This is a genomic window from Anoxybacillus sp. UARK-01 (genome assembly GCF_002075365.1).
GTDB lineage: Bacteria > Bacillota > Bacilli > Bacillales > Anoxybacillaceae > Anoxybacteroides > Anoxybacteroides rupiense.
This window is the reverse complement of record NZ_NASY01000003.1, coordinates 1-56,827: the sequence shown is the minus strand read 5'-3', so window position 1 is coordinate 56,827 and position 56,827 is coordinate 1. Positions and strand designations below refer to the sequence as shown.

69 protein-coding genes, 2 tRNA genes and 2 rRNA genes (1 of these 73 cut by a window edge) are annotated in these 56,827 nt (G+C 40.3%); 13 read left to right on the top strand and 60 right to left on the bottom strand.

The genetic code is table 11. The features are described 5' to 3' along the window. From B6A27_RS00440 to B6A27_RS00310, 28 genes are all read right to left on the bottom strand, one after another. Positions 1-1,961, bottom strand: the 5' portion of a protein-coding gene (locus tag B6A27_RS00440; protein WP_080859509.1) for a transglutaminase TgpA family protein. 193 nt of this gene lie to the left of the window's left edge; 1,961 of the gene's 2,154 nt are visible here — the first part of the coding sequence; it begins with the start codon at positions 1,959-1,961; its stop codon lies off the left edge, out of view. Positions 1,962-1,963: 2 nt separating this feature from the next. Further along, complete coding sequence (locus B6A27_RS00435; protein ID WP_231734689.1) at positions 1,964-3,070, bottom strand: DUF58 domain-containing protein; 1,107 nt, start codon at positions 3,068-3,070, stop codon at positions 1,964-1,966. A 103-nt stretch (positions 3,071-3,173) separates the two neighbouring features. Then, positions 3,174-4,124: an AAA family ATPase gene (locus B6A27_RS00430; protein WP_044744999.1), complete on the bottom strand. Its 951-nt coding sequence runs from the start codon at positions 4,122-4,124 to the stop codon at positions 3,174-3,176. A gap of 1,152 nt (positions 4,125-5,276) precedes the next feature. After that, entirely contained in the window at positions 5,277-5,966 is a 690-nt protein-coding gene (locus B6A27_RS00425; protein WP_080859504.1) for an N-acetylmuramoyl-L-alanine amidase, read from the bottom strand. Then, positions 5,947-6,375 carry a phage holin family protein gene (locus B6A27_RS00420; protein WP_080859501.1) on the bottom strand — a complete coding sequence of 143 codons (429 nt, stop codon included), beginning with the start codon at positions 6,373-6,375 and terminating at the stop codon, positions 5,947-5,949. The genes B6A27_RS00425 and B6A27_RS00420 overlap by 20 nt, the downstream gene beginning before the upstream one ends. 11 nt (positions 6,376-6,386) lie before the next feature. Continuing rightward, the gene (locus tag B6A27_RS00415) at positions 6,387-7,841 is read right to left on the bottom strand and encodes a hypothetical protein (RefSeq protein WP_080859499.1); all 1,455 of its coding nucleotides are present in this window, start codon (positions 7,839-7,841) and stop codon (positions 6,387-6,389) included. 12 nt (positions 7,842-7,853) lie between these two features. Beyond that, entirely contained in the window at positions 7,854-10,337 is a 2,484-nt protein-coding gene (locus B6A27_RS00410) for a phage tail protein (RefSeq protein WP_080859497.1), read from the bottom strand. 58 nt (positions 10,338-10,395) lie between these two features. Continuing rightward, positions 10,396-11,043, bottom strand: coding sequence for a hypothetical protein (locus tag B6A27_RS00405; protein WP_080859495.1), 648 nt, complete (start codon positions 11,041-11,043; stop codon positions 10,396-10,398). A gap of 13 nt (positions 11,044-11,056) precedes the next feature. Then, the gene (locus tag B6A27_RS00400; RefSeq protein ID WP_236631747.1) at positions 11,057-11,839 is read right to left on the bottom strand and encodes a distal tail protein Dit; all 783 of its coding nucleotides are present in this window, start codon (positions 11,837-11,839) and stop codon (positions 11,057-11,059) included. Further along, positions 11,839-14,181, bottom strand: coding sequence for a phage tail protein (locus tag B6A27_RS00395; RefSeq protein WP_139788022.1), 2,343 nt, complete (start codon positions 14,179-14,181; stop codon positions 11,839-11,841). The genes B6A27_RS00400 and B6A27_RS00395 overlap by 1 nt, the downstream gene beginning before the upstream one ends. After that, complete coding sequence (locus B6A27_RS00390; protein ID WP_161491009.1) at positions 14,132-14,806, bottom strand: Gp15 family bacteriophage protein; 675 nt, start codon at positions 14,804-14,806, stop codon at positions 14,132-14,134. The genes B6A27_RS00395 and B6A27_RS00390 overlap by 50 nt, the downstream gene beginning before the upstream one ends. Next, positions 14,806-15,192: a hypothetical protein gene (locus B6A27_RS00385; RefSeq protein ID WP_080859487.1), complete on the bottom strand. Its 387-nt coding sequence runs from the start codon at positions 15,190-15,192 to the stop codon at positions 14,806-14,808. The genes B6A27_RS00390 and B6A27_RS00385 overlap by 1 nt, the downstream gene beginning before the upstream one ends. Before the next feature lie 60 nt (positions 15,193-15,252). Next, positions 15,253-15,693, bottom strand: coding sequence for a phage tail tube protein (locus tag B6A27_RS00380; RefSeq protein WP_080859486.1), 441 nt, complete (start codon positions 15,691-15,693; stop codon positions 15,253-15,255). Between the two features lie 15 nt (positions 15,694-15,708). Continuing rightward, complete coding sequence (locus tag B6A27_RS00375) at positions 15,709-16,095, bottom strand: minor capsid protein (RefSeq protein ID WP_161491008.1); 387 nt, start codon at positions 16,093-16,095, stop codon at positions 15,709-15,711. An 11-nt stretch (positions 16,096-16,106) separates the two neighbouring features. Then, on the bottom strand, positions 16,107-16,460 hold the full coding sequence (locus B6A27_RS00370) for a minor capsid protein (RefSeq protein WP_080859482.1): 354 nt from the start codon (positions 16,458-16,460) through the stop codon (positions 16,107-16,109). After that, entirely contained in the window at positions 16,461-16,811 is a 351-nt protein-coding gene (locus B6A27_RS00365; RefSeq protein ID WP_236631746.1) for a putative minor capsid protein, read from the bottom strand. Then, positions 16,801-17,184: a head-tail connector protein gene (locus B6A27_RS00360; RefSeq protein ID WP_080859480.1), complete on the bottom strand. Its 384-nt coding sequence runs from the start codon at positions 17,182-17,184 to the stop codon at positions 16,801-16,803. Before B6A27_RS00360 ends, B6A27_RS00365 begins: the two co-directional genes overlap by 11 nt. Positions 17,185-17,198: 14 nt before the next feature. After that, positions 17,199-17,339 carry a hypothetical protein gene (locus B6A27_RS18555; protein WP_161491007.1) on the bottom strand — a complete coding sequence of 47 codons (141 nt, stop codon included), beginning with the start codon at positions 17,337-17,339 and terminating at the stop codon, positions 17,199-17,201. A gap of 15 nt (positions 17,340-17,354) precedes the next feature. Then, positions 17,355-18,236, bottom strand: a complete 882-nt coding sequence (locus tag B6A27_RS00355) for a hypothetical protein (RefSeq protein WP_080859478.1) — start codon at positions 18,234-18,236, stop codon at positions 17,355-17,357. A 23-nt stretch (positions 18,237-18,259) separates the two neighbouring features. Beyond that, positions 18,260-18,874 carry a hypothetical protein gene (locus B6A27_RS00350; RefSeq protein ID WP_080859476.1) on the bottom strand — a complete coding sequence of 205 codons (615 nt, stop codon included), beginning with the start codon at positions 18,872-18,874 and terminating at the stop codon, positions 18,260-18,262. Positions 18,875-18,954: 80 nt separating this feature from the next. Then, positions 18,955-19,104 carry a hypothetical protein gene (locus B6A27_RS18550; RefSeq protein WP_161491006.1) on the bottom strand — a complete coding sequence of 50 codons (150 nt, stop codon included), beginning with the start codon at positions 19,102-19,104 and terminating at the stop codon, positions 18,955-18,957. A gap of 60 nt (positions 19,105-19,164) precedes the next feature. After that, entirely contained in the window at positions 19,165-19,377 is a 213-nt protein-coding gene (locus B6A27_RS00345; protein ID WP_080859474.1) for a hypothetical protein, read from the bottom strand. A 4-nt stretch (positions 19,378-19,381) separates the two neighbouring features. After that, positions 19,382-20,905 (bottom strand): phage minor capsid protein, encoded by a 1,524-nt coding sequence (locus B6A27_RS00340; protein ID WP_080859473.1) that lies wholly within the window; start codon positions 20,903-20,905, stop codon positions 19,382-19,384. Positions 20,906-20,907: 2 nt separating this feature from the next. Continuing rightward, complete coding sequence (locus B6A27_RS00335) at positions 20,908-22,398, bottom strand: phage portal protein (protein ID WP_080859471.1); 1,491 nt, start codon at positions 22,396-22,398, stop codon at positions 20,908-20,910. A 14-nt stretch (positions 22,399-22,412) separates the two neighbouring features. Next, positions 22,413-23,708 (bottom strand): PBSX family phage terminase large subunit, encoded by a 1,296-nt coding sequence (locus B6A27_RS00330; protein WP_080859469.1) that lies wholly within the window; start codon positions 23,706-23,708, stop codon positions 22,413-22,415. Beyond that, a complete protein-coding gene (gene terS / locus B6A27_RS00325) occupies positions 23,686-24,477 on the bottom strand; it encodes a phage terminase small subunit (RefSeq protein ID WP_080859467.1) in 792 nt (263 codons plus the stop codon). Before terS ends, B6A27_RS00330 begins: the two co-directional genes overlap by 23 nt. A 78-nt stretch (positions 24,478-24,555) precedes the next feature. Continuing rightward, positions 24,556-25,269 carry a hypothetical protein gene (locus B6A27_RS00320; RefSeq protein ID WP_080859465.1) on the bottom strand — a complete coding sequence of 238 codons (714 nt, stop codon included), beginning with the start codon at positions 25,267-25,269 and terminating at the stop codon, positions 24,556-24,558. A 509-nt stretch (positions 25,270-25,778) separates the two neighbouring features. Next, positions 25,779-26,312 (bottom strand): hypothetical protein, encoded by a 534-nt coding sequence (locus B6A27_RS00310; RefSeq protein WP_080859463.1) that lies wholly within the window; start codon positions 26,310-26,312, stop codon positions 25,779-25,781. A 409-nt stretch (positions 26,313-26,721) separates the two neighbouring features. On the opposite strand from B6A27_RS00310, the gene B6A27_RS00305 reads away from it, so the two are divergent. The 3 genes from B6A27_RS00305 (at position 26,722) to B6A27_RS00295 (ending at position 27,875) form a co-directional block, all read left to right on the top strand. Continuing rightward, positions 26,722-27,090: a hypothetical protein gene (locus B6A27_RS00305; RefSeq protein ID WP_080859462.1), complete on the top strand. Its 369-nt coding sequence runs from the start codon at positions 26,722-26,724 to the stop codon at positions 27,088-27,090. Positions 27,091-27,212: 122 nt separating this feature from the next. Then, complete coding sequence (locus B6A27_RS00300; RefSeq protein ID WP_197478862.1) at positions 27,213-27,416, top strand: type II toxin-antitoxin system HicA family toxin; 204 nt, start codon at positions 27,213-27,215, stop codon at positions 27,414-27,416. A gap of 27 nt (positions 27,417-27,443) precedes the next feature. Then, a complete protein-coding gene (locus B6A27_RS00295; RefSeq protein WP_080859461.1) occupies positions 27,444-27,875 on the top strand; it encodes a type II toxin-antitoxin system HicB family antitoxin in 432 nt (143 codons plus the stop codon). 14 nt (positions 27,876-27,889) lie between these two features. Here the strand turns inward: B6A27_RS00295 and B6A27_RS00290 are convergent, their stop codons facing one another. Continuing rightward, positions 27,890-28,390, bottom strand: a complete 501-nt coding sequence (locus B6A27_RS00290) for a sigma-70 family RNA polymerase sigma factor (protein WP_080859460.1) — start codon at positions 28,388-28,390, stop codon at positions 27,890-27,892. Between the two features lie 280 nt (positions 28,391-28,670). Here B6A27_RS00290 and B6A27_RS00285 point away from each other — a divergent pair, with 280 nt between their 5' ends. Then, positions 28,671-29,678: a hypothetical protein gene (locus tag B6A27_RS00285; RefSeq protein WP_080859459.1), complete on the top strand. Its 1,008-nt coding sequence runs from the start codon at positions 28,671-28,673 to the stop codon at positions 29,676-29,678. Positions 29,679-29,918: 240 nt separating this feature from the next. Continuing rightward, entirely contained in the window at positions 29,919-30,056 is a 138-nt protein-coding gene (locus B6A27_RS19200; protein ID WP_139788024.1) for an aspartyl-phosphate phosphatase Spo0E family protein, read from the top strand. 52 nt (positions 30,057-30,108) lie between these two features. Here B6A27_RS19200 and B6A27_RS00275 read toward each other — a convergent pair whose 3' ends face one another. The 16 genes from B6A27_RS00275 to B6A27_RS00205 all read right to left on the bottom strand — a co-directional run bounded on the left by B6A27_RS00275 (position 30,109) and on the right by B6A27_RS00205 (position 37,996). After that, the gene (locus B6A27_RS00275; RefSeq protein WP_080859455.1) at positions 30,109-30,240 is read right to left on the bottom strand and encodes a DUF3954 domain-containing protein; all 132 of its coding nucleotides are present in this window, start codon (positions 30,238-30,240) and stop codon (positions 30,109-30,111) included. Positions 30,241-30,368: 128 nt separating this feature from the next. Further along, a complete protein-coding gene (locus tag B6A27_RS00270; protein ID WP_080859453.1) occupies positions 30,369-31,193 on the bottom strand; it encodes a DNA cytosine methyltransferase in 825 nt (274 codons plus the stop codon). A gap of 71 nt (positions 31,194-31,264) precedes the next feature. After that, a complete protein-coding gene (locus B6A27_RS00265; protein ID WP_080859451.1) occupies positions 31,265-31,474 on the bottom strand; it encodes an XtrA/YqaO family protein in 210 nt (69 codons plus the stop codon). A gap of 478 nt (positions 31,475-31,952) precedes the next feature. Then, positions 31,953-32,177, bottom strand: a complete 225-nt coding sequence (locus B6A27_RS00260; protein WP_080859449.1) for a hypothetical protein — start codon at positions 32,175-32,177, stop codon at positions 31,953-31,955. After that, positions 32,125-32,316, bottom strand: coding sequence for a Fur-regulated basic protein FbpA (gene fbpA / locus B6A27_RS00255; protein WP_236631745.1), 192 nt, complete (start codon positions 32,314-32,316; stop codon positions 32,125-32,127). The genes B6A27_RS00260 and fbpA overlap by 53 nt, the downstream gene beginning before the upstream one ends. Continuing rightward, positions 32,316-32,540 (bottom strand): hypothetical protein, encoded by a 225-nt coding sequence (locus tag B6A27_RS00250; protein ID WP_080859447.1) that lies wholly within the window; start codon positions 32,538-32,540, stop codon positions 32,316-32,318. The genes fbpA and B6A27_RS00250 overlap by 1 nt, the downstream gene beginning before the upstream one ends. Positions 32,541-32,545: 5 nt before the next feature. After that, the gene (locus B6A27_RS00245; protein WP_080859445.1) at positions 32,546-33,520 is read right to left on the bottom strand and encodes a DnaD domain-containing protein; all 975 of its coding nucleotides are present in this window, start codon (positions 33,518-33,520) and stop codon (positions 32,546-32,548) included. Positions 33,521-33,570: 50 nt separating this feature from the next. Next, entirely contained in the window at positions 33,571-34,419 is an 849-nt protein-coding gene (recT, locus tag B6A27_RS00240) for a recombination protein RecT (protein WP_080859443.1), read from the bottom strand. Further along, positions 34,416-35,375: a YqaJ viral recombinase family nuclease gene (locus B6A27_RS00235; protein ID WP_080859441.1), complete on the bottom strand. Its 960-nt coding sequence runs from the start codon at positions 35,373-35,375 to the stop codon at positions 34,416-34,418. Before B6A27_RS00235 ends, recT begins: the two co-directional genes overlap by 4 nt. After that, positions 35,372-35,566 (bottom strand): hypothetical protein, encoded by a 195-nt coding sequence (locus tag B6A27_RS00230; protein ID WP_044743220.1) that lies wholly within the window; start codon positions 35,564-35,566, stop codon positions 35,372-35,374. Before B6A27_RS00230 ends, B6A27_RS00235 begins: the two co-directional genes overlap by 4 nt. A gap of 81 nt (positions 35,567-35,647) precedes the next feature. After that, the gene (locus B6A27_RS00225; RefSeq protein WP_080859439.1) at positions 35,648-35,905 is read right to left on the bottom strand and encodes a hypothetical protein; all 258 of its coding nucleotides are present in this window, start codon (positions 35,903-35,905) and stop codon (positions 35,648-35,650) included. 23 nt (positions 35,906-35,928) lie between these two features. Next, positions 35,929-36,081 (bottom strand): hypothetical protein, encoded by a 153-nt coding sequence (locus B6A27_RS18770; RefSeq protein ID WP_172798654.1) that lies wholly within the window; start codon positions 36,079-36,081, stop codon positions 35,929-35,931. Between the two features lie 15 nt (positions 36,082-36,096). Further along, positions 36,097-36,618, bottom strand: coding sequence for a helix-turn-helix domain-containing protein (locus B6A27_RS00220; RefSeq protein ID WP_080859437.1), 522 nt, complete (start codon positions 36,616-36,618; stop codon positions 36,097-36,099). A gap of 51 nt (positions 36,619-36,669) precedes the next feature. After that, on the bottom strand, positions 36,670-37,368 hold the full coding sequence (locus B6A27_RS00215; RefSeq protein ID WP_080859435.1) for an ORF6N domain-containing protein: 699 nt from the start codon (positions 37,366-37,368) through the stop codon (positions 36,670-36,672). After that, the gene (locus B6A27_RS00210; RefSeq protein ID WP_369824115.1) at positions 37,365-37,715 is read right to left on the bottom strand and encodes a DNA-binding protein; all 351 of its coding nucleotides are present in this window, start codon (positions 37,713-37,715) and stop codon (positions 37,365-37,367) included. The genes B6A27_RS00215 and B6A27_RS00210 overlap by 4 nt, the downstream gene beginning before the upstream one ends. Positions 37,716-37,771: 56 nt before the next feature. Then, positions 37,772-37,996, bottom strand: coding sequence for a helix-turn-helix domain-containing protein (locus tag B6A27_RS00205; protein ID WP_080859433.1), 225 nt, complete (start codon positions 37,994-37,996; stop codon positions 37,772-37,774). Between the two features lie 149 nt (positions 37,997-38,145). Between B6A27_RS00205 and B6A27_RS00200 the strand changes: the two genes are divergently transcribed. From B6A27_RS00200 to B6A27_RS00185, 4 genes are all read left to right on the top strand, one after another. Further along, positions 38,146-38,589, top strand: coding sequence for a helix-turn-helix domain-containing protein (locus B6A27_RS00200; RefSeq protein ID WP_080859431.1), 444 nt, complete (start codon positions 38,146-38,148; stop codon positions 38,587-38,589). Positions 38,590-38,600: 11 nt separating this feature from the next. Then, complete coding sequence (locus B6A27_RS00195) at positions 38,601-39,014, top strand: ImmA/IrrE family metallo-endopeptidase (RefSeq protein ID WP_080859428.1); 414 nt, start codon at positions 38,601-38,603, stop codon at positions 39,012-39,014. Positions 39,015-39,164: 150 nt separating this feature from the next. After that, positions 39,165-40,466, top strand: a complete 1,302-nt coding sequence (locus tag B6A27_RS00190) for a thermonuclease family protein (RefSeq protein WP_236631744.1) — start codon at positions 39,165-39,167, stop codon at positions 40,464-40,466. Positions 40,467-40,571: 105 nt separating this feature from the next. After that, positions 40,572-41,567 (top strand): beta family protein, encoded by a 996-nt coding sequence (locus B6A27_RS00185; RefSeq protein ID WP_080859426.1) that lies wholly within the window; start codon positions 40,572-40,574, stop codon positions 41,565-41,567. Here the strand turns inward: B6A27_RS00185 and B6A27_RS00180 are convergent. Beyond that, positions 41,536-42,108: a sce7726 family protein gene (locus B6A27_RS00180; RefSeq protein ID WP_161491005.1), complete on the bottom strand. Its 573-nt coding sequence runs from the start codon at positions 42,106-42,108 to the stop codon at positions 41,536-41,538. The two genes, B6A27_RS00185 and B6A27_RS00180, sit on opposite strands and share 32 nt — an antisense overlap. Positions 42,109-42,424: 316 nt before the next feature. Between B6A27_RS00180 and B6A27_RS00175 the strand changes: the two genes are divergently transcribed. Next, on the top strand, positions 42,425-43,702 hold the full coding sequence (locus B6A27_RS00175; protein WP_080859422.1) for a tyrosine-type recombinase/integrase: 1,278 nt from the start codon (positions 42,425-42,427) through the stop codon (positions 43,700-43,702). Positions 43,703-43,793: 91 nt separating this feature from the next. Here the strand turns inward: B6A27_RS00175 and groL are convergent, their stop codons facing one another. Both groL and groES read right to left on the bottom strand, forming a co-directional pair. Continuing rightward, positions 43,794-45,422, bottom strand: coding sequence for a chaperonin GroEL (groL, locus tag B6A27_RS00170; RefSeq protein ID WP_066151147.1), 1,629 nt, complete (start codon positions 45,420-45,422; stop codon positions 43,794-43,796). Positions 45,423-45,503: 81 nt separating this feature from the next. Then, complete coding sequence (gene groES / locus B6A27_RS00165; RefSeq protein WP_044743236.1) at positions 45,504-45,788, bottom strand: co-chaperone GroES; 285 nt, start codon at positions 45,786-45,788, stop codon at positions 45,504-45,506. 785 nt (positions 45,789-46,573) lie between these two features. Between groES and B6A27_RS00160 the strand changes: the two genes are divergently transcribed. Together B6A27_RS00160 and B6A27_RS00155 are read left to right on the top strand one after the other, a co-directional pair. Then, positions 46,574-47,305, top strand: a complete 732-nt coding sequence (locus B6A27_RS00160) for a CPBP family intramembrane glutamic endopeptidase (RefSeq protein ID WP_066151143.1) — start codon at positions 46,574-46,576, stop codon at positions 47,303-47,305. Beyond that, positions 47,302-47,499, top strand: coding sequence for a YdiK family protein (locus B6A27_RS00155; RefSeq protein ID WP_183187243.1), 198 nt, complete (start codon positions 47,302-47,304; stop codon positions 47,497-47,499). The genes B6A27_RS00160 and B6A27_RS00155 overlap by 4 nt, the downstream gene beginning before the upstream one ends. A 13-nt stretch (positions 47,500-47,512) precedes the next feature. Here B6A27_RS00155 and tatC read toward each other — a convergent pair whose 3' ends face one another. The 4 genes from tatC to moaC are packed head-to-tail and all read right to left on the bottom strand — an operon-like array spanning position 47,513 to position 49,611. Further along, entirely contained in the window at positions 47,513-48,259 is a 747-nt protein-coding gene (gene tatC, locus B6A27_RS00150; RefSeq protein ID WP_066151137.1) for a twin-arginine translocase subunit TatC, read from the bottom strand. Positions 48,260-48,283: 24 nt separating this feature from the next. Beyond that, positions 48,284-48,436, bottom strand: coding sequence for a twin-arginine translocase TatA/TatE family subunit (tatA, locus tag B6A27_RS00145; RefSeq protein WP_080859420.1), 153 nt, complete (start codon positions 48,434-48,436; stop codon positions 48,284-48,286). Continuing rightward, positions 48,433-49,092, bottom strand: a complete 660-nt coding sequence (locus B6A27_RS00140) for a redox-sensing transcriptional repressor Rex (protein WP_044743241.1) — start codon at positions 49,090-49,092, stop codon at positions 48,433-48,435. The genes tatA and B6A27_RS00140 overlap by 4 nt, the downstream gene beginning before the upstream one ends. A 30-nt stretch (positions 49,093-49,122) precedes the next feature. Next, positions 49,123-49,611 carry a cyclic pyranopterin monophosphate synthase MoaC gene (gene moaC / locus B6A27_RS00135; RefSeq protein WP_044743242.1) on the bottom strand — a complete coding sequence of 163 codons (489 nt, stop codon included), beginning with the start codon at positions 49,609-49,611 and terminating at the stop codon, positions 49,123-49,125. A gap of 118 nt (positions 49,612-49,729) precedes the next feature. Between moaC and B6A27_RS00130 the strand changes: the two genes are divergently transcribed. Beyond that, a complete protein-coding gene (locus B6A27_RS00130; protein WP_080859417.1) occupies positions 49,730-51,697 on the top strand; it encodes an ABC-F family ATP-binding cassette domain-containing protein in 1,968 nt (655 codons plus the stop codon). Between the two features lie 403 nt (positions 51,698-52,100). Here the strand turns inward: B6A27_RS00130 and tsaD are convergent, their stop codons facing one another. From tsaD to B6A27_RS00090, 8 genes are all read right to left on the bottom strand, one after another. Continuing rightward, entirely contained in the window at positions 52,101-53,114 is a 1,014-nt protein-coding gene (tsaD, locus tag B6A27_RS00125; protein WP_044743244.1) for a tRNA (adenosine(37)-N6)-threonylcarbamoyltransferase complex transferase subunit TsaD, read from the bottom strand. Next, positions 53,111-53,557, bottom strand: a complete 447-nt coding sequence (gene rimI / locus B6A27_RS00120) for a ribosomal protein S18-alanine N-acetyltransferase (protein WP_066151131.1) — start codon at positions 53,555-53,557, stop codon at positions 53,111-53,113. The genes tsaD and rimI overlap by 4 nt, the downstream gene beginning before the upstream one ends. Continuing rightward, on the bottom strand, positions 53,547-54,257 hold the full coding sequence (gene tsaB / locus B6A27_RS00115; RefSeq protein WP_066151128.1) for a tRNA (adenosine(37)-N6)-threonylcarbamoyltransferase complex dimerization subunit type 1 TsaB: 711 nt from the start codon (positions 54,255-54,257) through the stop codon (positions 53,547-53,549). Before tsaB ends, rimI begins: the two co-directional genes overlap by 11 nt. Then, complete coding sequence (gene tsaE / locus B6A27_RS00110; RefSeq protein ID WP_066151125.1) at positions 54,254-54,712, bottom strand: tRNA (adenosine(37)-N6)-threonylcarbamoyltransferase complex ATPase subunit type 1 TsaE; 459 nt, start codon at positions 54,710-54,712, stop codon at positions 54,254-54,256. The genes tsaB and tsaE overlap by 4 nt, the downstream gene beginning before the upstream one ends. Positions 54,713-55,434: 722 nt before the next feature. Next, a tRNA-Asp gene (locus B6A27_RS00105) sits at positions 55,435-55,510 on the bottom strand. A gap of 9 nt (positions 55,511-55,519) precedes the next feature. Then, positions 55,520-55,596, bottom strand: a tRNA-Met gene (locus B6A27_RS00100). 43 nt (positions 55,597-55,639) lie between these two features. Next, positions 55,640-55,756 (bottom strand): 5S ribosomal RNA (gene rrf / locus B6A27_RS00095). A gap of 93 nt (positions 55,757-55,849) precedes the next feature. Then, positions 55,850-56,827 (bottom strand): 23S ribosomal RNA (locus B6A27_RS00090); the annotation flags it as partial.

The following is a 56,827-nucleotide window of genomic DNA, read 5'->3' as shown; positions in this document are numbered from 1 at the left end:
CAGCTTTTCAGATGGCGGAGCAATGCGTCATAAGCTTTCACAAATGTATCTCCACCATGCCGATATTTAAACTGGAGCAATGTGATATACGGCCACCATTTTCTTCTTGTTCCATATAACAGAATAGTAAGAACCATCAACGAAACCGTTAGAGATAAAACGCTCTTCCAATTGACGATCGAAAGCAAGCGTTCTTGGTTCTGCTGCGGCGATGATGAAAGACGATCCTGCTGCAGCTGTTCCTCCAGCCTTGTACGATTCGGCGCCGTTTGTGTTTGCTGCTGTTCAGGAACTGGAGTTGATTCGACAGCTGATTCAGCTTCCGTAAACTCGTATGGATTATTAAACCCTTGAGTTGGTTCAAATGGAACCCAGCCAATTCTAGAAAAATATACCTCCACCCATGAATGGGCATTATTGTTCGTCACTCGATATAGATCTTTGCCGTCGTCTGTTTCATCGACCCATTGCCCCGATGTATAGCCCTTTACCCAGCGTGCGGGAATATCGATCGAACGAAGCAAGACAATCATGGCCGTTGAAAAATTATCACAATACCCTTTTTTCGTCTCAAATAAAAATTGATCGACATAATCCTGATTTCTGCTTGGCACAGCTACATCCTTTGTTTCATAGGCAAAACCGTTCAAATGAAAATATTGCTCAATGGCTTTTACCTTTTCATAAGTTGTTGCTGCTTGTTTTGTAATTTGCTGAGCCAGCTCTTGAACTCTTTTCGGCAAATGATCCGGAAGTTGTGTATACCTTTTTAAGATCTGTTCATCTGTTACTGGAGGGGAGACTTTCAATTTTTCAATCGAAAAGGTCGGATATTCATAAGTCAATTCATATTCCTGCAAAGGAACGAGATAAGACTCACGATCTGTCGGATAAATTTTTTCATTGGCCGCTTCCATGCGAAAGACGATATCTTTTGAAGCATGAATGGTTTTTAATCCCTCTGGATAAACCAAATAAGAAGCCGGCTGAACCATCCGCACATGCGCTGCCAACTGCTTTTTCTCAACGCTATTTTCAAACCATTGATGAACGTTATTCTCTTGTTCAAACGTCTTCACTTGAACACTGTCACTAATATTCCACCCTTTTCCCGTATAAATATCCTTTGTTTCCACTCTCCAATAATGAGTTTCTTCATCCTCCGCTGTAAAAACAACGGTATTATCAGCAATGAACGGACCGCCTAATTGCGAATCATTGTTTCCATAACCGATCTTTTTAACAGCAAACTGGTTCGGATCTTGTTCGCGGTCCTCCGCTGCATAGCTTTTAATAAATGCAACAGGATCAGGCCATTGAGGAGCCAGCTTAGGGCCCGCGTACCCGCAAAGCAGTGCAGCGCCTACTGCGAAAGCCCCCATGACCAACCACTTTGCAGGCTGCTTTGCTGCTGGCAAACGCTCATAATGGAGCCAGCTTAATAGAAAAAAACCTGCTCCTACCAGCCGGACAATCGCCCCAGTCCCCGAAAAAGGAGTAAACGTGTCCAGCACCGCGACATAGATAAAAGTCATCACTAAAAACAGCCAGATCCGTTTCTGTTTGACAAGCCAATATTGTACAAGATAGCACATCATCCACAGCATCAGAAAAAATAGGAAAGTACGAAATCGATCGGTCATGTCTTCCCATTGAAAATGACGGATTAATGAAAGATGATAAACGGCTTCTTCTCCAAACATGAAAAGCCATTGGAAGGACAAAAATGGAGCATGAAAAAACAAATCGTTAAGCGCATAGAAAAGATAACCGATTTTTAGACATACCGACAGCCAGAGCGGCACTCGCAACAGCTCTAAAAGAAAGTAAAAAGCAACAAATACGATAAACACTTGGATATTTTTTGTATCCGATACAACAGTTAGCGGCGCAAGCCATTCCCATAGCAGCCAAAAAGCAAACAAATAGTATGCAAATGTTTTGATCCGGCTTTGTTCCACGTTTACTTCCCACCCTCAACGAAAGCATTAGCAAAGTGCTGGGGCATCGTTACCTTTACAGTGACCCCTTTTTTTCTAAGCATCTCGATCCATTCTCGCTCCTCTTTCGATAGTTGGCCTTCTGCTTTTTTGATTAAAACCACCGTACCGCGGCGATTTTTCGAAGCTAAATCAGCCATGATGGAAGCAGTTTCTTTATACAGCTGCGACGTGATGCAGCAAAAGGAAAACGATAACGGCCACTGCATAGTCTCACGATACATGATGCGTGCAAATGATTCCTGACTATCACAGGCCACTTTCGCTAAGTGATAAAATAACCGCTGTAAATGCGTCTCTCCATTTTGCGCTTGAATCACGATGCGATCCCTTCCTACCGATACGAGACCGGTTTTCACTCCTGCTTTTACCGTCATTCGAACAAAGGAAGCGGTAAATGTGACAACCTCTTCAAATAAGGCTGTAGGAGTGCGATCCAAAAAGACCATAAGATCCTCGCTCTGCCTTTCTTCAAAATCTTTTGTCATCAATTCGTTTTTTCGTGCCGATGCTTTCCAATGAATCCATGAAAAGCGGTCTCCTTGTGTATACTCGCGAGCGCCGATCGCCATTGCCGTATCGCGATGGAGCGGAAGCGGCGATACAACAGACCCGTCATCCAACTGTTGTCCCATTTTCCGAGCGTTCATTTCGACATAGCGCGGATAGACAAGGATGCTATCTTCAGTGGAAACGATCGCTTCTTTTGCCACCATTCCCAGTAAATCAGTGATTTTGAAATGAATGGCCGAGAAAATATGCTCTCCACGCGGCAATTCATCCATTTCATATACATATGTGCACATACGCCGTCCTAAGGGCATTAACACTGTACGAAAAGGCGTCATTTTTGCTAAGGACGGCGGCAGCTTTTCTTCGGCTAGTATATAAATGAGCGGAAAAAAACGCGGTAAATCGATTTGCACAGTGACCCGCAATTTTTCACCTGCGTAATAATACACCTTCTGATTAAAGGTTCGTTTTACTTTTATCGAATGGAGGGGATAAAATATTAAAACGAAAGCGTACAGTCCAAAAGGGAGGAAACTGTAGAATAAAAACCAGCTCACGAAGCCTCCCTGAAACATCGCATATGAAAAAAGAATCGCCAACAATCCAAGCACCCTTATGAATTGCCACAAATTTTTCCTGTGTTTTTTCATCAGGCTGTCCCTACCTTTGCACCGGCACTGGCGTTCTGGAAATAATTTCACTAATGATATGCCCTGCAGAAATTCCATCAAATTTCGCATGAGCTTTCAAAATGATCCGATGCGCAAGGACATAAGGAGCTAAAGATTGCACATCATCTGGAAGGGCAAAATCACGTCCATGCACGAATGCGTATGCTTGTACAGCTTTCATTAATGCCACCGATCCACGCGGACTGACTCCTAAATAGATCGACTCATGGGAACGGCTTCGTTGGACGATTTCAACAATATAGCGTTTCACACGTTCATCTACATACACTTCCTGTACTTTTTCCTGCAACAAAAGCAAATCTTTGATGGTGATCACTGGTTGCAGTTGATCAATAGGAACCACCTTTTCGGTTTTGTTCAAAATATCCATCTCTTCTTGTATGGAGGGATATCCCATGTTTAGCTTCAGCAAAAAACGATCGAGCTGCGCTTCAGGAAGAGGGTAGGTTCCTTCATATTCAATGGGGTTTTGCGTCGCCATAACAAAAAAAGGACGCGGCAATGGCCTTGTTACACCATCCACCGTTAGGCTTCCCTCCTCCATCGCCTCTAGCAAGGCCGATTGCGTTCTAGGAGACGTTCGATTAATTTCATCAGCCAAAATAATATTCCCCATAACGGGACCTGGTTTATATTCAAATTGGCCTTCTTTTGGATTATAAATCGATACGCCGGTCACATCGCTTGGAAGCAAGTCCGGCGTAAACTGAATCCGCTTAAATTGGGCGCTCACGGATTTTGCCAATGCGCGAACAAGCATCGTCTTTCCAACACCCGGAACATCCTCCAGCAACACATGTCCACGCGCTAACAGCGCAACAATGCTTAATGTAGCAACCTCTCTTTTTCCCACGATCACCTTTTCGATATTTTCAACCATTGTACCAATGACCGGATGTAATTCTTCGTTTTTGGGCATGTTCATTCTCCTCTAATGAAATGTTCTTAATCATGATTCATGACAGCACCATTTGGTGATTATAATGCTAGGACCATCTCTTTCTTAATAAAAGAAATCGGTTATTTTATTTTTGGAAGGATGAGCCTCTAAAAGAGGTTAGCCACAAGCTTCTCTGACTAGTGAAAACATCCGTCACCTTACCTTCTAGAATGATTGGGTCCGTTTTTAAGCTGCATGATTTATTTTATATAGATTTTATTGTTTTCACATGCTCGGCTACTCGGATCATCTTTTTATAAAAAATCAGGTCTATCACTACTATTATTCACCTAATAAATCTCAACTCCTTGTTTTGATTGATATCTTCTGAAAATTTCGTCTTTACTAAAATCATAACACGAATCATTGATTATTCAACATTCAAAAGGATCATAGCCCTTCATTACAAGATGCCGGAAATCGCTCAGCAACATAAGCTGTCCTACCTGTTCATTTTATTTTCTATCATAAGGAAACGGACGGCTGTTGGACCGCTCTTGCCGTCACCAAAAGAAAGGTTGTAATAAAGAGAAAAAACGAACCGCTTTTGAGCCAAATGAAGACCGTCGAAGTTTATGGATGAAACACAACCATCATAAAGATGAGCGTTTTTTTGATTCCTTTGTCAGATAACTAATGGCTAGAGGGGACATACTCCCACCACCTACGCTTCGCTTAGAAGTGGGGGCCTTCTTTCGAAGGGAAGTTAAAATGCTTCAGCCTGACTCTTGATGATGCCAAACGTTCTGCTCTTCCATGTAAGCTTAATAGAATGGGATTCGGTCTGCAAAACTTACGAGAAGCCTTCTAGACAATTGATGACGATTTCGTGGGCAAAAAAGAAAAGGAACACCGGGAAACCCCAGTGTTCCAAGATATTTAGGCAATGATTACATCATGCCGCCCATTATGTCGCGCCTTTTGAGCAATTTCACCTTTATTCAAAAATATTATTATTAACAAGGTTTTTGGTCATTTCAAAGAATTTATTTTTATATTTTTTTAGATTTTAACCAAAAGAATGTGATTTTTATGTGATTTTTTATGTTCTATTTCTATTATTGAGCTAAGTTTAGTTTGTAATATACGTGTAAGCTGTATAAACAAAAAACCCCTGCTGTTTGGCAGGGACTACACGATAATCGCTGGGTATCCTTTTTTCTTCAATTCTTCTGCGAGATTCTCAGCATTTTTTCGATCAGCAAATGCTCCCACTTGTACACGATATAGTTTTCCTTGAGTAGGTGTTACATTCGTTTTTGGTTGTGTAGCTGTAGCTTTCCTCTTCAAGCCAAATGCTTTCGCAAGCCCTTCGACATGGCCGTGTGCCACTTGCAACAGAAACGGCTCTGATTTCAATTTGGCCGCATCGTTCGCATTGTCAATGAACAGGTTTTCTGTGAGCAATGCCGGCATCTTCGTTTCGCGCAGTACCGCGTAGTTGGCTCGCTTTTTACCGCGATCCTGCACGCCGGCGATCGCTTTCATGATCTCGCTGTGGATCGTGTTCTGATACGCAATGGTCGACGGGCTCACATTGCCATTGTAAACGTAGGACTCAAATCCTGTTCCACTGCCGGCATTGATGTGAACGGATAAGAAAAAATCGGCATCCGCCCTGTTCGCGATGGCCGCACGCTCCGACAACTCCACGAAACGGTCATCCGTCCGCGTGTAGATAATGCTGACCCCTTCGTATTCAGCGAGTAAATTCCCGATCTTTTTGACAATATTTAACGTCAGATTTTTTTCCTGTAGACCGTTCCCTACAGCTCCGCTATCCGTTCCACCATGCCCTGCATCAAGTACGATTTTCACCATTATCCACTCCTTTTTCACTTTTTCCTTTCAATACTTCAATCGCCTGCTTCATTTGCTCCGGCACTGGCAACCCAATCCGGCCGGCATTTTCGATAATGGAAAGCGCCTCATTTGCTAAATAGAAAAAGATCGTTGCATCGCGAAACAGTCCATTTGTTCCGACCACACGATCAATAAGATGACCAACAGCGACAAGCAAGAAAATCATCACCTTTTTCGGAATACGTTTGAAACCAACAGCACTCCGCAGGGAACCTTCTTTGTATGCTGCCATCGTTCCCGTCACATAGTCGATGATCACGAACGCTAGCAAAATACTGAGTAGTTCCGACCACCCACCAAACAAAAAACCGACCACGGCACCGATGACAGCTGCGCCGGTTTTGTAAATAACGTCGAGTCTCTCCATTTGTTTCACCTCTAATAACTATCTATATAAAGATCGTAGGTTAGTTTCATCGTGTTTGTATTGGTTTTTGTGACAGGGCTAGGCAATAGGTTTCGCGCGCCTATAAATCCTAACGGTTGTATTATAACGTCGCGTTTCGTGTAATCATTTTGACCGTTAATAACCGGTGTTGTTTGGCGTATTTCTATAAATTGTTTTTTTGTCGCGTCGTATGTTATGGCGGACAAACTATTTATAGTTGTTCTAACCGGTGTATTTTTCGATAAATTCAACATTGTACGATCAACAAAATATGTGTATCCCTCTATCGTCATCACTAGCATATCTAGGTCCGGTATATAGTGCATACCGATACCATTTTTTTGATAAGCGTCAACGAACGCCCGTGGGATCACTTTAACGTCTAGCGGGTTCACCAAATCATTGATGTTATAGCGATTTATTTGAATATCGTTATAGTAGCTTGTGCGCGATTCAATATAAACGTCTTGCCCCACAATAGCGAATAGGCTAAACAAATAGTTTGTGTATCTTCTAGATGTTTGGGACGTTCCCGGTATATTTTTTGGTGATCCGTTTTGGCCATAACAATATAAATAATCGCCGCTAGTTAGGTAAATATCCCCGTTTGGCGCTATCTCAAAACTGGAAAAACCGGAAGTAGTATTCAACAGCGCATAAACTTGCCCGTTTGTAATCGTCCGGGCTTGGATATTCAAGTCATAAACTAAAATAGCTACTTTATTCGTTTGTGCTTCTTTCCCCATAAAATACAATTTCCCGTTTTTTACTTTTGCTATTTGATAATCGAGAAACAAATACCCATTCGGCGCGGATATTTGAAGATTTTTTTTTCCTATAAGCCCCAAAGAAAAGTTCCTGTCATAATTGTCGTTCCAATAAACACTTTGAAAAGTTCCGTTTGCTGCATGTGTCGGCCAATCGTAAACTAAATGAATATGTTGAGGTTCTACAAAACTTTCTGCGGTGTTTAACGATCCCTGTTTAGTATCACTACCTGCATATGTGATATATCTGCCGGCATATCCAATAATGCGCCCCCGCATAATAATCTCGTTTTCTGGATCCTCCGGGCCGTCATAATCGGTTAAAACTAACCAACTCATAGGAAAAGCGCGGTCAGTAACCCATGACATATCTAAATTTTTAAATACTACATCATATTTCGCTAAATCATATAGCGGCCCTCTATATTGAATACTTGATCCGCTTGTCGTTACATATTCTGTAAGAAAAGCAAATAGCGCGGCTTGCCGTTGTAGTTCCTCCATGACTTTAGAAATAAAGTTTTCGCTTTTTACCCGCTCGATCAACTTCCCTGTTACTTCATCGAATAATTCAATAGTATGGACGCTCCTAACGTCTTTTAGGGGCTTTTCTTTAATTATTTCGATCGCTTCGCCGGTTATAAAATTTCGTTTTGTCGCTTTGCTTTGTCGGATCATTCCTCCATCCTCCTATCGCATCGTTGTGTTAATCGTTTCGTGCGTCTCAATGTCCGTGTAGCTTATACTGTGTTGCTGCTGTACTGCTGGCATGATCGGGTTTTCTTCGATGACAATGCTAACCGTTTGGCTCGTGCGGATCGTATAGGTTGCTTGGTTAAAGCTATAGATTTCCGCCACACTTGGTCGCGGCACTTCGGACGATATGCCGCCTAACAAGTTTTGTGCATATACAAACATTTGCAGGCCGTCTTGTGGTATGTCGATCGTGCCGGTACTTGTGAACATTTGGACCTCTAGCATACCGGTACCGCTTGGCATTTGTGCGATGATAAACGGCAGCCCTATACTGTGCCAGCCCGCCGGCATATACTGTTTTATCGGCGGTCCTATGTCGGTACCGTTCATCATTATTTTAACTGTAAGCGTTAGCGCTGTCTTTGCTTCACAAATTAACATTAAGCCAATTTGTGCATTAGTGCTGCCAAAATTCGTTATGCTTATTTGCAACGGAAAAAGTGGGCTTGTCCCTATCGTTTTTGCGGCCCCGGACGTCGCAAAAAGCAAATCGGGCTGCGCTGCTTGTACGTCGCTGCTAATACTGTCATTAGAAACGTCGCCTAATCCCGGTTCTAAAAATCCTAATTCTACCTCATTTCGCCACGGCTCTTGCGGGTAAACCTTCATTCGCAAAATCCGCGTGGTAACGTCTAAATTTAGGTCCTCATTGTATATCCTGACGTCATCGCCTAGATAAAAACGGTCCTCCTCTAGGCCGGTGATCGCGGATAAATCTAATACCGTTACTTGGTAGCTTATCCGTGGGAAAGCCATCTCTTTTAATAAGTCTTCTGCATACCGTTTCAAGTTACCCGGTAAAATAAAGCGTTCGTCCTCTAAAATGTACTCTTTCCGGTACTTTTGCCGCGCCTCCGATAAGCTGACGCCCTGCATAACGTACCAATCGTAATTTTCTACATAGTTTTTTCCGTCGTTCACTTCCGCAATCGTTAGGCCGTTTTTTCCGTATGGTATAATGACGGTCGCCTCCGGCGGCGTAATGGTCCGCTTTACGCTTTTTAGGTTTTTCCGGTATCTAAAGCCGGCGCCGCGATTGCTGCCGATCCGCTTTACTAGGTTAATGATTCGATTCATGCTATCCCATTGAATTTCTAGCCCTACAATCTTTGCTACCTGCCGCACAAGCCACAGCGCCGTTTTGCGACTTTCCTTGAGGCTGAGAATCTCATCTTCAAAACCTTCCTGGATGATCCCTACTTTCCAGCCGGTACCGTTCAAGATCTTTTCGAGCCCATCTCGCAATTCTTCTGCGTTGATTTCAATAGCAGGAAAAACCCTATTGAGCAACTCAACATACGCCAATTCCGCCGTAACCGCAAACGTAAACTCCCCGCTCTCCTCCATACCGTCCTCAATCTCCGTCACGATATAGCGCCGATTTTTATATACTAGTTGCCCATCGTATTGAATGAGCCTAGCTTTTGGATCGTTGAACGGCATTTCAAAATACAGCAGAGACTTATCGTTCAGAAAGTCGTCCGCATAAATATTTTTTGCGTTCTCAAGATATGCAACAAGCTTTCCATCGAGCCCATATACACGGATAATATCTCGATACACATTCGACGGACGCCCTAACACTTTGACCCCTGTAACATCTTCCCAAATGGATATACCAATGCTTTTGAGTACAGGAGTTACTTGGTCGTTATTCGTTTGTAGTGTCGCTTGGATCTTGAGGTTTTGAAAGTTTTGTATAGCATCCGGCAACGACTCCCCGTTAGTCACCTCGTACCATTCCACTCCGTCCATCGATACCTCTACGATCACGTCCGTGCCTATTGGCGCTTCATAGTCAATTATCACTCGGCTTCCCGTTACGTTTCGCACCATATCATTTGTAATCGTGGCAACCCACGTCCCGCTTGTTCGATACTTTGTCATCGTTGTATCTACACCAGTGATGGAAAGATTGTCAATATACGCTTGGTCATCATTGCTGCTTACGCTTCCATCTTTGCTATACTGCCATTTAAATGTATATGTCCCCGGTGTTAAATCTTTTGTAAAGTGTTTAAAACTTGTATTATTGCCGCTGTCTTTAAATTGTTCTACTCCGTTAATATAAAACCTTAAATAATCATAACCGCTTTCACTACTAACTAAATAGTCAAATTCAATACACCCGCCCTGTGGTAAATTAACGGTTATTTCCGTCGCGTTTGTTTGGCTGTCCCCTATATCTTTATTTGTGTAAGAATACAATCCTCCTGCCTTCCGCGCTGTCGTACGTTGCCAGTCCCCTGCAAACGCAAATTTCCGCTGTTCACCTTCAAAATCATCTATAATTGTACTAATTCCGCCAGTTTGATAGCTTTCAAGCATAAGACCGTTCGGACTTAAAACAAGGTTGTTGATCGTTCCTTGATTCCATTGCTGTCCTTGAAATAGTTTGTTTAATTCAGACACAATCACGTAAGATACTCCCCTCTCTCTCTAAAAATATAAAAAAGGGGCGTATACCTACGCTCCTTTATGTTGCACTGATGATTGTTACCCTGATTTTATCTGTCGTATTTTGAGCACAAAAGTATAATTCATTCCCATATTGTAAACGGAGTTGTTGCCCAGGAGCGACAGGGATGCCTTTCGTACTATCCACACCATTTTCACCGATGTAAACAGGCGCAGCGTTTGCCGCGTCAGCAGTAATAATATATTCCACAATCCGTCCTTGCACGGACGATAACGATATAATCAACTCGCTTACATTGGCGTTCGCCGCTGTTTTGATTGCTGATTTCATGTTTGTTGGCGACACTTTCGCTACTTGCAACACAACAGGTTGCACAATACTCACATTGACCGGCGTTGCACTATCTACACGAACAGTTGGGCTGTTGGCTATATCAACAGACCCGATTTTATTCGTTCCGGCCGGGATCGGTGCGGTCAAGACACTTTTAATTGCATCGCTTTGTAGCGCACTTGGTAGCTTCGCGATTAACGCTTTCAACAACCCAATGACTGTTTGCGCTGTAGCTGGATCTGTCGTCGATCCCAACGCTTCAATATCAGCATTCAACGCCTTCATGAACATGTGCCATTTCGCACCATCGTAATAGGATGATGTCAACTTATTGTCTAAATCCGTATTCAAACGTCCATTTTGTTGTGCCATGCGTTATCCTCCTTTATAGATATCGTTCTTGCCAAACAAGACGAATTCGAGCCCGTTGGCCGTTTGCACTGCTATATGCAAAAGTGTTTCCACCAGGGAAAAGCGCACCGAATTCGCCATCAACCATCGACAGAATATTATTTTCTGCAGTGTCATATGCGCCGGTTGTGACAATATCCCGTTCCATGCTTTTCGTTGCTAAAAAGCTCTCCGTGTTGATTTCGATTGCAGAGTTAGGGGTTAGAGCGCCGTTATACAACAGATATTTGTCGTTGATTGTGATTTTCGGGTTTTGAATCTCCCCATGCGCTGCTTCAATCACGAGCGACGGATAGGTCTCTGCCGTGCCGCCGTTTGAAATGTACTGCACACTATTGGAGTCCATTTCAAAGACAACTTGTTTGCTAAAAACAGAATACTTAAACGGTTCACAAAGAAATTCCACCGTAAAACGTCCAAAAGTTAAAAACTCTTCGAAATCCGGAGCTTTGTTGACTTTCGCCAGATAAAACACATCTGGCTCATCACTAAAAGACAACATATCTTTCTCGTTTGTTGACAACCAAGCACTTATACGCCGAGCTATTTCTATCCTTTCTGCTATTGTCCGCGTTTTTAAACAACAAGATACGCTAACCACTCGATCACCAAATGGTTGCGGGAAAAGGTATGATCCATGTCGTCCCGGGATTTGTTCATAGTGATCATGTATTTCCGGTAGTAGAGGCCGAGAAATGTTCGAAAGGCGCAAAGAAAAATCGCGACTAGCCATTCCTCCAAATAAAAAGTATGTCATCATCTCTCACCCCGGCTTCGTTTGCTCTGACGTTGTAAACTATATAATTCACGGCTAATACGAAGAATATCTTGATCACTTCGAACATTCATATTTTGAATAATAATCGTAGTGCTGTCTTCTCCGTTTTCAGACAACATACCGTTGGCGTTATTTGCACCACCAAAGCTTAGGATAGGTTGTGGTATTAACGAACCAGATACTAACTGCCCCAACCTTTCCCCAACTCCTGAAATTCTTTCAGCCAAGTCTAACATACTATTTTCTGCTAACTTCGAATCGGCTGTGATCCCGATGGCTAATCCTTCAGATAGATAACCACCGTATTCAGCAAATAACGTTGAAGGTGAATGAATGCCAAAAAAGTTTTTAATCTCGTCAGTGATTCCATTAGCAAAACCTATGATCTTATCTTTAATCCAACTAGCCATTGACTTAATTCCGTTCCACAATCCTTTTACAATGTCAGATCCAATGTTTTGAAACTTGTCAATCCATCCTTCCATTATTGACACGATTGAAGACCAGATGTTTGTAATCGTTGACTTAATTGAGTTCATTATTGAACCAACTGTATTCCAAGCAGCATTAAACCCGTTTGAAATAGCAGTTCGGATTGAGCTTACGATATTTGACACAACAGAATAAATTGTATTCCATACAGACTGAACAACAGATTTAATATTGTTCCAAATTACCGAAAAAGTTTCTTTTATGGAGTTAAGCCAGTTTATGAAAAATTCTTTCAAGCCATTCCAGATTGGTTCGGCAACAGACTTGATTGTATTCCAAACTGTCTGAAGAACTGTTTTTACTTCATTCCATATTGCTAAAAAATTGTCTTTTACTTGGTTAAGTAAAGATAGGAAGAACTCTTTTATTGCATTCCAAACTGTTATTGCAGTTTCTTTAATGTTGTTCCATACTTCAGATAAGACAATCACAATTGCTTGCCAAACTGTTTGGAATAACTCAAGAAATGCATATACAATTTCATCAAAATAGTCCCAAATTGGTGTCCAAATTGCAATCGCTGTCTCTTTAATCTTGTTCCATATATTTTTGAGAGTTTCAAGGATCGAGTTCCATAAATTACTGAAGAACTCAGCTATTGGGTTCCAAATTGAATAAGCTATTTCAATGATTGAAGTCCATAATGTACTAAAGAACTCTTTAATCCCATCCCAAATCGAGATAGCTGCTGATTTAATAGCCTCCCATGCCGATGACAAACCTGCCTTTATGCCTCCCCAAACAGACAAGGCAACTGATTTAATAGCTTCCCACGTTTTTAATAAATACTCCTTAATCTCGTCCCAATTTTTATACAAAAGAACACCAACGGCCACTAACCCAACAATGGCACCTGCTACAACCCAGACTGTTGCACTCATAGCAGCTAAACCGGTGACTAGTGGACCTATCAACATCCAAATGCTTGACCACGCTGCGAGCATGCCGTTAAATAGCCCGATACCGATCGCGAGTGGTGATAGTACTAAAGTTAATGCAGGAATAAGCATGAGGAAACCTTGTATGATTTTAGCCAATGTTGGATGGGCTTCATTGAATTTAATAATCATATCGGCAATCGCGCTGACAAAATCGTATACTTTTGTCATAACATCAGCGAAAACTTCAACCATCGGCTGAAATGCTTCTTTTAGTTTTGAAACCATTGTTTCGAATGATTTTTTATATTCTTCATTTGATTCCATGGCAGCCTTATGTAGTCCACCATAGACTATTACTCCTGTAGCCAGTGCAGCCAAAGCTACCATGCTGAAACGCATTAAGCCTTGATTGATCATTGTTTGCATGTTTAATAATTCTTTCATACTTGCATTCGGTCCGAGCATTTTAAGGGACAAAACAGCAGCATTACCATTATTAGCAATTTTGTTTAATGAATCAGCAACAGCTAGACCAGCTTTATTTACGTTATAGATAGGATTTGCCATTCGAGTATAGTTATCACTTATACGTTGCGCTTGTGTGGTCATGTTCATCATTTGCCCTGCTGTTTGGATCATTGACGCCATAGCAAGTTTATTTGCATTAATCATCGCGTCTGAAGCTTTTTTATATTCGGCTCCAAGTTGTTGGACTTGATCCATAAATTCTTGATTAGTTCCGGTATATGATCCCATACTTTGAGCAAGCGAATAATAGCCTTTTTCTACTTCTAACATTTGCTTTCGAAATGGTAATAAGGCTTTTTCATTTGCCAATTTCATCTCGTTGCCCATATTGCGTATTTCTCTTTTCAAAGCTCTTAATTCCTGCGTTACATTATTTCGATTGATCTGTGTATCTATTTCTATGCGGCCATCTGCTGTCACTTATCTCACCTGCCCTCTTAAAAGTACTTGCAAGCGTATCAAACACTTTATTGATTTTTGCTTGCATCTGCTCTTCGTTTTCCGGTTGATCAAGGGCATAAATCCGCTTCATCACAGCAATTTGTTTCCGGTATTCAGTATTGTACTTGTCAGGTTTCGGCATCGGCATTTTCCGTATGTTCACAACTTCCTTGAATTTTGATTTGTCATCAAGATGTTGCAACAATTGCAAAAACTTTTTCCAATGCAGTTTGCCGTGTTGTTCAAAGAGATCAATCCCATAAGCATGCAAAAAAGACGCATAGATTAACCCCGCGTCTTGTTCAAAGTCGAATATTTTCTTTTCTGCTACTTCACTTCTCCCCTCTAAATCTATGTCTAAAAACTCCTTCAAAATAAAAAAGAGCAAAGCCTTTTTCTCTTCTAAATCCACGTCCTTGACTAGCTCAAACTCTAAAACTAACATTTCAAGGGCTACTTCAATTTTCTCCACAACCAAGAACATTTCATCTGAAAACAATTCGAATACTCGTAAAACATTGTCAAAAGATAAATCTAAATGAATCGTTTTTCCTTTGTATTCAAAGCAATCGTCAAAGGTTGATGTAAGACGAAACCCACTCATCATTTTTTCTTCTTCACATATTTTTTACGTGCATCCTCTTTAATGGTATTCGTTCGTTCAGACATCACTTCACCAAGGAACAAAAGAAGTTCCATATAATTGACGGTTGAACGCCCCGACAGTTCAAATAATTCTTCAAATGTGCCTTCACCAAGCAGATTCTCAGTAACGATTTTCATGTTTTTACGTTGCTTGCTAATAATTGTTTGTTGCTCTTCATCTGAAAGACTTTCGATATCAAGATTATTCAATTCTTGTGCTTCCTGATAGAAACGTGAAAAATTCTTTTGATATTCCATGACTTTTTCGTCAGTAAAATCAATACGATATATTTTTCCTGCAATTTCTATTTCCTCATAACTCTTTCTGAATTCAAATTTTTTCATACTCGTCACTCTCCTATTTTTTCGGTAATAAAAAAGAGCCGCCGTTGCGACTCTCAAATATTAGGCATCTGGTGATGTATATGTTGGTTTCCCGTTAAAATGAATTTCGAAACTAAATTCACCTTTCGCCCCTGCATCACCGGAAGGTCCGGAAATGTTTGCAATTGTACATTCGCCTTCAAATATGCCGCCATCCGGTTCAGTCCAACGAAAAGGTACACGGCGACTTGCTCCTAAATCTAGCAATTTTCCGAAAATGAAATCTTGCGCTGCATCACCGTAATACCGGTGACCAGTAAAAGAGAGAACTAACTGAGCGCCTATAACATCCGTTTCACCATATCCATCGCCATCAAGGTACCGATCTTGCGCCAATTCTTCATTATTGTTAGGTTCAACATTTGTGATTCCTTTTGCAATCCGCGAATAAATAGGCTCTTGTGTTGTTGCGTCTATTCCCGTTTGAATTTCAAACTTATGAGCATTCATCAATTCAAACATTTCGTTATCACTCCTTTATACTTCAAGCTCACTTTGGAAGATTGCGGTGTAAATATACTCATTCTTGTCGGTTTTTTCTACAAAATTTGGCAATGTGGTACATTCACATTTGATAAAAGAAAAACTCCCATCGTAGCTTGTAATTGAGCCCTTCGGAAGTCCATCAAGCGCCTTAAAAACAGCTTGTATGGTGTTATATGCTTTTACATGACTGGTGTCTTTTACAAGCACCTGAAAGCTAAAATTCGTTATTTTTCCTTCGACATAACGACTATTTATACTGGAAGGTGTCTGCCGGATAGCAATAGAACTGGAATCCACGCTAAGAATAGGCGTTGTTATGGGCGCATTCAGTTCGATGTTTGCTGCCAAGTAATCTTTTACCCTTGCAAGAAAATCCAAGCAAACACCCCCTATCCTTTGTCGTAAGCATTCTGTGCCACCTGAACCCATTCGTTATACCATCTTGCTTTGGCTACTTCGAACCATAATCCTTGAGCATTTGGATTTACGTCTTTCGAAAAGTTGTATTGCGGATTGTAATAAAGCCGTCTGGCATACGGTGTATTCCAAACGATCTTGCCTTGACCAATTTGACTGTGAAGAAAGCTTGATTTCTCAAGATTTCCTGTATCTTTTGGAATGAAATAATTACTGTCTCTCAAGACTTGGTTATCTAAGGCATATTGTGCCTTATCAAGTCTCCTATCAATGTCAGATTGCAATTGATTTTGATTGATATTTACTTTTACATCCAGCTTAATCATTTAAATCAACCCAATCTCATAATGATGAAGTTTGAAAGCATAAATCGGACTGACTTTTTCAACTATCATTATTTTTCCTTCAAACGTCACTTTTGACTTTTCTTTGAATTCAAATGGACCGTTTGAAGATGAATTGACTACATCAAAAAATAAAACGGAGTGAAATACCTGTATCTCACCATTAGCATTTCTTGTAATGTTAGGATTTGATGTATTGGGTTGTATAAGGACGTTTGACAACGTTACGGGCGGTTTGAATCCATCCTCCATTTTGAATCCATCACCTTGAACGAATTCCTCATATGTGCATTGGTGAATTAAAACAGCTTTTGGGATAGGTCTAACCACCATGTGTATGCACCCCAGTATAAAGCAAACCGCTGTATTTGAGATAATCATATACAGCTGGGCTAATTCGACTATTTCCGCCGTTACCGGTAGAATAGCTGAAATTGCCGACAGAGACATTGTTTAAATTGCCGTTATCATGAATGACGGACTCTCCATTTTCAAAAAGAAATTCCACTTGTGCGCATGTCGCTTTTTTCACCATATCTTGCAGCACTTGTGCTAATCTATCAAACTCAATATTTTTTAAAACATATTGAGTAATTTGATCGATCATGTCGCTAGCACGTTCAGCAAGTCTATTGAATTCATTATCATCGGCAATCGGCGCACCTTTGTAAACATTGTCATAAAAGTCTTTATCAATATAAGACATTAGAAAAGCACCCCCTATTTAGAAGGTGCTTTGGTTGCTTTCTTCGGCTTTAAATCATCTTCCGTTACTTCTTCATAACCAGCCGCCTTTAATTCTTTTATTTTAGCCTCATTATTTTCTCGCAAAATTACATTTTCTTTTCGCAAAATAGCCATTCATAATACCTCCTATCAAGCTTTTGCGGTAGTTCCATGAGATACTACCACTCCATCAGCTTTGTTTTTGAGCACAAATAAATCGTGATATAGACGGTTTTGGTACAAGTAACCATCACCTTGAGTGTGTTCTCCCGGTTGGAATAGATATACAGAATTTAATTTTGCTTTTGCGATGACTGCACCACGATAAACAATAATCCAGTTCAAAGCATAAGAACCGGTTGCCGCAACGAATCCATCAGTAAAATCGAAAGAAGTGTGGAAACGATCAACGTCAAAGACTTCAATGAGACGTACACCATCAAGAGATGTAACACGAGTTTCAATGGTTGTACCTGCATTGTCAAGACTAATTTGCCCTTTGCCTGCTTTATATTGTTCGATTGTGTCCATAACATCAGTAGAAACATATGCAGTAAGATTAGCTGTACCGTATTTGCGGACTTTTTTAATGTCACGTTTCAGCTTTGTTACAACATCATCAGGAGTAATAGCTTCACCAGTTGCATTTCCTTTTTCAATTGCTTTTGTTGCTAATTTAGAGAAACGATAAGCGTCAATCTCTGGACCTGCTTTTTCAGTTAAGAAAACCCTTGTAATGTTGGCAGCACTTGCAGCTTGATTGGATTCATCTACATCCATTTGGTCAACAAAGAATTCAATATCGCGGTCAAATCCAAGCGTATATGGTTCCCAGTTTACATCAACCGTGCCGCGATTAAATCCACCGTTCCGGCTATGATTTTTATAACCAGACACAGATAAAGTCGGAACATGGAAAGTTCTTGCGCCCATCCAGTTGACATTTTGTGTTTCCAAAACGTTTGTTAATGTAGCTTGTTTAATCACTTGATCTAATTCAGCTTGATAACGTTCAGCGTAGTTAATTGCCATAATTTACTCATCCTCCTAAAATATTATTTTTTGCCTAGTAAAACAGCAGCAAAGTCATCCAGTTTTCCAGGTTTTTGATGTTGCCCAGTAGTAAATGATGGCTTTTGTTCTTGTTGCTGTTCTTGCTGACCTTTAAAGAGCGGATATTTCTCAAGCACTTTTTGAATAGCTGCATCCATATCCACATCATCATTGACTAGTTTTTTTGCTAATACAACAACATCCTCAACCGAATCAGCATTTACTCCGGCTTTTAGTGCTGATAGTTGAGCTTTCAGCGTTGCGTTTTCTTCGGCAAGAGTATCCTTTTCCTGCTCCAAAGCTTGCAATCGTTCGGCTTGCTTTTCAGCTTCGGTTTTCTGTGATTCTTGCCACTCTCGGAATTTTTGAAGGCCTTCTTTTGCGTTCTTGAAGTCATCAATGCCAAGCTGTTTTAAAAGCTTTTCCTGTGCTTTTTTGGATTCTTTAGCAATCAAATTGTTAACATCTTCTTGCGTAAATGTTTTTGCTGGCTGTTGCTCTTGTTGTTCTGTTTGTTCCCCCCCAGCAGGTTGTTGTTCCGGTTGCTGGTCACCGGTTTGTCCGCCTTCTTCGGCGAAAAATTGTAAATCTAATGGTAAAAATCTATTTTTAATCATATAAAACCCTCCATTACGGATAATTTCCTTGTGTTTTATTTAACGTCCACTACACATAAACGGACAAAATAAAAAAGAACCTACCCAAAATATTGAGGTTCTTTCGGCTTTTTCAATTCATTCACTTCTTGCTGCAGCTTTACTAGATGATTGATCATATTGTTTATAATCTGCTCTTGCTCTTCCACTTTCTTTTTCAGCTCTTCAAATTCTTTTTTGGAAATAAGCAACTATATTTCAACTCCTCGCCATAAAAAAGGCCCCATCATTTTCAAATTGACATGGGCCTTTTAAATTAATATGATTTCTTTTATTTGATTTAAATGAAATTCAAAACGATAACCAATTGCATCTTCTGGTTTTAAATCTACGGTTTCAATAAGATTGTCTTCATCATCAAGTTCAACGATATAATTGGTTAGAAAACCATTATATTGTTGACCTGTTTCATCGATAAGCGTTACCATTTTATCTAAAAAAAGCGTTATCTCTTCCCTGTTCATCCAATCACCCCTTAGAAGGAAAAATATGAACACCTGTTTTGGAGTAGCGGATATCAAACTTACTGGTCAAAATATGATTCCCATCTTTATCTACATAATAACCTATATTCTTATCATTTTGTATAATCGTTTCTTTATTTTGAAACTTAAATTTACTTATTTTCAAATCACCTGTACCAGCATATTTATTTACCAATTCTTGTGCTTCCTCTTGGCTAATCGTTAAATAACTAGGACCATGTAATCCTTTTTTAGACAATTTGTGTTTGTACGCTTCATATGCTGGGTTACCAATCATGTGGCGCGCTTGTTTTTCAGGATTAATTTTTGTGGAAATTTCGCCATTGGCAATTTTATTTTTGATGTTTTGTTTTATTTTTTCAATCTTTTTATTGTATTCACCTTGTATTTCTTTCTTCGTTAAAGATGATATTTGTTCACGTCTATAATTTCTAGTACGACCAGTAGAAGAAATAAATTCACGCATATTCCTTTGTTTATCTCTGACTTTTTTCTTAGCAGCATCTATTCCCTCTTGATCGCCTAGTGCTTCCATCATGGATAGTTCTCTTTTTGCCTTACGAATATCGCGTTCTAGCTTTCGCTGTTTCTGAGAAAGTTCATAGGATTTACGGCTTTCTTTAACATCATATGGAAAAAACCTTTGCTTGCTCACTCTCTCGATAAATGGATAGAGAACATGCCGACAGTTGATCCCGCCGATTCCCTCGATTGTTCCATATCCCGTCTCGCTTAGTGGAGGATATTTCGGATGCCTGCCGCTTATAGAATAAATTCTCCCTTGATACGGTACATGAGATGGACGAGAATCAGCATGACTGGATACTTCCACCAAGTCCACACCATATTCTTGAAACCGCGTCATTTGCATTTCATTGGCAACGTTTGAAACAGTGGAACGCACAACCATATTCATGTATGCCTCGGTACTCCATTGCCTGCCTGCTTTATCTACTAATGCAGGAATACCTTTATTTGCCCATTGTTTAGCTGCATCTGACATGGCCTGAAATGGGGTTTGAACACCTGCTAATACCTTACCTATCGTTTGGTTCACAATGTCTAAATAGACCTGTTGTGATTGTTGCAGCAAGGTTGTATTGACAAGGTTAAATATGTTTTTTGCTTGTGCTTGATAGGCAAGCAAAATATTTTCCAATGCCGCGCTTTGCTCAATGGTTGGCGGCTGAATGAGTAACCCCATTTGGACAGCTTCTTGCAATGTTCCTTCAAATTCTCCGACGGCTGTGTATCCTGCTTTTTCAAGCGCCTTTGATACTTCATTAATAGCCATTCCAGAATGTTTGGCAATCGTAATGATATTTTCTTGGGTAAGACTACCTAACATGCTTAATTGCTCTGTTTGCCATGCTAATATGTCATCTTCCGTTAGTAACGTCTGGTGTTGTCTCAAGCGTTTAGCGATGTTCATAAGAAGTTGCTCTTCAATCGCAAGAAAAACCTCAACTATAGGCGTAGCTAATTGTTGTTGTTTCAGTGGATCCATTCTTAGTCTCCACCTTGCCTATTCATTCCAAAAAAATCAATCGCTTCGGCTGTTGCAGTCTGCTGTTCTTCTCTTATTTCTTGAAGCAATTTCAGTGCTTCTTCTTCCGTTAACTTATGAATTTTCATGATCGCACGTTTCTTGCTTGTTAATCCATTGGAAACAAGCTGAATTTGTTTGTTTATTTCGGCTCCTTGATCTTCAACAATACTGTCATCAAAAGCCACAGATACCTCATATTCATTTGGTCCGTTGTACAGACCATACAATTGAGCAACAGCAATAATAGAATCAATAATCTCTTTAATTCCTTCTTCAATTATAATCTCGTGAGATTTCTTGTTTTTGAAAGTCTTTGAGTTTTCACTTACAACTTCGGTTGCTGTCTTTACGGCTTGGCCATCAAAACTAAAAGTACCAGTTGAAAATCCGGTCTGCATAGCAAATAGATTGAGCAATGCATTTATAGCTGAAATATGCTCCTCCACTCGCAATTCAACGGAAATGTCTTTAATTTCGTCCTTGTCCATATTTCCACTATTAAAAGCTTCGTATGTTTCATCTGATGAATCAAAGTAACGATACATTTCACCTGTTTGCGGGTTAACGACCGTTTTAACCATGTGCGCTGGGACAACAATCCTTTTCTTCCCTAGTCTAAATTCCCGGTTGAAAGAATCAAAAGCCGTATCCAGCGCCTTCATGGTATCAAGAGCATTGGCATAAATACTGATACCCAACGGGCTTTGAGTGTCGATATTATTCGCTGTGTTTGGTTTAATATAGGTAAAAATAGATTTTTTTAACCCTGAAATTCTGGTTTCTTCTTGTACACCATATAATTGTGCAAGAATGCTCAACGGAACCCTTACGCCCAAATCAGAGCCGTTTGATTCATATAACTCATTGCGAACGACATAAACATTCCCTTCCCAAGTATGCCATTCTAAATGTGTATAAGTTTTGTTCCCTTTTATATATTCAGATATGAAAACTCCTTCTAAAATTGTGTCATTATGCCAACTGATTGGGATAAAACAATCAGCCGTCACTAATGACAGCATGACTTTTTCGTCTTTTACATACGGCTTGATAACAGCGCCGCCATAAGCAAACATATACTCGATATAGTCTTGAAACTCTTTGTAAAACTTGTTATCTTCGAAAACTTCATCGATGAAATCAGATAAATTTTCATCGGATATACTAATCTCGCACTTTTCGTTGAACACCAACCCAGCCATTTCAGAAGATACGATTTTCGCCATTTGCAGCGTGTCCATTTTGCGAGTTTTCCATCCGTCAATGGTTTTATATCTTAGTTTATGAAAAGGCTCGTAATATCCCTTATAGAGGGCTTTCCAAACGTCTATTTGTTGGTACATTTCTTCACTGATATTGACATCTTTCAACTCATTCAAATTCTGAATTCCTTTCAAGATCCCCACCCTATATAGCCACCTCCTTGTTTTCATAATGAGGCTTTGAAACATTTGTCCTCACCGCCTTAATATTTCAACCCAAGTTTTTGAAGATTGTCATTAATGTAATATTGAAACGCGTCACACGTATGGTCATTTTCTTTAATGACCTTCGGATCATCGCTTTGTAATGTTTCGGGATCCCATTGATACCTTTTATGTTCTTCAATAAAAATTTCATTGTTTTTGGTATTCAAATAAAAAAACCTGCCCTGTGCGAGCAAGTCATAAACATTCTCAATCATGTCCACTTTTTTCTTCTTAGCGATTGGATGAAGTCGAATGGAGTAATCTTTGAACACCTGATTTCTTAAAGCACCCTCTGCGCTGTCAATCGTTTGCATATCGATGGGCTTTTTATAAGTTTCTTGTATGTTTTTATACCAATCGTAATAATCCTTTGATAATTCACTAGGAGCCTTTTTAATAACTTTGTTTTCCGGTGAATAATACCATGTATCTAAAAGAATGACTTTTTGTTTCTTAGTTAAAGCAACAGCTAAATATGTCGTCGCTGATACTTGATGCCCAGTATCTATGGCAGTATCGATAAGCAATATATCATCATCGTCCGGCAATTTGTCGATTCCGTGAAAATGGTTCATGTTATAAACCATGTCACCAAGACCGATGACTTCGCCGTTATACATCCAACGCCAATAGTCATAATCATTTTCTTTATACTGCTCGATTTTTCGCAAAAGCTGATTTGATAGGAAACCTTTTTCATCGTCCAAATATGTGGAATGATGAATAAAATAATCCGGGTCATTCCGTTTGCTCTCAACCCACTCGTTAACCCACTCGTAAGGATTACGAGGCGGGTTGTAGGAGTAATAAACTTTTACCTCTTTGTCACCTAAATCTTGACGAATGAAGGTATCTGATACAATATCAATATCCTCGACCCCGTCAAACTCCGCTAACTCTTCAAACCATAACGCCATCACGTAGCCTTTCGCGATCTTCGCTGACTTGATTTTCATCGGATCATCACAGCCGTAAAAATAAAAGGCTGTATTCGTCCGTTTATGTCGGATGATGAGCGGCGATTTACCAAAATAAAACTCGTTTTCGAGTTTCAACATGTAAATAGCCCATTTGATTTGTTCGTATACTGATGTAGAAAGGTACTTAGCGACTTTTCTCAGAATAACCACATTGCCACTTGGATCGGCGATAAAGTCCGTGACCAATTTCAACGATATAACCGATGATTTCATTGACGAGCGGCCACCTTTTAAGATGGAATTAGGCTTCTCGTTGAGCCAAAAGCTATAGAATATTGGATTAATAAGGTCAGTTATCTTTATTACGTTCATCAAGAACCGACCTCATTTCATCTAAATCATTGACAATGATAACTTTTTGATTCGTCCCACTTTCTTGGGCAATCTCCTTAATTTCAGCTTTTGTTTTCTCTATATTCAACTTCATGTGTTCCAGCTTCAAGCGGCGCTCATCATCTTCATGAGCTAATTCATTGAACTGCTTAATCAGCCCCCGCAACTCACTCATGGCTCTTGACTGTGCATTCAAGAAGGTAGCATGACGGTCCCAAGCGAATTGGAATTCGTATTCTCGTTCGACATAAGTCGGCACCGTGATAGCCTCTCCATCTTCTTTTTCGCCAGTCACTTCTACTTCGGTTTTCTCTTTTTTGAGCTCTTTTATCATTTCATTCTTGTCTTGAACGAACATAATTTTCTGCGCTCGTATAATCGCAGCGTATTGAATCATGATCTGATCCCAAATAAGATCAGTAGGACTTTTCTCTTCCAACATCCCCATGATTTCAAGTGTTTCTTGCGGGATGTATTTCGAGAAGAAGCCGTGCTTCAATGCGTTCTGGTTGCCTTTTGGAGCCGCACCACCTTTATTTCCCTTTGCATTTATATTTCCTATAGGTGCGCCCCTTTTATTTTTTGTGTGCACACCTTTTTCTTTGTGCGCACCCTTTTCACGCGTCCAACCGTAACGCTTTTTCCATGACTTGACCGTATTTAAAGACACACCATATTTTTCAGCAATGTCCTTATATTTCATGCCTTTGACATAATCTTTTTCAGCCTGAATATGCTTTTCCGCCACTTGCTACATCACCTGCCACCTCCGACTATTTGTGTTTGTTTTGGAGCAAAAGAAAAAACGCCAACAATGGCGTTTAACTTACATACTTTTCTGGGCCCACGCAGTATAGATAGTTTCATGTTCAATAATATGTTCTTCTTTTCCGTCGATGAACACGTGTTTTCTAGTATTGTCAACTTCTGATTGAATGAATTTCACTTTTTCATTTGCAGGAGTATAGTATTCCGCTTGGATTTCTTTTACCCATGGTTGATACTGTCCCAGTTTTGAAGAACACAACGGTATCAATATTTCCTCGTCTTTTTCGAAAAAATCTACCCAAGCCTCAATAGTATCGGTATTACTAAAGTTTTTATCACTTCCGACAATAATCTTAAATTTACAGTTTATAATAACATCAGAACCACCAAATCTAATTACTGAATAATAGGAAGTTTCCTTATCGGTAGCAAGTAAATTTTTATAAGAGTCGGTTAATAGTATTCGACGTTTTTCTTTTCTCCCCCATTTGTCATCATCTTTAAAATTAAAAACAATAGTAGATGCAGAAAAAAATGATCTATGTTCTCTTTTTATTCTCTCTCTTTCATTTCTTGTTTGTTCTCTAGCAACTTTTAATGCGACTATTCCTCCAATAATTCCTCCAGAGTAATTGGAAAGAAAGCCCAGCCAATCACTGGAATCTCCTTGCAGAAACGGTGCTTTCCAAGTCATTAAAAAATAATTAATCGCAATAGGTACTGCAACAACCAACACTATGCTTTTCCAATTATTTTTAATAATTGATAACATAATTAATCCCCCTTTTTGATTATTAATTTACTATTATTAAATCAAAAAAGAGAATTATCAATATTTTAAAACACCACCAAAAGGTGGCGCTTAATAGAAATTAGGGTACTTAAATTAATAATTTTCATTTTTAACCCATACCGCTTCTTCATCATCTTCTTGGTAAAAAGGCAAAAGTTGCGCCTTTGCTCCATTAATCGCCTGTTCTATTGAATGATACCCATTATATATGGGCCTGCTTGTTGCGATCCTTTATAGTAGTGGCTCGTTTCGTAATAATATTTACCATCAAGGCCCTGTGTTACACGGATTTTGACGGGCTGGAACCCTATCCATACTTTCCATTCGCCGCATAACTCATAAGCTTCATCAATAACCCTGTGATTTTCGAAAAGGTGTTTATATTTCACCCTCCTTTCGCCCTACTCAATACGACAAAAAAAACGCCACCCCGATCGGAGTGACGTCCTGCTTCAACAAAATCTCTCACTTATGATTGACTGGTAGAACTACTCTAAATATTTAAGTGACAATTTTAAGTGATTTTCTATTTTTCCATCCTTAAAAATAATTTCTGGAGACTTAAATTTAATTTTATTATTTTCAATATCATAACCAATAATTTCAAAATGCCCTTTCGCATTTGCATTTTCAGGAAAATCTAATAGAACTACTAATGACTCATGCCTTCCTTCGGTATCATTTCCAACTCTACCATTAAAAAAATCCGCTCTTATATTACCTTCTCCGATCCAATTCACTTCTTTAGTTACAAAGTATGCAAAACCTTCATTTACAATATCAAATATATATCGAGTCGGACTATTCTTGCTAAAAAAGTTAATTTTAAAAATTGGTCTATACCTCATTTTTCTTTCTTCATTGGCTACTTGAAATTGCTTTTTTTGTTGGACAACAGTAACATATGACGCTATTGCTGCAAACATTGCTATCATTACTGAAGCTAACTGTATCCAATCTGATGGTTCTAAGCATTTCCAAACCCCCTCACAAGCTTCTTTTATTGTGATTTCGTACTTCAAAATTCTTCCCCCTCATCAAACCTAATACATTTTACTTTTCTTTGATGTGCTATAATTTTTGTTTCATTATATCAATTTCTAGTCTCATTGTACTAGAATTAATTGGTAACTAACTTAGTCCCACAAAAATTTGTCTTCCCAACTGTACATTTTCCTTACCTCATGGATAACTTATCCACTATGAAGAGGGGGGGAACCATCCTTCACACACCGAGGAAAAAGGCAGACCACGATATGTTTCTGTTGCCATGATGCCCATTCACACCCTTTGCATTTGTGCTTCTCATACGCTTCATCCTGCTTTTTCAATAATTCAATACCTCCATAATTCATGAACTCAATATTTCAATAATTTTATAAATTGTTATAATATTTCTAGAAAGGATATTTCTAGAAAGGAGTGTTTAGCGTGCCTAAAAAGAAAACTTCTGCCAAAAAGACAGAAGCAAAAGAGACGATTTCCATTAACATATCGAAAACTGTGATAGATGCTTTAGACGATTATCAATTCACCAATCGTATCCGTAGCCGTTCCCAAGCTGCTGAACAACTCTTGGCTTCGGCTTTGTTGCTGAATGATTTGTTAATCAAAAATGATCCGGATAAAGACAAAATACATAATCAAGTCCATTGGACCAAAATGGAGCTGAACAGAATTTTATTTCATTTAGACAGGAAGGAATATGACAAAGTCAATCATGTTCTCGATTTCCTCACGAAACGGATTGAATATCTAGAACAAGAGCTGAAAATCATGATTCAACGTAAGGATAGTTGATATTTACCTCTATCCCTTAGTGAACAGCGCTAATGTCTTTCTCACTTATTAGTGGCATTTGTACGACAAAAAATAAAACAAAAATCTCTTTACACGTGTTATTTATACGTGTTATAATAAAAATGTGGAAAGGGGGAATAAACATTTCATCAAAAGAATTGATTAAATTACTAAAAAAAGACGGATGGTACTTACATAGAATAGTCGGCAGCCATCACCACTTCAAACATCCAACGAAAAAAGGAACGGTGACCGTTCCCCATCCACGCAAAGATTTAAAACCCGGAACATTACACTCAATACTAAAGCAGGCAGGGCTGAAGTAGCCCTCCTGCGAAAGGAGGTTTTTTCTATTGGCTAAATATTATTTTCCAGCGATTTTCGACCCTGGCACTGACGGAAGTGAAGGGTATACCGTTACTTTCCCTGACCTTTCGGGATGCATCACAGAAGGCGAAACATTAGAAGAAGCATTTCGCATGGCAAAAGACGCTTTGGAAGGTTATCTATATGGAATGGAAGAAGATAACGAATCCATCCCTTCCCCTTCCAATCCGAAAGATATTGAATTGCCAAAAGGCGCATTTGTTTCTGTCATCGAGGCAAGAACCGACTACATTCGCGAAGAGATGGCCAATAAAGCCATTAAGAAAACGTTAACGATTCCGAAATGGCTAAACGATGCCGCAGAAGCCGAAGGAATCAATTTTTCACAGTTGTTGCAATTTGCGATTAAAGAGCGTCTAGGAATCAACATTCGGAACGATTTTGATTTCAAACGATGAAAGCAAAAGCCTCTTCAGCTACACATGCAGAAGAGGCTTTCTTTTATGCGCTTTTTAATTTTCTTTTCAGCTCTTTGGATCATGGTTTGAACGCTACTGGATGATATACAAAGATAATTGGCAATTTCGCTATATGTGAGGCAATATCCTCGCGACATCAGGTATACCTCACGTTCTCGGTCTGTCAGCACAGATAAAGCATCCTCAATACGCTCCCGATCCCAACTCGTAATGACATCTTCTTTTTCGTGATCGTCCCATTCATAAACTGGTTCACTTGAACGGAAAAATTTTTGCATTAACAATGGATCAAACGATCGTTCACGTTGATAAGCAGCACGTCGTTCAATACCGCGACGGTTCCCAGGCTGTCTCCCTGTTTCCATCCATTCAATAGCAAATTCTAAATCAGAGATCATTCCAGCAATCACTTTTTTATCCTCAACAGTGGCACTTCTGTACATTTTCTTTGCCACCTTTAATGACTCTTTGTACTGCTGGATCAGATTATTCATGAAAATGACCTCCTTACAAATAAAAAAGGACACCAATCATACAGAAATAGCCATGCTATTCTGTATAATCAGTGTCCTCACGCTCTCGGTCTTGGACATATTTGGTTCTATTCCCATTATATCAAGCTGTTTAAATTCTGTCTTTCAACATAATAGGATGGGAATTTTTACCCATTAACAAAACCAAGATTACTCATTAAATAGGTATTATTATCCATTTACTACAAATGTAATCATTTATAAAATTTAACTTGTAAAAAATTGAAGGGAAGGTTTAAAAATGAAATTAAAAAAGGTTAAGATTCTCATCGCATTAATTATTAGTTTTTGTTTTGCTAGCATGGTAAATCCTGCGGAAGCAGCTTATCTCGTCAGTATGACACAAAATGGAAACAAATATATCTACTCTAATAATCCCGAATCTATTCAAGGGACAATGGTAAGTTCTTCTCCATACGGAAAATATACTATTGATCAACCTCTCCAAAGTTCAACAACCTATGTAGCAGAATTTTATCACCACAATTATACTGGAGATTCTTTGCGTGTAGGAATTGCTATTAAGAACAATAACAGCTATACAGCAAATGTAAGAGTTCAAAATAAGGCAATTTTAGCTGGTCAATATACTTTGGAAACCTCTACATCTGTTCTTAGAGATTTTGGGAATAGCACAAACGATCAAACAATTTCCATTCCTGCTAACAGTACTGTAACAATACTTTACACAGATGTACCAACTCAATACATTGTGAATGGGAAAGTAAAATTTACTCCTCAAGCAGGGAATATGAATGCGCGTGTATTCTTTATTTCAACAAGCAAATACAATGTAAATAATATTTTTAGTTTGCCAAGAGCAACATCTACAAACAGTTCAATGACTACCGCTTTCTTTAACTATGATACGCGTACTGTCAATGTAAACGCGTCTACTACTCCTAGTTTCTATCTATCAGCATATCAAGACAACCCCGGAGAATACGAAACGGGTACAAATGTTTTAGGTAGCTCTAAGTTATTAGGAAACTATGGAATTGTTTATGATGTTTATTTAAGTAACGCAGCCGGAAAACGAATTAAAATTACACCGAACTTAGCTTCCCAAGGTGCTACTCAAGCGCAAATTGTATTATGGACAGCTTCTAACTCTTGGTATAGAACAACTTATGTGAATCGTTCTAGCTCCCAGCCATATTGGTTAATGTCTGTACCTAGCGATGGCCATTTTAAATTTACCCTTCCTGGTGGAAACTTCGGAAACGTTCTATTCGAAATAATCAACTAATATAGTATTAAAACAAAGCCTGCCAGCAATAACTGTTGGCAGGTTTTGTTTTTCTAATAGTACCTCCTTAATGAATAACACCAAACAAACGGCTTATCCCGCTCATTTAGTGTCCTCGGTTCTTCCGTAGGACTTAATCATTATTTTGAAGTAAAAGCTTGCTTTCATTAAGAATTTAGTAGATAATCAAGTTTAATTTATTAAAAAGCAGGTGATACATTGGGTAATGATGCGAATTTGATGTCAAAAATATACGATTTAAGAATGATGATGATTCAGCATGGAATTAACAAAGGCTTATCTGACCCAGAAACTATCAAATATAGTCAATTGCTTGACCAATTAATTTTACAAGCACAATTAAACAACGACTTCTAATTACTAATATTAAATTCTCACTCTTAATCACATCTAGCACTTTCCCATCTTTCTAAATTACTGTATATTCGCCGTATCCCGTTTGAGGAGCTTCTATTTTAGTAATTCTTCCGTCTTTCACTACATACAACGAGTTTTCCATAAGAGAAATTTCTACAGTCACTTTATCATTATTTACGTTCATCAGAATCTCTCCCATTAGTATAATTTAATTAGATTACGGAGATCATAGTATTAGAACAAGGCCGCATCGAATGTTCTACCTCCGCAGGACAGCCTTGTTCTTTTTTCGTTTTATCGTCGTACTGTTCATTAAGAAGTAATTCTCATGATCGCTTTAAATATCGGATAGATTTGCTGAGGTACTACTGCATTTCCTAATGCTTTAAGTCGGTCCACCCGATTGGGAATCCCATGAGCCACTCGACCCACGTTGGGTTCAGTTGCCCAGGTTGCTCCTGTCGGATTGCATCCGGCAAACTGTTGGTTGCGTTTCTCTCCTTCTCTGCCAACTTCTCCGGCGTTCGCGCCCCTTTCCAATCTCTTGCTGTAGGGGTTGGGTATAATTTCACTGCTGTTGCTAATCCGTTCCCCGAATTTTTTGATGCGCCTTTCCTGTTGTAATTCCCATGAACTGTAGGAGTAGGCCACAACGAAGGTTCTGTCTCTTCTATGTTTGGCATCAACGGCACAAGCCGGAATAATAAACGTTTGTGTTTCGTAACCTTCACTTTCCAGGTCAACAAGCGTTCGTTCGAGTTCCATATTGGCGAAGTTAGCAACATTTTCACCAACAACCCAAGTGGGCTTGAGTTCTTGTAGAATTCTAAACATTTCCGGCCAGAGGTCACGGTCATCTTCCTTGCCTCTTCGCTTCCCGGCAATACTGTAAGGCTGACAAGGGAATCCTCCGGAAATAATGTCAACTGTTCCACCTGGTTCAATGACCCCCCCCTCCTCTAAAATTTGCCTATTAAGCTTACAGACATCATCGAAAATCGGAACATTAGGCCAATGTTTCTTCAATACCTTTTGACAAAATGGATCCTTTTCACAAAAAGCAATCGTTTCAATTCCTGCCCATTTGGCTGCCAGGGCAATTCCTCCGATGCCCGCAAACAATTCAATACTTTTCATGTTCTCTCGCCTTTCTTACTACGCTTTATGTGGCCACTTCACTACGTCATATACGAACCGCAATTTTCACTTCAAAACAACTCGCTTTCCTCGAATTTGATTCTTGCTGTTTTTCCCTTTGCTGTTTCAATGATCGTAAAACCGTGTTCGACGGCTTCCGCTATCTTTGCTTTCCCTTGCACACCGTCAATCACAACGACAAGCACTTTTCCTGGAACAACCGGATGCGAGACTGTCATGTTATCTATATCAATCTGCAATTCTTGCGCTCTTTTACTCACCGGAATCCCTCCGCTATGTTATAATGTTAGTAGGCTGTCGGGAGAAATCCCGGCTTTTTATTTATCTGTTTGATAACTGACTATATTCAAAGTCAATTTTTAATAGGTCGTTTGTTCGAATACAATAGCGACAGCTATTTTCCACGCTACAATTCCCCGCAAATACTTCATACACTTCCGAAGTACAACCGCAATTCTGGCACATTTGCGCTGGATAAAATCCTAGAACAACCTTCTGGCAGCATGCACATTTGGAATCATAGCAGTTTGTTTCTTTATTCCAGTACGGCAACATACACGATCCGCAGTCTGTGCACCAATGGTCGTTTTTTGAGATTCGAGCAAAGGTATAAAAAGGCACGTATTGATCTTGATCTTCAGTAATAAAATCAAAGATCGTCATCTGTTGGGCCATCATCTTCCTATCCCTCGTTTCTTGCGATTCTGCGACCAGCGCCAGTCAATGAGCCGGCGATTGTCATGATCGTACTGCTTTGGCCGTGGCCGATTCCGATAGGCTTCCAACTCCTCGGGTGTCAAATAGCTGATGGTCACCGAACCGTTTAATGATTTTTGTTTCATATGTTTTCCCTCCTAATCGGCGTTTTATTTCGTCGCGCGCCCGCCGCTTATAGCAAGCAGGGCATTGTTCATAGTGAATGATGACGTACAGCTGTTTGAACGTTGCCTTTGACCAATCCACGACGCTCCTCCCTTTCCAATCGCTCGTATTCCTGCTGAATTTCCTCAAGGGTCAACTTGGAGAGCAATCGGCCATCGCTTGTCGCAAAAATGCCTCTTCTCCGCAGTCGCTGCATAAGTACATGTTTTAGCAACAGCACTACACTTCCTCCCCCTCTATCTGTGCTTTCTGGAAAAACGAATCAAGCTTTGCTGGCGAATATGATTTTCCATTAATCTCCACCGACACAAGCCGCTCTCTCGTAATCTCATATCGCTCCAATATCTCAATCAAAGCCGCTTCGGATTGAATGCTTCCGGTAAATCCGACGATTCGCCCAACATCGTTTCGATACTCCAAACGGATCCATAATGGGTAGCCCATCAACATCACCCGTCAGGATTGTTTTTATATTTTTTTAGCCGTTCTTCTAGCTCACGCCGCTTGCGTTCCAACTCTTCTTCACTAGGTTGCTTTTCGTCTTCATGTTGTGAGTAGTCGGGATTGAGCCAATCCGGGATCATTTCCGTGCGAGTCCGCTTTCTCGATCCGTTAGAGCCATTGCGTTTTTTCGCTTGCTGCTCTTTGAACGCCAATTGTGCCGCGCGCACTTGCTCGACAGTTTTGTATCCCTTTTCGGACCAATCGCGCAAAATCGTTTCAACGTAACCCCACGTTTTAGCGCCGTTCTCCACCGCAATTTTCATCGCTTCTAAAACTAGCGCCTCGGATGTGTCATCGATCCAAGTTGATATTCTTTCGCTTATGTAACTACCGATAGCGCCGAAGCCGTTTTGTTCAAAAAAGGCAAATGGATTCATAGATTGGCGCACGCGCACGTCTTCTTCTACTTCTTTTTCCATATCTGTAGTAATCTCTGTAGTATTCTCTGGTATTGGTCTGTTCAAATTGAGCAGCTCGTCTGTGCAATTTGAACAGATGGACTGTTCATTTTGAGTAGATGGACTGTCATTTTCGTCAGTCGACTGCTCATTTTGAACAGTCGAAGTATCAACTTGAGTAGTCGATTGTTCCTCTTGAAGTTGCTGCAGTTTTTCGTAGTTGATTCGATACCACTTTGTTTTATCAATTTTAGACCGATTAAAATTCCCGGTAATAATTAGCCCTTGCTTCTCTAATTTTGTGATAATACGGCGGATTGTGCTCTCCGACCAGAAAGGAAATTGCTCTTGCCATTCCTCATAGGTGTTGTAAACCCACTTGTACCCTTCGTAAGTGTGGGTGCTACGCTCTAACCAATAATGCAATTGTTGCAAAATAATGCTTTCGTTTAACCCTACTGTTTTCGCCAGCGATGGCAAAATCACCAACGGCTCGTCGTCTAAAAGAAGATTTGTAGACACCAGTATTCCCCCTTGCTTTCTCAAACTCCGTCAGGAAAAGGGGAAGCTCCCTATTCCTGAACGGTTCCTTCCACTTCCGTTTCGATTACTTCCCCTTCCAGGTATTCCGCTTCCATATCAACATAATCCTCGACGTGTTCCGGTTCTTCGTTGAAATCGCGACGAACTGTTTCATCAAGCGAAACATTGCGCTGAATTTCGATCGAGATCGGCAAATATTTAATGAGTTGGCGAATAACCGTTTTCTTGGCCATTGCTTCGTACTCCTCACGCCACGGCCCGGACTCTTTCGCCCTAGAGTATTTGTCACGAAGGCGATTGATTTCTTCGACCGACATAACGTGAAACGCATGTCCACCATCTTTGAACTTGGCGTACGCGTAGAACCCGATCAATTTTCCGCGATCGCCGAACAGCAACGGCTTGTGGCGCAAACGTTCATCAAGTCCGTATTCAAATTCAAATTCATCGTTTTCATAGACTGCTTCGGCTTTAATCGTTTCAACCTCGCCGGATCGGCGGACTAAGTCGATTAGCCCTTTATAGCCGATCACGAATTGGACTTCTTTCGTTCCGTTTTTCCGATTCTTGAATGGGATGAGGTAGCAATGCCCGAGCAAGCCCGGCTCAAGACCTAATTGAGCCGCCTGCATGATCGCACCGAGCAGGCTCTTGATTTCGCACGATAGCAGTTCAGGATTTCGACGCATTTCTGTGAGAGCAATTCGAATAAGACGATCGCCATTAAGATGTTTCGGCAATGCACGTTCTAATTCCGGTTTCATTTGTTGAAGGAGATCGGCGACGGTGACCTTGCCGCCGTCCTGCTTCTTGGCCATCTGGCCGTTTCCATTCGCTTTCACTGCCAATTGATTTTTCAGTTTCTCCGCTTGAGTCATTGTGATACCGCCTTTCTCGATTTATTTTTAGAGATGCTGAAACGTCGATGCGTCGACGGTTGGGTGTATTGCTGATACAAATCCGGGTGTTCTTTGGCAAATCGTTTAGAATCGAACCGGTTCGAGTTCACGACCGACCATTTCACGACGTACTCACTCGTACGGCCACGCTCACGTTCGCCCAACAGAGCTTTGATTTTGTTCTCAATCTCCGCCTTTTTCTCGCTCTTTTCCTTGATCTCCGCGTTTACTGCCTCTAATTCGGCGATGAGCGCATCCACTTCCCCAGGCAGCTCTGCTTCGTCATCCACGACAGACTTCACCGGATACAAGAGGTTCAATAGGTTTGTACTTGCTTCGCTTCCGTCCACTTCCGGTGGACGCTTTTCGATGACGCGTTGCCAAAATTCCGCCTCAATTTCAATCAAGTAATTGATGATTTCTTCGTCGCGTTCGATGACATCCCAACGAAACTTGTTGCCACCGATTAAGACCGCGATGTACCATTTAGAGCGACCGGTAACAGCCATGTAGTGCTGGCATTGGATGAAATATTGATCCGGAATCTTTTCACCTTCCACCCATTCATCCTTGAGATATTCGCTCGCCGTTTTGCACTCCAGCCCAGCATCTTCGCCGACAACGAGCCGATCCACGTTGGCAATCATAAATGGGTATTCGGGATGGCACAGGATCGCATTCCGGCGTCGAACTTTCAAGCCTGTTCGCTGGCTGAATTCCTGTGCGACGATATCCTCTAGGATTGTCCCCCAATAAGCTGCTTCGCTCGGCACGGATTCCTTCACACCTTCCACTTTTTCGTAATACACTTGAATCGGACTTTTATATTTGTTAAGGCCTGAAATGGCGGCCGCATCCGAGCCGCCGATGCCTTTCTGACGTAACCGCAACCAATCTAGACGGCTCATATTCGCCGTTTCAGCAAGAACAATCATAGAATCACCTCTTCGTATTCGACTGTTTCTAATAAGTGCTCTGCTAAACAATGAGTGTCACAGAACAAGTCCCCCTCATAACGAATAGCTTCATGTTCTTGATATAATTCACGGTAACAATGCGTACATTTGGCAACTTCCGGTAGAGATTGTGCGTCGCGTAAACCGATAGCAAAACGATCAAGATTCATATTAAGTTCCTCCCGGACAAAAATTGTGTTATACTTTTCTTGATTGAAATTTTTAGACATTCTATCTTTTTAGCTCACTTGTCAGAGTGAGCTTTTTTCTTTTTTAATCATTTGGGACACAAAATCGATTTTGATACCGCGACGACGCATGTCTTGGACAATAGCCGTCAATTGTGCACGGCGAGCTTTTTTCATTTCGATTTCTTGCAGTTGCTTTGCTAAAAAATTCAGTTCTGAAACTTCGATTTTCATCGTTTCATAGTCGCGGTTTTGCAAGGCTTCCTGTATATACTCGATGCACTGCGAAGCTTTCTGGAGCAAATCCACTTCTTGCAACATGATTTGTTCGCCTCCCTTTCTTTTCAGACAGACTGAGCTATTTTTCTTTGATAAATTTTTTCTTTTGCCGCAAGTTCAGTGGCAAGCAACAACGCTGGATTATTCCGTAATTTCGCACAAAATTCGCGAACCTCAGAAGCTTTCATTAAACGACTTGCCGTAAAGCAAATACTCATTGTTTATCTCCCTCCTTAGCATTTGATAAATCCTTTAGATTTGAGCTTAGAACGATGTTTTTGCCACATCTTGAACCATGAAAAACTATAATCCACACATATCACAGCCACATATTGCGTGAGCGCCACAATCGCATCAATCGCTTGTAAAATCGCTTCTTCAAGCTGCTTTCTATCAAACTCTTTGATAGATCTTGGATGATTGGCGACGCAGACGTTTTCAATCGCCTGCAGCGCCTCTGCTAGTTCCTCTTTTGTTTTCATGGCGACGCTGGCCCGATGGAGATCCACAGCCTCGCCATCCAGCTTCACCGGCCCCCATCCGGTGTACTCGGCCGCCGCCTCCATAGCGACCCACGGATTGTTGTGCTGCTCAGCGAAATACTTGGATATGTTAGGCTGCACTCGATACCGCCCGTTCTCCTGATGCGATACCGATTCACGCGATTCATAGATTTCAAAGGACAATTGCTGCTGGGTCATGTTGGCTTCCTTTCGTGCTTCTTTTGCCGCATCGGCCGCTCTACCACGTTTCATGTTCCCTTTTCTCCTTTCTACCATCAACATTGTCAGCACATGCTACTATTACTATGAAACTTTTTTAGGAACCCAATTTTCGATATAGTTAATGGCTTGTAGCATATCACGACGCTTTAAGTCTCTATAGCTTGCTACAGCAAAACGGTCTTTAATTTCACGATAAAGTTCTCTAAATAGCTTTGGTCTACTTTCCGGATCATTACAAAGTTCATAAACTCTTGAAGCAACGCATTTTTGGATGCGACGCTGTTCACCGTGATCCAGAGTAATTTGTTCTTCTACTTTGTTGTCAATCTGCGAAACTAACTTTCTAATTTCATGTTGTTCTTGTTTAATAGACTGCGTTTCTTCCACCAAATCGGCCGTAGTGCGAAGGACAGTCACTAATGCTTGGTCTTTTGATAATGGAACAATATTTTCTTTCATCCGATAATATTCATCCACTAACACTTCGTAAGCGTCCCATGCTTGATCGGTATTGAGTGATTTCGCGTGTAACCAAGCGCCTTTTTCGGTCCAGAGGTACAGGCGATTTAAATTAGACGGTAAATCATATTGATTTTTTGCCTTAAAATCTCTTAGATGCTCACCAGTTAGAAGGATAAAATGTTTTCCTTCTTTATAACGATCTCTGTTGCGATTGAAATTGTTAACTAAAATTTGAGTGTCAGTGCCGTATGCTTCGGCAAGTTGATAAGTCATTAAAACAAGTTGTCCATCTTGAACAATTGGCGGTAATTGATTCATCCTATCGCCTCCTTGTTAAAATCGGTGTTTTCAGTAACCCACCGAGTATTCTTTTCGATCCATTTGAACAAGAGATGGGTTGGAATCAAAACACCAGCTTCCCTGAAAACCGGAAAGTCTGCTCTGTTCAAAAGTTCGGAACATTTAGTTTGGCTAATGTTAAAAAGCTCCATCAACTGTTTTCTTGTTAGCATTGGCGGTAATTGTGATTGACGATATTTCATTACTTCATCAACCGCTTTGGTCACTTCCTCATGGATCACTTGGCGTATCTGATCGATGCTAATTTCGAATTTAATGATGGGGGATGTGACTTGAATTTCACCGAAACGTTGTTTATCGCTCATTTAGATCACCTCCTTACGTTATGCGGATGTGGAGAGGAAACTATAATATTCTACGGTTAGACAAAATTATGCGTAACGCTTAATTTTTTGTTAAAAAAAATTCTTACATCAACATCCAAAGCTTGCGCTATTTTTTCAAGATCGTCCACAGTCAATCTGATTTTTCCTTTTGAAACATCTGAATACCATGCGACAGTTTTATTACAAGATCTTGCTAAATGAGTTTTAGTAACACCTCTGGAAACTCGAACTTTTTCAACTCTAATATAAATTGGTTCCAAGAAATCACCCCCTTAAAATTTAAGCGTTACGCTCATTTGTTTCAAGTATATATTAAGCGTTACGCCTATGTCAATTACTTTTTAAGCTTTTCGCTTAAAAAATTTAACAATACGCTCAAAGGTGTTATATTTATTTTGAGGTGGAAAACATGTCTGATTTAGGAAAAAGATTAAAAGAAGCAAGAAAAAAGAAAAAGTTAACTCAAATAGAAGCAGCGAAACTTTTAGGTATATCAAATGGAACTTTATCTGGTTATGAAAGAAATTATCGCGATCCAGATACCAAAACATTGGAAAATATAGCTGATCTATACGGTGTTTCCACCGATTATCTATTGGGAAGATCTGATAACCCATCAAATCATCATAAAGATGATCTTCCTAGGTTAACTGAAAAAGACGAAAAAGATATCGCTAAGCAGTTAGAAAAAATACTGGAAAGTATGGATACAGACACTGCTCTTGCCTTTGATGGTGAGCCGATGGATGAGGAAACAAAAGAATTGGTTAGAGCAGCTATAGAAAGCAATTTACGCCTCACCAAGCAGCTCGCAAAGAAAAAATTCACTCCAAAGAAATACCGTGAGGATTAGGAGTGAGTTGCTTGAATTGGATTATTCGTACGATTGATAGAGAGATAAAAAAACATAAAACAAATAATCCTTTTGAAATTGCGGAAAACAGAAATATCATTATCAGGTATTTTCCTCTTGGTCAAACACTGGGATTCTATATGAAAAATGCTCGCCATCAAGTTATTACTATTAATTCAGATATCAATGACTATTTAAAAAAGTTTGTCTGCGCACACGAACTTGGACACGCTATTCTCCACAAAGACGAGAATACTCCTTTTTTGCATAGGAATACTTTATTCTCAAAAGACAAAATCGAACGTGAAGCAAATGAATTTGCTGTGCGTCTCCTTCTTTATGACAAAAATTTAGAAGATTATGAAACCAAATACGATGTTTTGAGAGAAAGTGGGATTCCATATGAAATGGAAAGGTTTTTGTAAAGATTGGGGTACAGCCAAGTTTATAAACCCTATCTAGGGTTTTATATAAACTTTATGTGGGAGGGGATTAAATCAAGGTACTTAAATTTTTTTACTATTTTATTAGTCATATTTTACTGGATATATAGTACTTGAAAGAGGGTGAATACATTGGCAAGGAAGAAAAGCTCAGGTACGCTTGTCTTATTATTGTTACTACTTATTGTGATTGGTGTCATTTATCAAATTTTGAAATGGACTGTTACAAACATTTTAGGAGTATTCGGTCTTATTGCTGTTGTCACTGGATTCTATTTCGCCTTTACTAGAAAAAAATACAACATTAAGCTTTATTGGCCTGTTTTTGCTATAGTGAATGGACTCTTCCTCTCACTATTTTGGGCTACATTCAAGGAACCACTTAACACCTTAGCTTCTCTATCTTCTGTTATGTTCTGGTATTTGTTAATTACATCAATAATCATGCTTATTCGAAAAAATGTATTGTGGAAAAAATACTTAGGTTTAACTGGTTCCCTATTTGTACTGTCCATTATATTGTTATCGTTTGCTCCGCCAACAGAAGATAAATCAACCAAAACAGAAGTGAAGTCCGAAAAAGTGGTGAGTAAAAAAGACAGCCAAAAAGACACCCAGGCTGTGGCCACAACTAGCGATCAAGAACAGCAACAGAAACTCGACGATGAGAAAAAGCAACAAGAAGAACTTGCTAAGAAATTGAATCTAGAGGCTGCTACTGTATCCAGAGTCGTTGATGGCGACACTTTCGAACTTACTGACGGAAGAAAAGTCCGACTCATTGGCGTAAACACCCCTGAATCAACTACACGTACTGAAGAATACGGAAAAGAAGCCAGCAACTATACTCATTCCAAGCTAGAAGGAAAACAAATTTGGCTTCAAAAAGACGTTTCAGAAACCGATCAATATGGTCGACTATTACGAATCGTTTGGCTGCAAGTTCCGACAGATGTACAGAATGAAAAAGAAATACGTTCTAAAATGTTTAATGCTGATCTAGTTCTCAACGGATACGCCGAACCTTCTACTTATCCGCCGGATGTAGAGTACAGTGATTATTTCGTGAAATTCGCTAGAGAGGCGCGTGAACAAGACAAAGGATTATGGGCTCTTGGTGAGTACGGTACAACCAAGGGAGATCTTGATCCAAAACCATCCACCAATACTACAGCCTCTTCTACACCGAAAAGTAGCAGTTCTAATAGCTCTAATAGTGAGGCTAATTCAAGTAGCAGTACAAGAAGCAATAGTAATAGCAATAGTAACAGTTCAAGTAATAGTAGCGCACCTGCCGCATCTAGTGGCGGAACCGAATATTTTGCAAATTGTACAGAACTAAGAAAAGTATATCCAAACGGCGTCCCTGCGGATCATCCAGCTTATCAGCCGAAGTTGGACAGGGACAAAGATAATTATGCGTGTGAGAGGTAAACTATATTATTGCTTATAAAGCTTGTAGAGAAGACACCGAAGACTAACTAAACAGTTGAGGTGTCTTTTTTTATAAAAAACTTTATTCAAGGGGGAAATAGTATTATGTTGTATGTACCAATTATGAAATTTAAACAAGGGGAAAAAGATGCGCTGTATCAGTTGCCAACTGAACTGAAAGAAAAGGTAGTGCCTTTATTTGAAATTACACCTGATGTCATACAAAAAGAAAAATCTTTAGGTATTTCACAGATATGGGAATACCCATACTTCTTTGACATTTCTCCGGAATACTATAACGAATTATCAGATGAAGAATATTTGGGATTATTAGCAAAATGCCAAGGACACCTTGTTCCGGTTATCAAGCTAACAGATAGTCTTGAAAAGGTAGATGCTATCATCGGAAAGGCGCAAAACGGGGTTGCCATTAGAATTTATCTAGAAGAGATTTTAGATGATAATTTTCAAAATTTATTTTCAGATTTAACACATAAGTTAAATATAAACGAAACCGATCTAATCATAGATGCACAGTTTGTTGAACCCGTTCAAATTAATATAAAGTCAACCCTTATGAAGGAGACATTGAACAGAATTAATAAGATTCCTGAATTCCGAACAGTAATTGTTGCGAGTAACTCGTTTCCGCAAACCCTTTCGAATTATGAGAAACATACCTTGGTGTCCATTCCTAGAAGTGAGAGTAAATTTTTCGAAAAAGTAAAGAAGAGTTTTGAGGAAAAAGGGATAAAAATCGTTTACTCTGATTATGGAGTGAATCATTGGACTTACTTCGAATATGTGCCAGGTATGCAAGTAACATTCAACATTAGGTATACCTATAACGATGATTTTATTATCTATAGAGGTGATTCAAATAAACGTGGCGGTTTTAGTTTCGCAAAAGTTCAGGAAGCGTGTCATACACTCGTTAATTCGAGTTGCTTTCTTGGTCAAAATTACTCATGGGCAGATCAAGAAATATATGAAAAGGCAATTGGAGCAGTTGCTAAACCTGGCAATGCCACAACTTGGAGAGCGTTAGGAACAAACCACCATATCGTGTTTATCCTAAATCATCTCTCCAACCAGTCCTAGTCTTCAATGTTTCTCGTGTAAAATTTCGAATATCATTGAATTGGATTGATTCCAAGACCATCTGCTTTAACTCAGGTTTCGGCTTGCGGGAAAAATTTTTCACGTTGTTCTGTTTCAAAAGGGTTTTAATTTCATTAGTCCACAATAAATCCAGTAGTTTGTCGCCTAAAACATTTTCATTTTTCCTGCAAGCCCTAATTTTTTTTAAAGAAACCTCTTTAAACTTGTTCAAATAGGCAACCTCTATGCCCCAGTGCTCCGGTACCCACTCAATAATGGTTGATTCAAATTTCTTACCTACCACAATAGTTACCTTGTCGAATGTTTTATCGTACCATTCTATTTGTCGAGCAAGGCGCTCTAAAGAGTCATGATCACTTTTAATTTCGTAACCATGTAAAAAACCATTAGCAACAACAATATCTGCCCTAGCCTGTCCGTCACAAATAGAGAGTTCTTCGATAATTCTGTAATGCTTATTCTGATTTTCTTTCTCGATTTTTTTTATCAATTTTGCTCTAATATCAAAATCAGTAAGCATATACATCGCTCCGTACCACTTTATTTCAAATTTTAATTTTATCATAAAAACTTTACTTTAAAAATAACCGTTTACACAAATAAATCCTCCTAATTCATTTATAAAAACATGTATACTCGAATATGTTTATTTCTTTTTCTTGTAAAACAGAACATACGTTTCTATAATGGTATTAAGAGATTCGGATGAACTTCAATTAACGTCACTTAAGCAGTTTATAACGACTTATACCGACGCAAGAAAGAATTGAGATAAAACCATACCGAAAAATACACAAAAAACCCTTTAATATAACAGTATGAAAGGAGGAGCAACAATGGCTTATTTCCAGGAGGTTAAAGCCAAAAACAAAAAAGGTTATAAATGGAGATGTGTACTTGAAGCTCCACCACATCCTGTAACGGGTAAGCGTAGACAAATATCGAGGACAGCCGATACAAAGAAGGAAGCGTTAGCAAGAGCAGAAGCAGCGCTAGAAAAGTTAATAGATGATGGAATAGATGAAAGGGAAATAAAGAACTTGCCGTTCGAAAAGATGGCTTGGGAATGGCTTAATGTATATGCGAAGAGTGGAGTTAAGAAAGGCTCCGTAAGAGTACGAGAAAAAGAAATAAAAATCATTTTACAACATTACGCTAAAGTAAATATCGATAAAGTCACACCAAGATTGCATCAAAAAATGTTAAATGATATGCACGAGAAAGGCTATACAAAAAAAGGAGAAAACGGCGAGATAATATACAAACCTTATGCTACGACAACTATAGAAGGCGTTAATACAACGGCAAATATGATTTTTAAGTATGCTATTAAACATAAAATGATAAAGGATAACCCTTGTGAAGGTGTGGTAATTCCTAAAAAAACATTAACTGTGGAAGAGATTGAAGGCAATGCGATTGAAGAAATGTATTTCGAAAGAAATGAACTAGAAGAATTTTTATCGGCTGCTATTAAATATGGTCTACCCTTAGATAAAGAATGGTTTTATTTACTTGCCTTTTCCGGGATGCGTGTCGGTGAGATGTTAGTTTTAAAATGGTCGGACATTGATTTTAAGAGAAACGAAATACGAATCACCAAAACATTATATAACCCTGATAACAACATGAAAAAATACGAGTTAACGCCTCCGAAAACAAAAGGTTCTATTCGTACGATTGGTATGGATGCAGAGATTATGGAAATGTTAAAAGCATATAAAGCTAAGCAGAATGAAATAGTAATGGCCAACCGAATGTTACCAGATGGAAAAGGTGGTACAATTCCGAATCCAGATTATCACGATGGAGATTTTGTATTTTGTCGACATAATGGTTACCCATTCATTCAAAAAAACGTGAACATTAGGATGCAACGAATACTTAAAAAGACTTCTATAAAAAAAAGAGCCACTCCGCACATTTTGAGGCACACTCACATCAGTATGTGTGCAGAGGCAGAAGTGGACTTGCCAACCATCATGAAAAGGGTAGGTCATGAAGATCAAGAAACTACACTAAAAATCTATACTCATGTAACAGAAAAAATGAAAAAGGATGCCAACCAAAAGATTAAAAATGTATTTGGTGACATTCTAAAAAATACAAAATAGCAAAAAATGTGATGAAAATGTGATTTTTATTGAAATAAGGGCTGCGTTAACAGCCCTTAAATATTGATATATAAAGTTTTTTTGCGTAATATTACATCATGCCGCCCATTCCGCCCATGTCAGGCATTCCAGCGCCAGCGCCTTTGTTTTCTTCTGGCTTGTCAGCGACAACGGCTTCCGTTGTTAAGAACATAGCGGCAACAGATGCTGCGTTTTGAAGCGCAGAACGAGTTACTTTTGTAGGGTCAACAATACCTACTTCGATCATGTTCACCCATTCGCCAGTTGCTGCATTGAAGCCGATACCAGGTTGTTCTTTTTTCAAGCGTTCAACGATAACAGAACCTTCTAAACCAGCATTTTGCGCAATTTGACGTACTGGTTCTTCAATCGCGCGAAGAACGATTTTCACACCAGTTGCTTCATCGCCTTCTGCTTTGATTTCAGCTACTTTATTATATACGTTTAATAGCGCTGTACCACCGCCGGCTACGATACCTTCTTCAACAGCCGCGCGTGTAGAGTTAAGAGCGTCCTCAATGCGCAATTTGCGTTCTTTTAATTCTGTTTCTGTAGCAGCACCAACTTTGATGACTGCTACGCCGCCAGCTAATTTCGCTAAGCGCTCTTGTAATTTTTCACGGTCAAATTCAGAAGTAGTTTCTTCTAATTGAGCACGAATTTGATTGATGCGTGCTTTAATCTGATCAGATTCGCCCGCACCTTCTACGATGGTTGTATGCTCTTTTGTTACAACCACTTTTGCAGCGCGGCCAAGAGATGCAATAGTTGCAGACTTTAAGTCACGGCCTAATTCTTCAGTGATCACTTCACCGCCAGTTAAAATCGCGATATCTTCCAGCATCGCTTTGCGGCGGTCACCAAAGCCAGGAGCTTTAACAGCAACAGCTGTAAATGTTCCGCGAAGCTTGTTCACAACTAGTGTCGCAAGCGCTTCACCTTCAACATCTTCAGCAATGATAAGCAATGATCTGCCTTGTTGCACGACTTGCTCTAATACAGGCAAGATTTCTTGAATGTTTGAAACTTTCTTATCAGTAATTAAGATGTATGGATTGTCTAATACTGCTTCCATTTTTTCCGTATCAGTAATCATGTATGGAGAAGCGTAACCGCGGTCAAATTGCATTCCTTCAACAACATCTAATTCTGTTGTAAAGCCTTTGGATTCTTCTAATGTAATAACACCGTCGTTACCTACGCGCTCCATTGCTTCTGCGATTAATTGGCCTACTTCTTCATCAGCCGCAGAAATCGCAGCAACTTGAGCAATAGAGTCTTTGCCTTCGATTGGTTTAGAGATTGCTTTCAACTCTTCAACGGCGACAGCCACCGCTTTTTCGATACCTTTGCGGATACCCATTGGGTTTGCGCCAGCTGTTACGTTCTTTAAGCCTTCACGGATCATCGCTTGAGCTAATACAGTTGCAGTCGTTGTACCGTCACCAGCAACGTCGTTTGTTTTGCTTGCTACTTCAGCAACAAGCTTCGCACCCATGTTTTCAAATGGATCTTCTAATTCGATTTCTTTTGCAATCGTGACACCATCATTTGTAATTAATGGAGAACCGAATTTTTTCTCTAATACAACGTTGCGCCCTTTAGGACCTAATGTTACTTTTACTGCATCTGCTAATTTATCAACACCGCGTAGCATCGCGCGACGAGCTTCTTCACTGAATTTAATTTCTTTTGCCATGAACCATTACCTCCTCCAGCAATCTAAATTTTCATTAAGTATTTGTTGAAATATCTATGTTATGAAAGCCGTACGAAATGATTAACCAACGACAGCCAAAATATCGCTTTCACGCAAAATTAAATATTCCTTGCCTTCGTATTTTACTTCTGTTCCTGCATATTTTGAGAAGATAATGCGATCGCCCACAGCTACCTCCGGAGCTACACGCTCACCGCTGTCAAGCACACGTCCTGTACCAACAGCCACTACTTTTCCTTCTTGCGGTTTTTCTTTTGCAGTGTCTGGTAACACAATACCGCTTGCTGTTCTTTCTTCTGTTTGGACAAGCTCAATCACAACGCGATCACCTAATGGCTTTAACACGGAAAACAACCTCCTCAACAAAAATTTTTATTCTCATTTTATTAGCACTCATCATCAACGAGTGCTAACACACTTATAATATTAATGAACTTCCCTTTTTTTTGCAAGTAAAAAATACAAAAAAAATCTGCAACTTTGTGCACCCTTTTCAATTATGTCACATTCCTGCAAATATAAACATCCAATTTGTCGCCCGAAGGAATCTGAGATCCTTCAGGTAGACCATTTCATTCTCCTTTTTCTCTGCTCGTTCATTCTGCTGGGAATTTTTCATGGGAGATCAACCTCCCTCACCTACACTTTGTGTAGAGGTGGGAGGTTTTTTGGTGGATTATGCTCAATTTTTTTCCTATCCCTTTACTTAGGAAAGGGGGATCGTCTAATCCAAACAACTTGAAATATGAAATAAATCGAATGATGTCCACATGCAAGCATTTCAACGGTCAGCCGGTCGAACAACATTGTTGCTAAAGCCCTTGATGGTTTGGTGAAGCAGCGTAGTTCGACCACCAAAACGAAAAATTAAAAACGTTAACCGAGCGTTGATGAATCGAATAGCATGGCGAAATCTCATAACGAAAAGCTTCATCATACAGCTCCGTTTACAGACTGAAAACTTTTCCGCCAACATAAGATTACCACATTCTTGGCTTTATATCCTTCAATCATCTAAAGCGCGCTCCCCTGTTGTCTTACCATTTCAAACATTTTAATCATTATTTTTCTCCAATATGTGCTACAATACGAAAAGCAGCGATTACTTTTTAGCAAAGGGGAATTTTCCATTGAAACGGCAATATTGGTATGTCATTATAGCATATGTCATCATGCAGCTATCTAGTATAGCTGGCGTCCCGCTCTTAGTATTTCTTGGAGTCGGAGCACATTCTCATAATGCAGTAGAAGCAGCCTCAGGCTATTGGGCCGTCATCAGCTTTTCGATTACCTTTTTTCTTGTTCTCTTTTTCCTTCGCAACGATATCAAGCAGCGCCATGAACGCGATCGTGCTCCATTATCTGTCGCGTGGGTGTGGGCGATTGGGGGCTTCTTTTTGGCGCTATTTGCCCAAGGCATTGCGGCCAATATTGAATATCGTCTATTCGGCATTCAGGCAGGATCGGAAAATACGAAAACCATTATTGAAATTATTCGCCTCACTCCGGCCCTTGTGATCGTCACATCTGTTATTGGGCCCATTCTAGAAGAAGTGATTTTTCGTAAAATTATCTTTGGCACCCTGTATAATAAGTATAATTTCTTGATTGCGGCTACGATTAGTTCCTTATTGTTCGCAGTCGTCCATATGGAGCTTGAACACCTTCTCCTGTATTCAACCATGGGATTTACATTTGCTTTTCTTTATGCCAAAACAAAGCGTATTTTCGTTCCGATCTTTGCTCATGTGACAATGAATACGTTCGTTGTCGTGATGCAAACCGTCTTTGCTGATCATATCGAACAAATCATAAAAGAAACCGACAAGATGCAATTTATATTTGGGGGCTTTTCATTATGAGAATTTCACCTTTAAGCACCGCGTTGTTCTACTTTCTAATGGGGGCTTTATTCACTTATTTAGCCACTCAAAGCGCCCATGAGAGCATATGGAATTTCTCTACCGTTGCCTTAATGGTCTTGGCCACTTTAGACTTCGGTGTATTTTTGCGACTGATCACCCTATATATTAGAATTCGAAATCAACAAAAATAAAAAGGGCTGACGTTCATTTTAAGTCAGCCCTTGCTTGTTCCGCTAAAAGCACTTTTCGATAGGCGATTCTTGAGATCCATATGCTCACTTCATATAAAAAAGACAACGGAATCATTACAATTAATTGTGATATTACATCTGGAGGGGTTATGATCGCTGCTACAATTAATAAAAGCAAATACGCATACCTTCTCCCTTTTGACAGTAAAAAAGGGGTAATCAACCCAAGACGCGTTAAAAACATAACGATCACCGGCAATTGAAATAACGCACCAAACGGCAATACAAGCTGAAGCAAAAACGTAAAATATTCGTTAATGCCAATTACTTGATTGATGCCTAGATCTGTCGCCAAGTCTTGCATAAAACGGACGACAAATGGAAACAAAACAAAATAGGCAAAGCTAATGCCGCTTAAAAATAAAAATAATGACAATGGAATATAGCTAAGTGTCACTTTTCTCTCTTTTTCGTATAGTCCAGGGCTGACGAAGGCCCAAATTTGATAAAGCAAAACCGGTGCGGTCATAATCAAAGCGATGACAAATGCAAATTGCATATAAATTTTAATCGGATCGGTCAATCGAAAGGCATTCATCGTTAACTCTCTTGCTTCATCAGCCTGTTGCAAATACCGAATCACAGGCTCGACAAGAAAGAAGCTGGCAGTCAAAGCAATAGCAAAAAAAATCAGCACAATAATCAATCGTTTTCTTAATTCCCCAAGATGTTCATATACAGACATTTCTTTATCGCTCATATGGAACCATCCTACCGTTCATCGTTACGCTTTTTTGTTGTTTTCTTCTTCATCCGTTAATCCCTTCGTCGCACTCTTAAATTCTTTTAGCGACTGGCCGAGCGATTTCCCCAGCTCTGGAAGTTTTTTCGTCCCAAACAATAAGACAATAACAAGCAAAATAAGTAAATATTTCACAATGAGTTCACTCCATTTGATTCAGATGGGTAATTCTTTAAAAAATATACAAGCGACTGTAGCTCAATGGCCAAATCAATATGATGCACCCGGATGTTTTCCGGCACATTTAGGCGTGCAGGAGTGAAATTCAAAATGCCTTTGATTCCCTTCTGCACAAGACGATCCGTAATAGACTGCGCAGCATGCGCTGGAACGGTTAAAATCGCCACAGAAATTTGTTCATGGATGAGTTCTTCCAGTTGATTTAAGTGATAAACAGGCACTCCACCCACTTCTGTCCCTACTTTTGCTTGATCGACGTCAAAAGCCATCACGATCTTTGTATTATTATTTTTCATAAAATTATAATTTAAAAATGCTGTTCCTAGATTTCCGACTCCGACTAACGCCACTTCCGTGATTTCATCTTGATCAAGCGTCTTGCGAAAAAACGATAATAAATAACTAACATTATACCCATAACCCTTTTTTCCAAGAGCCCCAAAATAAGAAAAATCACGCCGAATGGTTGCTGAATCGACTTTAACGGCTTCGCTTAATTCAGCTGAAGATACTCGCTGTTTTCCTGAAGCATATAAATTTTTTAAAAAACGATAGTATAGTGGTAATCGCTTAGCAGTTGCCTGTGGAATTTTCGGCTGTTCATTGCTCATGATAAATCCCCCGCATTCACTTAAACCGTCTTACTTTGCTTTACGCTGGTAGTGTCCGGATTTCCCTCCGGCTTTTTCTACGAGATATGTTGGCCCAATCACCATTCCTTTATCCAACGCTTTGCACATATCATAAACCGTAAGCGCACAGACCGAAGCAGCCGTGAGCGCTTCCATCTCTACCCCTGTGCTCCCTTTCGTTTTCACAGTCGCTGTAATGATCAGCTCACAGCTCTGTTCATGCATCCTCCATTCGAATTGAATATCGACTCCTTTTAACATTAAAGGATGGCACATGGGAATAAGATCAGCAGTTTTTTTAGCCGCCATAATACCAGCGACTTGAGCAACCGCAAGGACATCTCCCTTTTTTACAGAATGGCTGACAATTCCTTCATAAATCTCCTGGCTCACCGTAATACTTGTCCGAGCCACCGCCACACGCACGCTATCCGCCTTTTCGGTAATATCGACCATTTTGGCGCGGCCTTGTTCATTAAAATGCGTAAAAGATGCCAATAATATCTCCTCCACTTATAAACTATACACTATTTTTTCCCGTCTGTCTTTTCTAACTCGTTTTATTGCCCAAGTAAAAGCTCTTGCGATACACTAGTAAAACGAGAGGTGAAAAACAATGATCATTTTACAAATACGACAACTTTCTAAATATTTTGGCGCTGATCTTATTTTATCGAATATAAAATTAGAAATACAGTCAAAAGACCGCATCGCTCTCGTCGGAAGAAACGGAGCGGGAAAATCAACGCTACTTAAAATCATGGCTGGCGAACTGTCATATGACAGCGGGGAAATCATCAAACCTAAAGACGTCACGATCGGTTATCTTGCCCAAGATAGCGGCCTCGATTCCACCCTATCAATATGGGAGGAAATGATGACCGTGTTTTCCCCATTAAAAGCAATGGAACAAGAGCTGCGCACAATGGAACAGCAGATGGGAGATCCCGATCTTCTTGCAGACCCAAAACGTTACGATAAATTGCTAAAAGAATATGATATCCTGCAAGAAAAATTTAAAGACCAAGGGGGATACCAATACGAAGCAGACATTCGTTCCGTTTTGCATGGACTGCGATTTTCTGAATATGATTACACCACTACTTTTGTTCAATCGCTTAGCGGTGGACAACGAACCCGCTTGGCGCTGGGCAAAATGCTGTTAATGAAACCAGATCTTCTTATTTTGGACGAACCAACAAACCATTTAGATATCGAAACATTAACATGGCTTGAGCAATACTTGCAAACATATCCAGGAGCTATTTTAATCGTTTCGCACGATCGTTATTTTCTTGACAAAGTAGTGACACAGGTGTATGAATTATCGCGGACAAGCATAAAAAAATATATCGGAAACTACAGTAAATATTTACAGCAAAAAGCAGAAGACCTTGAGCGCGAATGGAAGCTGTATGAAAAACAACAAGAGGAAATGGCAAAGTTACAGGACTTCATCCAACGAAATATCGCTCGCGCTTCTACAACTAAACGAGCACAAAGTCGCCGTAAACAGCTTGAAAAAATGGAACGAATCGATAAACCCATATCTGAAGAAAAATCAGCCAATTTTTCCTTTGAGATTGAGCGCCCAAGCGGAAATGAAGTATTAATTGCCGAAAACCTTTCCGTTGGTTATACACCTAATGAACCTGTGATCCGCGGTGTACAATTCCGCATTACTAAAGGCGATAGCATTGCCCTTGTCGGACCAAACGGGATCGGAAAATCGACACTGCTTAAGGCAATTGTAAACAAAATCCAGATACAAAACGGTAACTTACGGTATGGCTCCAACGTACAAATCGGCTATTATGACCAGAATCAAGCAGACTTATCATCAAATAAACGAGTGCTTGATGAGCTTTGGGATGAGTATCCGCAAAAAACAGAAAAAGAAATTCGTACCGTATTAGGCAATTTTCTATTTTCTGGCGATGACGTTCTAAAGCCGGTATTTGCATTAAGCGGCGGGGAAAAAGCACGATTGGCATTAGCCAAGCTCATGATGCAAAAAGCAAATTTCCTGATTTTAGACGAGCCTACTAACCATTTGGATCTAGATAGTAAACAAGTGCTCGAAAACGCGTTAATTGATTATCCCGGAACCATTCTTTTTGTATCGCACGACCGTTATTTCATTAACCGCATTGCTACCAAAGTGTACGAGCTCACTCAAGAAGGAGTCGTTGAATATTTAGGAGATTATGATTATTACCGTCATAAAAAAGCAGAAATGCTTGAACTGAAGCAGCTTCAGGAAGAGGAGAAGCAACGGAAGCATAATAAAGGAGGAGCTTCCATAAAGCAGCAATACGAACTCGACAAGGAAACAAAGAGACTAGAACGACAACGAAAAAAACGAATTGAAGAAATTGAAAATGAAATTAGTCAATTAGAAGACAGCATCAGCGAGAGCGAACAGCAATTATGCGATCCCGAAATCTATGGAGATTTTCAAAAGGCACAAGAACTCACTAAAGAAATTGAAATGATGAAAGAAACCTTAGAAGCCTTAATCGAAGAATGGGAAGAACTCCATACATCCCTAGCCGAACATAAAGGGACCCGGACTCCATCATAAACATTGAATAAAGCAATAACGATCCTATACCATTTTGCACCATCTTCAAGCCGCCTTTATCGAAAAGACTGTTAACATCGTTTATTAGTCGATTAACACACTTTTACTATAATATTTTGATCCCCTTCTATTGCTATAAAAGCAATAGAAGGGGATTCTCCAATAAAACTATCCACATTTTTTTACACAGAATTTTTCTTTTAAATTAAGTTATTCACCGTATTTTCCACAATATCCACAAAAAAGTCTAAAAATACTCACAAAAAATTGTGGTTAAAGATAACTTGGTATTCCTAATTCATGATAAGTTTTCCACATTACCCACAATATGTGGATAATTATATTAACAACTAAACATTTTCTCAAAAAAAAATCCTCTTGACTACGCAGAGGATTTTTGGTCTTACTCCAATTCAAGACCAGGATCAGCATTTAACGATAGCTCGCTTCGTTTTCCATGTGCAAACAATATCGTTCCAGCTGCTGCAATCATCGCAGCATTATCCGTACAAAGAGACAACGGCGGAATGACAAGCTCTACCTCCTGCAGCTCGGCCATTTTCTGTTCCAGCGCCGTCCTGAGCCCTCGATTTGCCGCTACTCCCCCAGCTAACAAAACTTGGCGCACATGATATTCTTGAGCTGCTTTGATCGTTTTGGTGACTAGTACATCGATGACACTTTCCTGAAAGCTTGCCGCCATATCTTGGATTTCTATTGTTTCGCCTCGTTGCTCGGCATTATGCAGCGTATTAATGACCGCCGATTTCAACCCGCTAAAACTAAAGTCATATGAGCCGTCCTCCAGCCAGGCTCTCGGTAAATCGAGCGTCGCTCTTCCCTCATGAGCCAACCGATCGATGTGCGGGCCCCCTGGATATGGCAACCGCAACGCTCGAGCTACTTTGTCATACGCCTCTCCAGCTGCATCATCCCTTGTTTCGCCAATCACTTCAAATGAGCCATGCTCTTTCATATATACAAGCTCTGTATGCCCCCCAGAAACAACAAGTGCCAGCAGCGGAAACTTCATTTCCGTCACAAGACGATTGGCATAAATATGCCCAGCGATATGATGCACAGCGACTAATGGCAGCTGATGCGCAAAAGCGAGCGCCTTGGCAGCATTTACCCCAATTAAAAGAGCTCCGACAAGCCCCGGCCCTTGTGTGACTGCAATAGCATCTAACTCTGCAAAAGATAGATTGGCTTCGTGCATCGCTTTCTCGATCACAAGGGTAATTTGCTCCACATGGTGACGTGAGGCTACCTCTGGAACAACACCGCCAAATCGCTTATGGCTTTCAATTTGCGAAGCCACCACATTCGCCATGATTTCTTTTCCATTTTTCACTATAGCTGCAGCTGTTTCATCACAGCTTGTTTCAATTCCAAGTACATATACATCTTTGTTCATCTTAATTTCACCCACATTACAAGAGCATCTTCTTGATTATCTGGATAATATTTCTTCCGAATGCCTCCATTTAAAAATCCGAGCTTTCGATACAATGACTGTGCGACATGATTGGAAACACGCACCTCCAGCGTCATCGTTATCGCCCCCAGCTGTCTAGCCATTTCCATCATCATTCTCATAAGCGCTTCGCCTAACTTTTTACCGCGATACTCCGGTAATACAGCCACATTGGTAATATGCGCTTCGTCAATAACAACCCACATCCCACAATAACCAATCATATGCCCATTATGCTCCATGACGACATACTTCGCATATTGATTGTGAACAAGCTCATTATAAAATGCTTCACGGCTCCACGGAAGCGTAAATGACGCCTTTTCGATCGCTAGTACACCATCGATATCATTTAACGTCATCATCCGAAAATTAATTTCCATGGCTTTCTTGCTCCTTCTGCCTAGCAAGCCAATTAACTTCCGCTTCAGCTAAGCGCACATAATTAGGGACAAATGAGTGAACATCCTCTGATGTTCTATTCATCCCCAAAAAAGCCAATTCGCTTGGACGCGGCAATTGTAACGCTGGTGGGCCAAACACTGCTAATGAACCGAGCACCCCTGTTAATATATCTTGATGGAGAGCAACATCTCCGCCCAAAAATAAAACTGGCTCCTGTTTTTCCCGCAACCATTGCGCCCATCCACTTGATAGCACAATTCGGTCGCTTTCTACACATTCTAGCTGATTACCATGATAACGATACAACCCTGTATAAATTTGCCCTCTTCTTGCGTCAAATAAAGGGCAAATCAACCCATTAAAATAATGTCCATTGGCAGCGAGCACTTCAAGGCTAGATACCCCTACAATCGGAATATTCAATGACCAGGCTAACGTTTTGGCAACTGTAACACCAATGCGTACACCTGTATAAGAGCCTGGTCCCTTCGCTACAACAATTAAATCGAGTTCTTGAGGTGTAACTTGGCAATTTTCCAATAACAGTTGGACAGCGGGCATTAAGCGGGTGGAATGATCCTTTTTGATATTTGTGAGGATTTCCCCTTTAACGACCGAACCTTCCACTAAGGCAACGCCCAAAGCAGCATTCGATGTATCAATCGCTAATACTTTCATCCCTCTATAATCTCCTTGCATAACTGTTCATATCGTTTTCCAATGGGTTCCAATACCATTTTTCTTTCCTGATCTCCATGATGATAAAGATGGATATACAATAATTCATCAGGAAGCTGGGGCTTAATCAAATGAGCCCATTCGATCACGGTAACGCCATCACCTTCAAAATACTCGTCGAACCCCAAGTCTTCAAACGTATCCTCCAAACGGTATACATCCATATGATAAAGCGGGAGACGTCCTTTATATTCCTTGACGATCGTAAAAGTCGGACTGCTGACGGCTCGCGTAATGCCTAGCCCTTTAGCTAGCCCTTTCGTAAACGTTGTTTTTCCTGCTCCTAAATCTCCTTCTAAGGCAATCACATCTTTTGGCTGCAATTGTTCTGACAGCCTAACAGCAAATTCCATGGTTTCCTCGGCTGAGTGCATAACTAATTCATAAATCGCCATCATCTGTCACCTAACTTTAATCATTGTTTGCCATTTTCACGTACCCAACAGAAATATGGATTTCCTTCAACAATATCCCCACAGGTCGATTTATTTTTCAGTAAGTTGTTCAACATTTATGTTAGGAATATGAAATCATGTCTAATCGCTAAGCAATTTGGCAGACTAATCAAAAAGAAAACTTGAGAGAGTTTCTTTTGGTGAACCAACGTACCTGATTTAAACTTGATTATAACTGCTTGTTCTACCATTAACTAAATTTTATTGCCTGCGCTTGAAATTGTATCACATTCCGGTAAACTGGTGCTACTTTCTTATGATATCAGCAGAAATTTGTTTGTTGAACGCTTTCCGATTCCAGTGTTGGATAGATGATAGACGCTAAAAAGAGAAACTTATTTTGTTAGCAAGAGGGGCTTTGGTCATCAGAGTAGAAATATTGGTAATGGTAAGAAATCTTTTTTACGCCCTCAGCTAAAGCTTCTTCACTGTCTATATGGGATTTGCAGGGATACTCTTGCGGCTGGTAGACATGTTACTGGTTACTGATAAGCTCATGATACCGTGTAGTATATTGCATGAGACAAATAAAGATAAAACATCCTTAAGAGTTCGGATTCTTAAGGATGTTAATAAAATGGTTCTATTCATCAAAAAGGGGGAATGGGTGAAAAAGCAGAAAAAGGCATAAAAAAATACGAAACCCATTGTTTCGCTAGCAATGGCGGTCCCGACGGGACTCGAACCCGCGATCTCCTGCGTGACAGGCAGGCATGTTAACCACTACACTACGGGACCATTTTGTTTTGGTTGCGGGGGCAGGATTTGAACCTGCGACCTTCGGGTTATGAGCCCGACGAGCTACCAGACTGCTCCACCCCGCGGCAATAAAATCATTCAAACAACATTTATAAAAAACAAAGGATAGCCTAGCAACGTCCTACTCTTGCAGGGGCGTTAGCCCCAACTACCATCGGCGCTGGAGAGCTTAACTTCCGTGTTCGGGATGGGAACGGGTGTGACCTCTCCGCCATCGTCACTAGACTATTCGAAGGATGGTTCCTTCAAAACTAGATAACAGATCAGAAAAGAAAGGATAGGCGGTGCTTTTCTTGATGTCTTGCTCCCCTTTTCGTATTGGTTAAGTCCTCGATCGATTAGTATCCGTCAGCTGCACGTGTCGCCACGCTTCCACCTCGGACCTATCTACCTCGTCATCTTCGAGGGATCTTACTTGCTTATGCAATGGGAAATCTCATCTTGAGGGGGGCTTCACGCTTAGATGCTTTCAGCGCTTATCCCTTCCGCACATAGCTACCCAGCGGTGCCCTTGGCAGGACAACTGGTACACCAGCGGTGCGTCCATCCCGGTCCTCTCGTACTAAGGACAGCTCCTCTCAAATTTCCTGCGCCCGCGACGGATAGGGACCGAACTGTCTCACGACGTTCTGAACCCAGCTCGCGTACCGCTTTAATGGGCGAACAGCCCAACCCTTGGGACCGACTACAGCCCCAGGATGCGATGAGCCGACATCGAGGTGCCAAACCTCCCCGTCGATGTGGACTCTTGGGGGAGATAAGCCTGTTATCCCCGGGGTAGCTTTTATCCGTTGAGCGATGGCCCTTCCATGCGGAACCACCGGATCACTAAGCCCGACTTTCGTCCCTGCTCGACTTGTAGGTCTCGCAGTCAAGCTCCCTTCTGCCTTTACACTCTTCGAATGATTTCCAACCATTCTGAGGGAACCTTTGGGCGCCTCCGTTACTCTTTGGGAGGCGACCGCCCCAGTCAAACTGCCCACCTGACACGGTCTCCCACCCCGATCAGGGGTGCGGGTTAGAACTTCAGTACGACAAGGGTGGTATCCCAAGGGCGACTCCGCCAAGACTGGCGTCCTGGCTTCTCTGTCTCCCACCTATCCTGTACATGACGTACCAAAATTCAATATCAGGCTGCAGTAAAGCTCCACGGGGTCTTTCCGTCCTGTCGCGGGTAACCTGCATCTTCACAGGTACTATAATTTCACCGGGTCTCTCGTTGAGACAGTGCCCAAGTCGTTACACCTTTCGTGCGGGTCGGAACTTACCCGACAAGGAATTTCGCTACCTTAGGAC

Excerpts from the sequence above, each read along its gene's own strand:
- B6A27_RS00430 (WP_044744999.1), bottom strand. The coding sequence starts at position 4,124 with ATGCCCAAAAACGAAGAATTACATCCGGTCATTGGTACAATGGTTGAA.
- B6A27_RS00425 (WP_080859504.1), bottom strand. The coding sequence starts at position 5,966 with ATGGTGAAAATCGTACTTGATGCAGGGCATGGTGGAACGGATAGCGGA.
- B6A27_RS00420 (WP_080859501.1), bottom strand. The coding sequence starts at position 6,375 with ATGGAGAGACTCGACGTTATTTACAAAACCGGCGCAGCTGTCATCGGT.
- B6A27_RS00415 (WP_080859499.1), bottom strand. The coding sequence starts at position 7,841 with ATGATCCGACAAAGCAAAGCGACAAAACGAAATTTTATAACCGGCGAA.
- B6A27_RS00405 (WP_080859495.1), bottom strand. The coding sequence starts at position 11,043 with ATGGCACAACAAAATGGACGTTTGAATACGGATTTAGACAATAAGTTG.
- B6A27_RS00400 (WP_236631747.1), bottom strand. The coding sequence starts at position 11,839 with ATGACATACTTTTTATTTGGAGGAATGGCTAGTCGCGATTTTTCTTTG.
- B6A27_RS00390 (WP_161491009.1), bottom strand. The coding sequence starts at position 14,806 with ATGAGTGGGTTTCGTCTTACATCAACCTTTGACGATTGCTTTGAATAC.
- B6A27_RS00385 (WP_080859487.1), bottom strand. The coding sequence starts at position 15,192 with ATGAAAAAATTTGAATTCAGAAAGAGTTATGAGGAAATAGAAATTGCA.
- B6A27_RS00380 (WP_080859486.1), bottom strand. The coding sequence starts at position 15,693 with ATGTTTGAATTGATGAATGCTCATAAGTTTGAAATTCAAACGGGAATA.
- B6A27_RS00370 (WP_080859482.1), bottom strand. The coding sequence starts at position 16,460 with ATGATTAAGCTGGATGTAAAAGTAAATATCAATCAAAATCAATTGCAA.
- B6A27_RS00365 (WP_236631746.1), bottom strand. The coding sequence starts at position 16,811 with ATGGTGGTTAGACCTATCCCAAAAGCTGTTTTAATTCACCAATGCACA.
- B6A27_RS00360 (WP_080859480.1), bottom strand. The coding sequence starts at position 17,184 with ATGTCTTATATTGATAAAGACTTTTATGACAATGTTTACAAAGGTGCG.
- B6A27_RS18555 (WP_161491007.1), bottom strand. The coding sequence starts at position 17,339 with ATGGCTATTTTGCGAAAAGAAAATGTAATTTTGCGAGAAAATAATGAG.
- B6A27_RS00355 (WP_080859478.1), bottom strand. The coding sequence starts at position 18,236 with ATGGCAATTAACTACGCTGAACGTTATCAAGCTGAATTAGATCAAGTG.
- B6A27_RS00350 (WP_080859476.1), bottom strand. The coding sequence starts at position 18,874 with ATGATTAAAAATAGATTTTTACCATTAGATTTACAATTTTTCGCCGAA.
- B6A27_RS00345 (WP_080859474.1), bottom strand. The coding sequence starts at position 19,377 with ATGAACAGGGAAGAGATAACGCTTTTTTTAGATAAAATGGTAACGCTT.
- B6A27_RS00340 (WP_080859473.1), bottom strand. The coding sequence starts at position 20,905 with ATGGATCCACTGAAACAACAACAATTAGCTACGCCTATAGTTGAGGTT.
- B6A27_RS00335 (WP_080859471.1), bottom strand. The coding sequence starts at position 22,398 with ATGTTTCAAAGCCTCATTATGAAAACAAGGAGGTGGCTATATAGGGTG.
- B6A27_RS00330 (WP_080859469.1), bottom strand. The coding sequence starts at position 23,708 with ATGAACGTAATAAAGATAACTGACCTTATTAATCCAATATTCTATAGC.
- B6A27_RS00320 (WP_080859465.1), bottom strand. The coding sequence starts at position 25,269 with ATGTTATCAATTATTAAAAATAATTGGAAAAGCATAGTGTTGGTTGTT.
- B6A27_RS00300 (WP_197478862.1), top strand. The coding sequence starts at position 27,213 with ATGTGGAAAGGGGGAATAAACATTTCATCAAAAGAATTGATTAAATTA.
- B6A27_RS00290 (WP_080859460.1), bottom strand. The coding sequence starts at position 28,390 with ATGAATAATCTGATCCAGCAGTACAAAGAGTCATTAAAGGTGGCAAAG.
- B6A27_RS00285 (WP_080859459.1), top strand. The coding sequence starts at position 28,671 with ATGAAATTAAAAAAGGTTAAGATTCTCATCGCATTAATTATTAGTTTT.
- B6A27_RS19200 (WP_139788024.1), top strand. The coding sequence starts at position 29,919 with ATGTCAAAAATATACGATTTAAGAATGATGATGATTCAGCATGGAATT.
- B6A27_RS00275 (WP_080859455.1), bottom strand. The coding sequence starts at position 30,240 with ATGAACGTAAATAATGATAAAGTGACTGTAGAAATTTCTCTTATGGAA.
- B6A27_RS00270 (WP_080859453.1), bottom strand. The coding sequence starts at position 31,193 with ATGAAAAGTATTGAATTGTTTGCGGGCATCGGAGGAATTGCCCTGGCA.
- B6A27_RS00250 (WP_080859447.1), bottom strand. The coding sequence starts at position 32,540 with ATGGGCTACCCATTATGGATCCGTTTGGAGTATCGAAACGATGTTGGG.
- recT (WP_080859443.1), bottom strand. The coding sequence starts at position 34,419 with ATGACTCAAGCGGAGAAACTGAAAAATCAATTGGCAGTGAAAGCGAAT.
- B6A27_RS00235 (WP_080859441.1), bottom strand. The coding sequence starts at position 35,375 with ATGATTGTTCTTGCTGAAACGGCGAATATGAGCCGTCTAGATTGGTTG.
- B6A27_RS00230 (WP_044743220.1), bottom strand. The coding sequence starts at position 35,566 with ATGAATCTTGATCGTTTTGCTATCGGTTTACGCGACGCACAATCTCTA.
- B6A27_RS00225 (WP_080859439.1), bottom strand. The coding sequence starts at position 35,905 with ATGTTGCAAGAAGTGGATTTGCTCCAGAAAGCTTCGCAGTGCATCGAG.
- B6A27_RS18770 (WP_172798654.1), bottom strand. The coding sequence starts at position 36,081 with ATGAGTATTTGCTTTACGGCAAGTCGTTTAATGAAAGCTTCTGAGGTT.
- B6A27_RS00220 (WP_080859437.1), bottom strand. The coding sequence starts at position 36,618 with ATGAAACGTGGTAGAGCGGCCGATGCGGCAAAAGAAGCACGAAAGGAA.
- B6A27_RS00215 (WP_080859435.1), bottom strand. The coding sequence starts at position 37,368 with ATGAATCAATTACCGCCAATTGTTCAAGATGGACAACTTGTTTTAATG.
- B6A27_RS00210 (WP_369824115.1), bottom strand. The coding sequence starts at position 37,715 with ATGAGCGATAAACAACGTTTCGGTGAAATTCAAGTCACATCCCCCATC.
- B6A27_RS00200 (WP_080859431.1), top strand. The coding sequence starts at position 38,146 with ATGTCTGATTTAGGAAAAAGATTAAAAGAAGCAAGAAAAAAGAAAAAG.
- B6A27_RS00185 (WP_080859426.1), top strand. The coding sequence starts at position 40,572 with ATGTTGTATGTACCAATTATGAAATTTAAACAAGGGGAAAAAGATGCG.
- B6A27_RS00180 (WP_161491005.1), bottom strand. The coding sequence starts at position 42,108 with ATGCTTACTGATTTTGATATTAGAGCAAAATTGATAAAAAAAATCGAG.
- B6A27_RS00175 (WP_080859422.1), top strand. The coding sequence starts at position 42,425 with ATGGCTTATTTCCAGGAGGTTAAAGCCAAAAACAAAAAAGGTTATAAA.
- groL (WP_066151147.1), bottom strand. The coding sequence starts at position 45,422 with ATGGCAAAAGAAATTAAATTCAGTGAAGAAGCTCGTCGCGCGATGCTA.
- B6A27_RS00155 (WP_183187243.1), top strand. The coding sequence starts at position 47,302 with ATGAGAATTTCACCTTTAAGCACCGCGTTGTTCTACTTTCTAATGGGG.
- tatC (WP_066151137.1), bottom strand. The coding sequence starts at position 48,259 with ATGAGCGATAAAGAAATGTCTGTATATGAACATCTTGGGGAATTAAGA.
- B6A27_RS00140 (WP_044743241.1), bottom strand. The coding sequence starts at position 49,092 with ATGAGCAATGAACAGCCGAAAATTCCACAGGCAACTGCTAAGCGATTA.
- B6A27_RS00130 (WP_080859417.1), top strand. The coding sequence starts at position 49,730 with ATGATCATTTTACAAATACGACAACTTTCTAAATATTTTGGCGCTGAT.
- tsaD (WP_044743244.1), bottom strand. The coding sequence starts at position 53,114 with ATGAACAAAGATGTATATGTACTTGGAATTGAAACAAGCTGTGATGAA.
- rimI (WP_066151131.1), bottom strand. The coding sequence starts at position 53,557 with ATGGAAATTAATTTTCGGATGATGACGTTAAATGATATCGATGGTGTA.
- tsaB (WP_066151128.1), bottom strand. The coding sequence starts at position 54,257 with ATGAAAGTATTAGCGATTGATACATCGAATGCTGCTTTGGGCGTTGCC.
- tsaE (WP_066151125.1), bottom strand. The coding sequence starts at position 54,712 with ATGGCGATTTATGAATTAGTTATGCACTCAGCCGAGGAAACCATGGAA.